Source organism: Clostridioides sp. ES-W-0016-02 (genome assembly GCF_020641035.1).
In the GTDB taxonomy this organism is placed as follows: Bacteria; Bacillota; Clostridia; order Peptostreptococcales; family Peptostreptococcaceae; genus Clostridioides.
The window spans coordinates 2,612,484-2,670,154 of sequence record NZ_CP061361.1 but is presented as its reverse complement, the minus strand read 5'-3'; the positions used below and the strand labels follow the sequence as shown (position 1 = coordinate 2,670,154).

At 27.2% G+C, this 57,671-nt stretch carries 51 protein-coding genes and 2 riboswitches (2 of these 53 cut by a window edge); of the genes, 38 read left to right on the top strand and 13 right to left on the bottom strand.

The annotated features are described in order from the left end of the window. From IC758_RS12745 to IC758_RS12725, 5 genes are all read right to left on the bottom strand, one after another. Positions 1-363, bottom strand: the 5' portion of a protein-coding gene (locus tag IC758_RS12745; RefSeq protein WP_227432719.1) for a response regulator transcription factor. 354 nt of this gene lie to the left of the window's left edge; only the first 363 of its 717 coding nucleotides appear in the window; its start codon is at positions 361-363; its stop codon lies beyond the left edge, outside the window. A gap of 184 nt (positions 364-547) precedes the next feature. Continuing rightward, the gene (locus tag IC758_RS12740) at positions 548-1,348 is read right to left on the bottom strand and encodes a PIG-L family deacetylase (RefSeq protein WP_227432720.1); all 801 of its coding nucleotides are present in this window, start codon (positions 1,346-1,348) and stop codon (positions 548-550) included. A gap of 410 nt (positions 1,349-1,758) precedes the next feature. Continuing rightward, the gene (locus tag IC758_RS12735; RefSeq protein ID WP_227432721.1) at positions 1,759-2,958 is read right to left on the bottom strand and encodes a hypothetical protein; all 1,200 of its coding nucleotides are present in this window, start codon (positions 2,956-2,958) and stop codon (positions 1,759-1,761) included. Positions 2,959-2,988: 30 nt separating this feature from the next. Next, positions 2,989-3,591, bottom strand: a complete 603-nt coding sequence (locus IC758_RS12730; protein ID WP_227432722.1) for a DUF3794 domain-containing protein — start codon at positions 3,589-3,591, stop codon at positions 2,989-2,991. A 26-nt stretch (positions 3,592-3,617) separates the two neighbouring features. Continuing rightward, entirely contained in the window at positions 3,618-4,190 is a 573-nt protein-coding gene (locus IC758_RS12725; RefSeq protein WP_227482784.1) for a DUF3794 domain-containing protein, read from the bottom strand. A 198-nt stretch (positions 4,191-4,388) separates the two neighbouring features. Here IC758_RS12725 and IC758_RS12720 point away from each other — a divergent pair, with 198 nt between their 5' ends. Continuing rightward, positions 4,389-4,994 carry a DUF3794 domain-containing protein gene (locus IC758_RS12720; RefSeq protein ID WP_227835372.1) on the top strand — a complete coding sequence of 202 codons (606 nt, stop codon included), beginning with the start codon at positions 4,389-4,391 and terminating at the stop codon, positions 4,992-4,994. A 508-nt stretch (positions 4,995-5,502) separates the two neighbouring features. Here the strand turns inward: IC758_RS12720 and IC758_RS12715 are convergent. Then, on the bottom strand, positions 5,503-6,306 hold the full coding sequence (locus tag IC758_RS12715; RefSeq protein ID WP_227432725.1) for a hypothetical protein: 804 nt from the start codon (positions 6,304-6,306) through the stop codon (positions 5,503-5,505). Between the two features lie 611 nt (positions 6,307-6,917). Then, entirely contained in the window at positions 6,918-7,094 is a 177-nt protein-coding gene (locus IC758_RS12710) for a hypothetical protein (protein WP_227824125.1), read from the bottom strand. 52 nt (positions 7,095-7,146) lie between these two features. Further along, positions 7,147-7,243: riboswitch (cyclic di-GMP riboswitch) on the bottom strand. A gap of 209 nt (positions 7,244-7,452) precedes the next feature. Here IC758_RS12710 and IC758_RS12705 point away from each other — a divergent pair. The 3 genes from IC758_RS12705 (at position 7,453) to IC758_RS12695 (ending at position 8,773) form a co-directional block, all read left to right on the top strand. After that, a complete protein-coding gene (locus IC758_RS12705) occupies positions 7,453-7,830 on the top strand; it encodes a BlaI/MecI/CopY family transcriptional regulator (protein ID WP_227432727.1) in 378 nt (125 codons plus the stop codon). A gap of 250 nt (positions 7,831-8,080) precedes the next feature. Then, positions 8,081-8,350 carry a hypothetical protein gene (locus IC758_RS12700; RefSeq protein WP_227835763.1) on the top strand — a complete coding sequence of 90 codons (270 nt, stop codon included), beginning with the start codon at positions 8,081-8,083 and terminating at the stop codon, positions 8,348-8,350. 270 nt (positions 8,351-8,620) lie between these two features. After that, positions 8,621-8,773 carry a type I toxin-antitoxin system toxin gene (locus IC758_RS12695; protein WP_227835762.1) on the top strand — a complete coding sequence of 51 codons (153 nt, stop codon included), beginning with the start codon at positions 8,621-8,623 and terminating at the stop codon, positions 8,771-8,773. A gap of 216 nt (positions 8,774-8,989) precedes the next feature. Here IC758_RS12695 and IC758_RS12690 read toward each other — a convergent pair whose 3' ends face one another. Then, the gene (locus IC758_RS12690) at positions 8,990-9,166 is read right to left on the bottom strand and encodes a DUF6530 family protein (RefSeq protein ID WP_227432728.1); all 177 of its coding nucleotides are present in this window, start codon (positions 9,164-9,166) and stop codon (positions 8,990-8,992) included. Positions 9,167-10,061: 895 nt separating this feature from the next. Between IC758_RS12690 and IC758_RS12685 the strand changes: the two genes are divergently transcribed. The 5 genes from IC758_RS12685 to IC758_RS12665 all read left to right on the top strand — a co-directional run bounded on the left by IC758_RS12685 (position 10,062) and on the right by IC758_RS12665 (position 15,230). Further along, positions 10,062-10,754: a response regulator transcription factor gene (locus tag IC758_RS12685; RefSeq protein WP_227432729.1), complete on the top strand. Its 693-nt coding sequence runs from the start codon at positions 10,062-10,064 to the stop codon at positions 10,752-10,754. A gap of 195 nt (positions 10,755-10,949) precedes the next feature. Further along, positions 10,950-13,019 (top strand): histidine kinase dimerization/phospho-acceptor domain-containing protein, encoded by a 2,070-nt coding sequence (locus tag IC758_RS12680; RefSeq protein WP_255625596.1) that lies wholly within the window; start codon positions 10,950-10,952, stop codon positions 13,017-13,019. Positions 13,020-13,488: 469 nt separating this feature from the next. After that, complete coding sequence (locus tag IC758_RS12675) at positions 13,489-13,917, top strand: hypothetical protein (protein WP_227835760.1); 429 nt, start codon at positions 13,489-13,491, stop codon at positions 13,915-13,917. Then, a complete protein-coding gene (locus IC758_RS12670) occupies positions 13,904-14,494 on the top strand; it encodes a TetR/AcrR family transcriptional regulator (RefSeq protein ID WP_227432732.1) in 591 nt (196 codons plus the stop codon). The genes IC758_RS12675 and IC758_RS12670 overlap by 14 nt, the downstream gene beginning before the upstream one ends. Further along, complete coding sequence (locus IC758_RS12665) at positions 14,487-15,230, top strand: DNA alkylation repair protein (protein WP_227482780.1); 744 nt, start codon at positions 14,487-14,489, stop codon at positions 15,228-15,230. Before IC758_RS12670 ends, IC758_RS12665 begins: the two co-directional genes overlap by 8 nt. Positions 15,231-15,425: 195 nt before the next feature. Here IC758_RS12665 and IC758_RS12660 read toward each other — a convergent pair whose 3' ends face one another. Beyond that, positions 15,426-16,514, bottom strand: a complete 1,089-nt coding sequence (locus tag IC758_RS12660) for a DUF2185 domain-containing protein (RefSeq protein WP_227830696.1) — start codon at positions 16,512-16,514, stop codon at positions 15,426-15,428. A gap of 441 nt (positions 16,515-16,955) precedes the next feature. Between IC758_RS12660 and IC758_RS12655 the strand changes: the two genes are divergently transcribed. From IC758_RS12655 to IC758_RS12640, 4 genes are all read left to right on the top strand, one after another. Continuing rightward, positions 16,956-18,875: a BglG family transcription antiterminator gene (locus IC758_RS12655; protein ID WP_227432735.1), complete on the top strand. Its 1,920-nt coding sequence runs from the start codon at positions 16,956-16,958 to the stop codon at positions 18,873-18,875. A gap of 12 nt (positions 18,876-18,887) precedes the next feature. Then, positions 18,888-19,166, top strand: a complete 279-nt coding sequence (locus IC758_RS12650; RefSeq protein WP_227432736.1) for a PTS sugar transporter subunit IIB — start codon at positions 18,888-18,890, stop codon at positions 19,164-19,166. A 187-nt stretch (positions 19,167-19,353) separates the two neighbouring features. Further along, the gene (locus IC758_RS12645) at positions 19,354-20,571 is read left to right on the top strand and encodes a PTS ascorbate transporter subunit IIC (protein WP_255630922.1); all 1,218 of its coding nucleotides are present in this window, start codon (positions 19,354-19,356) and stop codon (positions 20,569-20,571) included. Positions 20,572-20,573: 2 nt separating this feature from the next. Further along, positions 20,574-21,314, top strand: a complete 741-nt coding sequence (locus IC758_RS12640) for an SIS domain-containing protein (protein ID WP_227835759.1) — start codon at positions 20,574-20,576, stop codon at positions 21,312-21,314. Between the two features lie 227 nt (positions 21,315-21,541). On the opposite strand, the gene IC758_RS12635 is transcribed toward IC758_RS12640, so the two are convergent. Next, complete coding sequence (locus tag IC758_RS12635) at positions 21,542-21,964, bottom strand: DUF3284 domain-containing protein (RefSeq protein ID WP_227432739.1); 423 nt, start codon at positions 21,962-21,964, stop codon at positions 21,542-21,544. A 483-nt stretch (positions 21,965-22,447) separates the two neighbouring features. On the opposite strand from IC758_RS12635, the gene IC758_RS12630 reads away from it, so the two are divergent. From IC758_RS12630 to IC758_RS12600, 8 genes are all read left to right on the top strand, one after another. Further along, positions 22,448-25,345: a sigma 54-interacting transcriptional regulator gene (locus IC758_RS12630; RefSeq protein WP_227482773.1), complete on the top strand. Its 2,898-nt coding sequence runs from the start codon at positions 22,448-22,450 to the stop codon at positions 25,343-25,345. A 31-nt stretch (positions 25,346-25,376) separates the two neighbouring features. Continuing rightward, positions 25,377-25,823, top strand: coding sequence for a PTS sugar transporter subunit IIA (locus tag IC758_RS12625; RefSeq protein ID WP_227432741.1), 447 nt, complete (start codon positions 25,377-25,379; stop codon positions 25,821-25,823). Positions 25,824-25,941: 118 nt separating this feature from the next. Further along, the gene (locus tag IC758_RS12620; protein ID WP_227432742.1) at positions 25,942-26,244 is read left to right on the top strand and encodes a PTS sugar transporter subunit IIB; all 303 of its coding nucleotides are present in this window, start codon (positions 25,942-25,944) and stop codon (positions 26,242-26,244) included. A 188-nt stretch (positions 26,245-26,432) separates the two neighbouring features. Continuing rightward, positions 26,433-27,839 carry a PTS galactitol transporter subunit IIC gene (locus IC758_RS12615; protein ID WP_227845648.1) on the top strand — a complete coding sequence of 469 codons (1,407 nt, stop codon included), beginning with the start codon at positions 26,433-26,435 and terminating at the stop codon, positions 27,837-27,839. A 350-nt stretch (positions 27,840-28,189) separates the two neighbouring features. Continuing rightward, on the top strand, positions 28,190-29,248 hold the full coding sequence (locus IC758_RS12610) for a galactitol-1-phosphate 5-dehydrogenase (RefSeq protein WP_227824119.1): 1,059 nt from the start codon (positions 28,190-28,192) through the stop codon (positions 29,246-29,248). Positions 29,249-29,267: 19 nt separating this feature from the next. Further along, entirely contained in the window at positions 29,268-29,402 is a 135-nt protein-coding gene (locus tag IC758_RS21035) for a hypothetical protein (protein ID WP_255619346.1), read from the top strand. Between the two features lie 68 nt (positions 29,403-29,470). Beyond that, complete coding sequence (gene araD, locus IC758_RS12605; protein WP_227437324.1) at positions 29,471-30,157, top strand: L-ribulose-5-phosphate 4-epimerase; 687 nt, start codon at positions 29,471-29,473, stop codon at positions 30,155-30,157. 17 nt (positions 30,158-30,174) lie between these two features. After that, on the top strand, positions 30,175-30,822 hold the full coding sequence (locus IC758_RS12600; protein WP_227437322.1) for a class II aldolase/adducin family protein: 648 nt from the start codon (positions 30,175-30,177) through the stop codon (positions 30,820-30,822). A 181-nt stretch (positions 30,823-31,003) separates the two neighbouring features. Here the strand turns inward: IC758_RS12600 and IC758_RS12595 are convergent, their stop codons facing one another. Then, on the bottom strand, positions 31,004-32,371 hold the full coding sequence (locus tag IC758_RS12595) for an alanine/glycine:cation symporter family protein (protein ID WP_227437321.1): 1,368 nt from the start codon (positions 32,369-32,371) through the stop codon (positions 31,004-31,006). A 187-nt stretch (positions 32,372-32,558) separates the two neighbouring features. Then, positions 32,559-32,647, bottom strand: a riboswitch (glycine riboswitch). A gap of 428 nt (positions 32,648-33,075) precedes the next feature. Between IC758_RS12595 and IC758_RS12590 the strand changes: the two genes are divergently transcribed. Both IC758_RS12590 and IC758_RS12585 read left to right on the top strand, forming a co-directional pair. Next, positions 33,076-35,193 carry a DNA topoisomerase III gene (locus IC758_RS12590; protein ID WP_227437319.1) on the top strand — a complete coding sequence of 706 codons (2,118 nt, stop codon included), beginning with the start codon at positions 33,076-33,078 and terminating at the stop codon, positions 35,191-35,193. Between the two features lie 107 nt (positions 35,194-35,300). Then, positions 35,301-36,554 carry a flagellar protein FliS gene (locus IC758_RS12585; protein WP_227835757.1) on the top strand — a complete coding sequence of 418 codons (1,254 nt, stop codon included), beginning with the start codon at positions 35,301-35,303 and terminating at the stop codon, positions 36,552-36,554. Positions 36,555-36,619: 65 nt separating this feature from the next. Here the strand turns inward: IC758_RS12585 and ytvI are convergent, their stop codons facing one another. Further along, complete coding sequence (gene ytvI / locus IC758_RS12580) at positions 36,620-37,681, bottom strand: sporulation integral membrane protein YtvI (protein WP_227835756.1); 1,062 nt, start codon at positions 37,679-37,681, stop codon at positions 36,620-36,622. A gap of 292 nt (positions 37,682-37,973) precedes the next feature. Here ytvI and IC758_RS12575 point away from each other — a divergent pair, with 292 nt between their 5' ends. The 4 genes from IC758_RS12575 (at position 37,974) to IC758_RS12560 (ending at position 43,555) form a co-directional block, all read left to right on the top strand. Beyond that, positions 37,974-38,714, top strand: coding sequence for a tyrosine-protein phosphatase (locus tag IC758_RS12575; RefSeq protein WP_227835379.1), 741 nt, complete (start codon positions 37,974-37,976; stop codon positions 38,712-38,714). 11 nt (positions 38,715-38,725) lie between these two features. After that, complete coding sequence (locus IC758_RS12570; RefSeq protein WP_227830690.1) at positions 38,726-40,504, top strand: BglG family transcription antiterminator; 1,779 nt, start codon at positions 38,726-38,728, stop codon at positions 40,502-40,504. A gap of 174 nt (positions 40,505-40,678) precedes the next feature. Further along, on the top strand, positions 40,679-41,596 hold the full coding sequence (gene pfkB, locus IC758_RS12565) for a 1-phosphofructokinase (protein ID WP_227830689.1): 918 nt from the start codon (positions 40,679-40,681) through the stop codon (positions 41,594-41,596). A gap of 39 nt (positions 41,597-41,635) precedes the next feature. Further along, positions 41,636-43,555, top strand: coding sequence for a PTS fructose transporter subunit IIABC (locus IC758_RS12560; RefSeq protein ID WP_227830688.1), 1,920 nt, complete (start codon positions 41,636-41,638; stop codon positions 43,553-43,555). Positions 43,556-43,893: 338 nt separating this feature from the next. Here IC758_RS12560 and IC758_RS12555 read toward each other — a convergent pair whose 3' ends face one another. Next, positions 43,894-45,288, bottom strand: coding sequence for a metallophosphoesterase (locus tag IC758_RS12555; RefSeq protein WP_227830687.1), 1,395 nt, complete (start codon positions 45,286-45,288; stop codon positions 43,894-43,896). A 343-nt stretch (positions 45,289-45,631) separates the two neighbouring features. On the opposite strand from IC758_RS12555, the gene IC758_RS12550 reads away from it, so the two are divergent. From IC758_RS12550 to IC758_RS12500, 11 genes are all read left to right on the top strand, one after another. After that, positions 45,632-47,158, top strand: coding sequence for an FAD-dependent oxidoreductase (locus tag IC758_RS12550; protein ID WP_227437305.1), 1,527 nt, complete (start codon positions 45,632-45,634; stop codon positions 47,156-47,158). A gap of 32 nt (positions 47,159-47,190) precedes the next feature. Then, positions 47,191-47,748 carry a hypothetical protein gene (locus tag IC758_RS12545; RefSeq protein WP_227860507.1) on the top strand — a complete coding sequence of 186 codons (558 nt, stop codon included), beginning with the start codon at positions 47,191-47,193 and terminating at the stop codon, positions 47,746-47,748. A gap of 467 nt (positions 47,749-48,215) precedes the next feature. Then, complete coding sequence (locus IC758_RS12540; protein WP_227824105.1) at positions 48,216-48,485, top strand: hypothetical protein; 270 nt, start codon at positions 48,216-48,218, stop codon at positions 48,483-48,485. 200 nt (positions 48,486-48,685) lie between these two features. Continuing rightward, on the top strand, positions 48,686-49,657 hold the full coding sequence (locus tag IC758_RS12535; RefSeq protein ID WP_227830686.1) for a hypothetical protein: 972 nt from the start codon (positions 48,686-48,688) through the stop codon (positions 49,655-49,657). A 66-nt stretch (positions 49,658-49,723) separates the two neighbouring features. After that, on the top strand, positions 49,724-49,930 hold the full coding sequence (locus IC758_RS12530) for a hypothetical protein (protein WP_227824103.1): 207 nt from the start codon (positions 49,724-49,726) through the stop codon (positions 49,928-49,930). Between the two features lie 16 nt (positions 49,931-49,946). Continuing rightward, entirely contained in the window at positions 49,947-50,159 is a 213-nt protein-coding gene (locus tag IC758_RS12525; protein WP_227824102.1) for a phage holin, read from the top strand. A gap of 91 nt (positions 50,160-50,250) precedes the next feature. Beyond that, positions 50,251-51,249 carry an immunoglobulin-like domain-containing protein gene (locus IC758_RS12520; RefSeq protein ID WP_227835383.1) on the top strand — a complete coding sequence of 333 codons (999 nt, stop codon included), beginning with the start codon at positions 50,251-50,253 and terminating at the stop codon, positions 51,247-51,249. A gap of 25 nt (positions 51,250-51,274) precedes the next feature. After that, positions 51,275-51,895: a hypothetical protein gene (locus IC758_RS12515; RefSeq protein ID WP_227830684.1), complete on the top strand. Its 621-nt coding sequence runs from the start codon at positions 51,275-51,277 to the stop codon at positions 51,893-51,895. Positions 51,896-51,916: 21 nt separating this feature from the next. Next, positions 51,917-54,505 (top strand): Ig-like domain-containing protein, encoded by a 2,589-nt coding sequence (locus IC758_RS12510; RefSeq protein WP_227845654.1) that lies wholly within the window; start codon positions 51,917-51,919, stop codon positions 54,503-54,505. A gap of 32 nt (positions 54,506-54,537) precedes the next feature. Further along, positions 54,538-55,596 carry an immunoglobulin-like domain-containing protein gene (locus IC758_RS12505; RefSeq protein ID WP_227830682.1) on the top strand — a complete coding sequence of 353 codons (1,059 nt, stop codon included), beginning with the start codon at positions 54,538-54,540 and terminating at the stop codon, positions 55,594-55,596. Beyond that, positions 55,597-57,671 carry the 5' portion of a hypothetical protein gene (locus IC758_RS12500; RefSeq protein WP_227860506.1) on the top strand. Its footprint extends 820 nt past the window's final position, so the window shows 2,075 of its 2,895 coding nt (coding positions 1-2,075); it begins with the start codon at positions 55,597-55,599; its stop codon lies beyond the right edge, outside the window.

Below are 57,671 nucleotides of genomic sequence, written 5' to 3'. Positions count from 1 at the left end.
TATATATCTTCTAAGCTGAGATTTTACTCGTGCAGTAAGTTCGAGTGGATTAAATGGTTTAGTTATGTAATCATCAGCACCCATATTAAGGCCTATAATTTTGTCCATATCCTGTGATTTTGCAGATAAAAGTATTATAGGAATATTCTTTTTTTCTCTTATCTTGAGAGTAGTCTTAAGACCATCTAAATTGGGCATCATTACATCCATTATTATTAATTTAATATCATTTTCAATTAATATGTCCAAAGCTTCTAACCCATCATATGCTTTTAAAACGTTAAGATTATCAGGTTTTAAATAGAATTCTATAGCATCTACTATTTCCCTATCATCATCTACAACCAATATATTTTGATTCACTTCATTAATCCCCCTCGAAATTTTATTTTTAATCAATTTTTATTTTATACTAAAAATTGGTTTCAGAAAACAGTAAGTATATAAATTGACTAGCTCTAAAAATATATTAACAAATATAAATAACAAAGGAATTTCATAATTATTAAGAATTTATAACAAATATTTATTTTAAAATAAATATTTGTTATAAATTAGGAGTGTGGAGTATAGCAGGAACATTTTTATCACTTAATAATTTATCAAAAGATTTGTGGTCAGATTTATAACCAATACCCTCTCTACATTCTGATTCATCAATAAGTTTATATTGTTCACATGCATTTTTAACTTTTTCATAGTCCTCAATAGAATGAGCTTTATAAACTATCTTGTTGTTAAAACTTATTTCATGAGCAAACTTAGGTTTTACAAAGTATTTGGCATCTTTGATTTGACCAGAGTTATATAGACCTTGAATAACAGAGCCATTTTTTATGTGTTGTAAATGGTCATCTAACTTGTAAGTATGTGCTATATGGGTTACACTTTTAAATTTTTTTTCAAAAGTAATTGCAATTTCTTCCATAGAGTTAAAATTAGTAGTACCATTTACATTTTTTTCTGGTAAGATTATTATGTTTTCTCTTTTTACTCCTAGATTATTAAGAGAAGCTAAGAACTCTCTATTTCTGTATTCTGATTTTTGGCTATCTGTAAGAGTTTCATATTTTTTATATCTATCAAAAACAGATATACCACATCCAGTAGATACTAAAACCACAAATACATTATTTTGTCCTCTTTCTTTTACAGCATTTACAATAGCACTACCAGCCCACAATACCTCATCATCTTGATGTTGAACATAGAAAACAACATAATCTTTAAACTTTCTATTACTATAATTAACATAGCTATTAAAACCTGTTAAAATCAAGCATAAAACTAAAATGATAGATAAAATTCCATACTTATTTATAGTAAACTTCTTGTTTTTAAGAGTCATTTAATCATCTCCTGAAAAGCTGTCTTACTTATATTATCAATCAAAGCATTAAAAATTATTTCTTAAAAATCAAAAAATATAGAGTAGATTAATGGAATAAAATTTTTTGTTAACTAAACTAAAAATTAAAAAAATTTATATAGAAGTAAGAAAAAAGAAGGGGTGGTTTATTGGAATAAACTTATAAATAAGCTAAATATCTACTTGACGTTTTATGAATTATTGAATCTAAGCGTACGTGGCACAAAGACTATTTTTTCATTGCTTTCATTTAGTGAGGTATTAAGTATTTAAACTAAATTCAAAGGCGTAAATTTGGTATTATTAACGCCTTTGAAAATTTAGATACTGTTATTAATTTGGTTTGTTTATATTACTTTATATAGTATACTAGTAAAATAGTATTAACCTTAATTACACAACGATTTTAATTGTGCTTTTAAGAATAATGTTATATTTTTAAATATAGTTCTTTCATCAAGATCATTTACATATATATCTTCAATACATGAATCTACAATAAATTCCTCACATAAATCCACTTCTATGTCTAACTTAGGATTATATCTGTAACCATTTATTGTAACTACTGGTCTTCCAGGTGGTGAAATAACTATTCCTTCTTCATATGTCAAGCATTCAAATTTGGCATATGGAATTATATATGCTAAAAATGGTACTTCATAATGTGCAGAATGAACTGATTGTTCATCTACTAGAGCAGTATATACTATTTTCTGTTTTAATAAACCATTTACTATTAGTTTTCTTCCATTTAAGCATGTTCCTTCAGCATTTTGTAGTATTGCAAATGCACTAGTCTTGTCACAATCGATTGGTATTCTACTTAAACTTTCAACAAGTATAATTAATATACCATTTTCTCCAATTAATATCTCAAATGAAGGTGTAATGATATTATTAATTATTGTTTGTAAAGTTGTTATTAATATTTCTATTAATGGTCCTTCAAGTGTACTAACTGTTTCAAATATATCATTGATAACAATTTGTATAGATTTTAGTAATCTTATTAAATCGTCTGTTCTGCATATTATAGAATTAAGAGATTCGCATACTATTCTTGCTATATCAGTTTGAATTGTATTTAACAAATTATCAATATCAAATAAAATAGAATTCACAGATGGTTGAACTAAATCTAGTAATCTTTGTAACTTAGCTAATAAAGGATTTATAATCTCACCTAATCCAGGTATTAAAGGTATAGCATCCTTAATTGTTGATATTAAATCATTTATTCCACCAATCAATGTATTAATTGTTGTCTGTATATTTGTTGCTAGAAACGCATCTAATATAGCTTCTATTTTATTCAATATATCCAAGCTAATATATAAATTATATGATTTATATGCAAATGGAGTTTCTATAAGTTTTACTGAAGTAATTGTTGCACTTGCATAAACTTGATCTATATTTTCTATATCAGGTTTTAATCTTGGGATGGGAAGTATCTCAGGAATTGAAATCTCTGTCCAATTTAAGTTTTCTTTTTTACATCCATTCATATTTAATTTTGATACATCACATATACCTAAAGTTTTGATATTAAAGTCACATTCACAAGTTTTTTTATTACATCCCATTTTTATTCCTCCTCATTTTATTTAAATTACTTAACATATTTTTGATGCCTTTATAAAAATAGTTGTATTTTTAAAGACACTTCTTTCTGATAATACACATGCATATATGTCCTCTATATATGCTGTTATTTTAAATTGTTGGTATAGTGGTGTATTTTTCTCTATTATTATAAATACTGAAAATGGTATATTAAAATCTGCAGAATGAACTGATTGTTCACCTAGTGCTGCTGTATAGATTATTTTTTGTCTTAGTAGTCCCTCTATTATTAGTTTTTTTCCTGTCAAATTTGTACATTCTCCATTTGGTATAGTTTCTCCTGGGATATAGTATCCATTACATGAGCTGTATCCGTTTACTAAAGGTGTTTTTATTACTCTTTGAGATATTATATCTACACAAGAATGTACTTCAACTATATCTTCTATATTTGGCTTTTGTGATGGTATATCTACTGTTTCTGATACAAAAAACTCTGTCCATTTGTTTTTATCTTCAGGACAGGGGCATTGCAAAACTTTTTCTATTTTTGATTCTGGATAGACACCAACAATATTTAATATCTTATCATCGCAACAGCATTTATCATGGAATTGATAAGATGTGCCATTTGTATAATTAGAATTTAACATTTCCTCTACTCCTTATTTTTATAATTTTATAATGTATTTCTTGGTATTGCATATAATAATAATGTTGTATATTTCGAGATAGTTCTTGCATCTAATAGGCTTACAGACAAATCTTCTATACACGCATTTACTTGATAGTCTACATCAAGTGAGTCTAATTTCATTGATTTTGTGCCCTTATTAAAAGTAATTTTCTGTGGTATAACTATATAGCTTGAAAATGGTACATAAAAATGTGCAGAATGAACTGATTGAGATCTTTCATCAGCTGTATAAGATATTTTTTGACACAATTCACCCTCAACAATAATTTTTCTTCCTGTAGAGATTTTTCCTTCTAAGTTTGGTATAAAATCACAATTAGCATCTAAAGGTGATACAGGTGTCTTTACTACTTTTGTTCTCAATATATTCACTGATACATTAACTGAATTTATCTGTTCAATATCTGGTTTTTGTATTGGGATACTTAATGTTTCTGGTATATACATCTGAAACCAATAAGGATATTGACTTATAACCTGTGTAACATCGTCTATGTCACATAAACCGCTTACATCAATTAAATCCATATTACAAGCACATGCATTACTATTCATATTTATCTCTCCTTATATAATTTATTGAAAGTTTTTACCTCTCAATATAATTTATTTAAATTTCGACTTTTTGTTACATGTTTTTAAGATTTTTTATTTTTTTAGCCTTTTTATAACAATATATGATTTTATATCATATATAAAATGTATATAGAAACTTTAATCTCTATATAATTATAAAATTAAGGAGATATTTATATGAATGAAAGTATTTTAAAAACTGGAATTACACCCTTAGAAGACTATCCAGATAACAAATGTATGAAATACTATAAAGAATTTATAGAAGATGATATACTATGTGTTCCAACACAAAAACCAGATATAGAATGTATTAATGAAGTAAGTGTAAAGATATGCATAGAAGATAAGGAGATTATTAACACTATACTAGGGCCAAAATTAGTTATAAAAGGATTTAAAAATATTAAGGTTATATATACAGGAGATAATTGTCAGCAGTCTCTTCATTCTGCACATTGGAGTATACCATTTTGTCAATTTATCTTGCTAAAAGATTTGAGGTATGATAAGTGTGATAATATTATAGAAACTATTTTTGTTGGAATAGAGAATATTTGTGTAAAACACTTTGATTGTAGAATGATTGATTTATCACTATTATTTATAATTTGTCCACAACTTCGTAATTGTAATAATTGTAAATGCTGTAGAAGTTATTGTATGCATAATCCAAATTTATGCTATTATGATAATGATGACTGTTCAGATAGTTGTAATAATGTTACACAATGTAAATATAGTCTTAGTGATAAATATAATAGTAAAATTAGATACAAATAAATATTTAAATAAGAGACAATAGGTATATTTACATATATTTATTGTCTTTTTATTAAATTAAAGTCAGTTTCTATAAGAGAAAATTTAACAATTACTATAAATAGATATATAATAAATTAATATAATATAGTATTATTAAACTTATAATTGTTACTATTTGAGTTAAAATATTGGAAAAAATTATATATCAGTAAATTTAAGATAATAAAAAAAGACCTCAATTACATATAAAAATAAGGTCTTTTTATAGATTTCAAAAAAGTAAAAATATTATAGATTTTTACTTATACAAAAGAAGCTATCTCTTTTAGATTTTTAAACCTATTGAAGTAACTTCTTCTGTATTATAGTTTGTATATTATTATAAAATATTTCAAATAGCTAAAAAGTCATATTATTTGTATTATTCTATATATTTAGCTATCAAAATATATTAGATAAAAATAACAAGTTCTATTATAGTTAATAGAGCTTTTGAAAGATTTTATTTTGTATAAAAATAAGATTTTTAGTAGTTTCTATTACATTTACATTTTTTTGTATAGCATTGTTTTTTGTACTTATCAAAGCATTCTTGTATATCATCTTCATAATTGTTTATATAAGATGAGTTTTCATGATAAATATTACAATAGTCACAGCCGTGATGTTCATCATGTTTACATTTTTTTGAACCACATTTTATAAATGCAATGGCTAATTTAATTAGTTCATCAATTAACTCTTCTATTTCATCCAATTCTTTTTCTAAATCACAAATTAGACAATCGCAGAAAGAAGATCTTACATCTTTTTCATCATTGCATGAAATGCAATCACTACAGAATATTAACAGTATAATTATTTTAGCTATAATAGATATTATTAAAAGTATAATTTGTACCAATAAGCAAAATAATTTTCCTACTAAAAATTCACAGTTATCATTACAACTTATTTGTCTTATAGCTTCAGCTAAACACTCAGACAATCTAAAAGCTCTTTTTAATTCTTCTCTAAGTTTGCAGTTTTTTACATAATTAGAATCTATTAGAGATTCTAATTCTTCGGAAAGTTCATTTAATATGCCATTATCTAAATTGAAACTTAAATCTTTCTGAAAATCTAATTTAACTTTTGCATCATATAAATCATAACTTTCGCCAACTAAAAAATATTTTATTATTCTCCATATTTGACAAGGTGTTAAATAAACTCTTGTATTTGCATCTAAATATTTCTCCTCTGTTAATCCAATTACTAATTTCATTAAATCACTAGAATATGATTCTAAATTATTTTTATAATATTCTAAACTCTTTGTATTATCCACTCTTTACCACTCCTATATATATATTAGGATAAATTCAATATCCTAATATATATATATGACTTGAGTACCTTTATGATACAAATAAAAACAAAATTTTACATTAATATATATAAAAATGCTATTTCCAATTGAATTATATAATTTTTTTATATTTTGTGTAAATATATGAATAAACATGTGAAAGAACTTTTATGCAATAGAGGTATAATAACTAAATTTAAGCATCCCTTAGATATAGATAAATTTATAAATTGTAATGGTGATAAATAATAATTTTGTTGTAAATGAAAATGATGTATAGAAGGCATTAACTAATATTATAGAAGTATTAGATTCTAAAAATAAAGAAATTAGGGTAAATACAAATATAAATATATTAAAAGTCTAACTTATTTCAGACTTGAATAGAAACAAAGTTATGTACGAAATGAAGGCAAACAGCAGTCCATGTGTTCTTTGATTTCGTACTTAAATAAAATCTCAAAATTATATCATGTTTTAATAAAAAATAAAACTGTGAATGCTAGAAATATATTTTAATTAATTTTTTAACAGAATAGTATTTAAAAGTAGATAAAACTAAAAAGGGTTTTCTAGAAAATAAGGTCTATTTAATTATACTTACTTACCAATACCATCACTTGATGCAAACAAGATTCTACTATATTTTCTCCGTATTCTAGTATAAAATCATCTAACTGTGTATCTATAAAATCACAATAATCATATGAACTACCAATATAAGCAGTTAACATATGTGTACATCTATCCATTTTATCTCTAAACATATATTATTATCCCCCTAAAAAACTTTCATAAAAACAAAAAGAAAAATATCTTTTTGGCAACTGGCTGACATAACTTATAATATACTTTACAAGTCTTAGTCCCTATAGCTTTGCGTCACTAAATTTCTCTAGTTTTGCCGATTTAGTTTTATTCTACAACTACAATAATACAACAGAATTAGTTATTATTCAACATGATTGTTTGAAAATTGGATAAATTTATAAATATGAACGTCATTTTACTTAAAAAAAACATACTAAATATATAGATTTTATGGTAAAAATTACCTGTATCAATTATGATTAGAAGCTTCTATTATTAATTTGAACTAGACAGAATTTGAGGGAGTGACAAAATGTGGAAGAAGAAATATTAATAGAACAGTTAGTAAGAGCAGAATTTGTGGTAATGTGCTATCTATGGGAAAAAGATTCTTTGATATCTAAAAAAGAAATAATAAGAGATATAAAGCAGATATATGGATGGCATAAGAGTACAATAAAAATAATATTAAAAGGATTAATTTGTAAGGATTTTTTAGCTAGAGATATTATAAGATTTCAATCGCATTATAAAATAATAATAACTAGTGAAGAGTATGATACTTTCAAGAAAAAAGTATTAAAATCTACTAAAAACAGAAAAATTATACGTTCTCTTACGACTACACATAAGTCCATAAGTAAAGAAAAACTATATTATTTAGAAGAGTATTATAGGAATTTTGAAGAATGACTTGGAATAAATTGCAAAAATATTTATATAAATTCTCTTGTTTAGAAAACTTTATTGAGATAGAATTTATATATATATAAATCAATAATTTAAAAAATGAAAATGATAGATAATTAAATAATAAAAACAATGAAGGTATGAAAGTATAAGTTTTTGTACCTTTATTTTATTTATTATTCTGAACATATTTTAAAGATAAAAAATGTAGATAATATATCATTAATTAAAAAATAACAAAGAAATCTAAATTATGAGAGGTATATTTATAGAAAATAATGATATTAAACTTACAATATGTATATTTGCTTTTGTAATTGGAATAATAGTGTTATTTTGCTGTATAGCCTTAGGGCAATTTAATATAGATTGTATTATGCGACAAAATGGTGGAACAATGGATACCAACCAATACAATGTATATTTAGAACAATCTATTTCACAATATAGAAATTTTGGTTCTATATTGGCTTTACTAGGAGGAATAGGAATACTGTTTGATAAAAGTGTTAGAAAAGATTAAAAGAGTAAAAAATATTCTTAGTGATTATATTTTTGGTGTAATTAATACTAATAGAGATTAGAGTAAAGATATATAAGAATAAAGAAGCACCTACTTAAATGGTAGGCGCTTTTGCTTTGTTCAAATTTGCTTAGTTAAATATATAATAGGTAAAATATGTAAAAGTTATATGTTATAATCTTTTTAGCAAGAAGATGTAATCTACAATTTATAGAGTGGAGTTCATACAAAAGATTATCCTCCCAAGGTATAGAAGGGAGGTGAATATGTATGGATAATTTTTTACAGGGCATACTAGCCAGTTTAGTTGCCAGTTTAATAGTTTACTTAATTAGTAAGTTATTTAAAAAAGTAAAAAGCCACTCTGGCAGGAGTGACTTTAGTTTTGAACTAAAAATCAAGTTCAAAAAGAATAAACATTAGTATTTGAACTTCACTCTACGTCTAAATAGATTGTAGTTCTTCTTGCTTTTATTATACCACAAATTGGTACACATATTCAAAAATAATATTATTATGATATAATAAAAATATAGAAGTTTTGTAGTGTGCGATTTTTCTACTAAAGTATAGTTTAACAGTTGGAATATAAGGTGTTGAGAGACTTTGATAAGTGTTATCAATTGCACTATTAGCCACTCACTGCAAATTTAAGAGAGTTGTATATGTGTAAGTATTGGAAATGCTCAATTTGTTTTGGGGTTTTTCTAAAGACAAAGCTTTTGCATCAGAATTGTTTGCATACTTTCCATCAATTCTATCATGATTATCTACTGCTACTATAGGTTTATGTGACAAATACTCAGCTACTCTCATTTTATCAATATCCTTTTATTTAAAAATTTTATTAAATTCATTCTAATAAACAATATAATAAATGCCAATAAAATAAATAAATTTATTAGTAACATATTTAGTAATTATATTGAAATAACTAGATTATATAAAAAATACAACTAAGGTATATGCAATTCATATAGGTTATATGGTAAAAATTAGATGGATATATTCAGCTAAATTCTCTTATTTGAAAAACTTTAGTGATAGTGGATGAAGATAAATTAATTGAACTCGAAGAATATTTTAAGAATTTGAAATAAAAAAATGACAAATAGATACATAATAAACAAAATGAAGGTATGAAATTATAACTTTTTCTACCTTCATTTTGTTTATTATTCTGAACATGTTAAAAAAATGAAATAAGTTTATCTTCTGTTTATATAAATTTTAATAGGATATGTATAGTATATAGTAGATAGGATGTATAAAAATTGAATTTAAATAAGTAGCTATTATTGCAGTGAAATAAATGCTTCTAATTATATTCGGGAGGAAGAATGGTGGAAGAAAATTAGTAAAATATGATTCTTCCACCATTCTTCCTCCTAGAAAATAAAAACTACTCAATAAGAATTTATATACATTAATTCAGCTGAATCCAATCAAAATACTTAAATGAAAGTAATCTGAAAACAACATAATTCAAATTAATTAATTCAAATAAACCTCAATTTATCTTAAATCTTAAGAAATATTTAAGATTTAGGATAATATTTTCTTAAGATTTATATTCTATTATATAGATATAAAGAAAAATTATAAAAATGTAAGATAATACAATATAACAATTTAGTCATTATTGAGAAAGGGAGTGAAAGATATTGTATAATAAATATAAGGATTATTATACAATAGAGGAAGTGAAAATATGTACAATATATTAGTAGTAGATGATGATAAAGAGATTGTTGATTCAATAGAGATATATCTTAAATCAGAAGGATTTAAAATACATAAAGCATATGATGGAATGAAAGCATTAGAAGTAATAACAAAAAATGATATCCATCTAATCTTAATGGACATAATGATGCCTAAATTAGATGGAATCAAAGCAACTGTAAAAATACGTGAAGAAAGAAATATACCAATAATTTTAATCTCAGCAAAAAGTGAAGATACAGATAAAATAATGGGATTAAACATTGGAGCTGACGATTATATAACAAAACCATTTAATCTATTAGAACTTGTAGCTAGAGTAAAATCAAACTTAAGGCGATATGTAACCTTAGGTAACTATGAAGATACATGTAAAGAAATTTTAAAAAGTGGGGCTCTAGAGCTAAATACATTGACAAAAGAAGTTAAGATTGATGGCGAAAATATAAAAATGACACCAATTGAATATAAAATAATTGAACTTCTTTTAGAAAATAAAGGACGAGTCTTCTCGATAGATGAGATATACGAAAAAGTATGGAATGAAGAAAGTTTTAATTCAGAAAATACAGTAGCAGTACACATTAGACGAATAAGAGAAAAGATTGAAATAAATCCAAAAGAACCAAGATTTTTAAAGGTGGTGTGGGGAGTTGGTTATAAGATTGAAAAATTTTAGCGGAAAACTTATGAAAGAAAAGAGTTTAATATTTAATTGCATTTTGATTTTAGTCGTTTTTACTTTTACACAAATATTAGGAATTCTTATATGTTTTAACTTCTTCTCAAGTAGCTTAGTGTACTCTATGGGAATTATGCTTGTATTGAATTTTATTTTATATAAGATATTGACGATGTAGATGAGGTGAACAACTTGGAAAAATATAGAGCATTAAAGTTAGTAGCATTAATAATAGTATCTATTTCGTTTCCATTAGCTATACTATTTGCATCAATAGGACTTGCTGAACCTAAACACAATATACAAAAAACTTCTACAAATAGTGGAATTTTTCGAATATCTGATGATTTTTATGACAGCAATATATTTGATGAAAGTACAATTCAAGATTTATTATATAATTTGAAACTATCTGTAAGTAGTGGATACACCAAAGAAGAAAAACTTAAATTAAATTATGAGGATTCAAAATCAGAAGGAAACGGAAAAAATGTTGCTTTAAATAATGATTATGATAACTTTGTAAATGATAAACTATCATCTATAGAATACTTAGACTCTTTAAAAAATGTAAAAATGTATATTAGAAATACATATACAGGAGAGTATTATACGAACACAATATATAATGATTTAGATGAATTTAAGCAAAACATAAAGGGTTATTGTGATGTAGAAATAATAGAAGGAGTAGAAAAAAGTTCCTATACTAAAAAACTAAATGGAAAAAAATCTGAATTAAATAATATCGATTTAAAACTAAATGGTATGGATAAAGCTTTTGAAGCCTATGTATCTTTTCCTAAAGAGTTAAGTATTGAAGATGGAATTGTATACAATAACTTTGAAACGTTTAAGCAAGCTACAGAAAAAGTGCAATTATTTTTTGTAGCTAGTTTAATTTTAGCTATTATATGTTTATTGTCCATTATATTATGTAAACGAATTAAATACAAGGCATTAAAGAAAGACAATGTATTTTTATTAATATACAATAAAATACCTATGGAATTTAATGCAGTAATAATAGTTACCTCAATAATACTTCTATTTCTGTATGTTATTGATACATCCTATGATATTTATATTATATTACTAATTTCTATAGCATCATTACTAATTTCAAATAATATATTTTTTATAACTGTTCAGTTAAGTCATTTAGAAAATAAAATATGTATATTTAAGTCAAGTATTATAGTAAGGGTGATTTTATGGTTAATAAAAACTGTAAGGGAGGTCATTAACGCTATAAAAAAAGTATCTTTAGCAAGAAAAGTTATTGGTATAGTAATAATATCTTTGGTTTTAACAATTGTAATTAGTGTTCAAAGTGTGAGCCTAGGATTGTTATTTTCTATATGTATATTTTGGGGTTTTGCACTTTATATAACCAAAAGGCTTTCTTATTTGAGTTATGTTATAGAAGGTACCGAAAAAATAAAAGATGGTGAATTAGACTATAAGATAAAAATTAGTGGAAATGATAATTTTACATCTTTAGCAGAAAATATAAATAATATTGGAGAAGGTCTGGATAAAGCAATAGAAGAACAGGTAAAAAGTGAAAGGATGAAATCTGACCTTATAACTAATGTATCTCATGATTTAAAAACTCCACTTACTTCTATAATAAATTATGTAGATTTAATTAAAAAAGAAGATTCTATACAACCAGAATATATAAACGATTATATAAATGTACTAGAATCAAAGTCAAAGAGGTTAAAATTATTGATAGAGGATTTATTTGAAGCAAGTAGAGTAAGTAGTGGAAATATAGAGTTACAAATTAGTAAAATTGATTTGGTGCAACTCTTAAGGCAAAGTATAGGTGAACTAGAAGAAAAGTTATCTACAAATAATTTAAGTATAAGACTAAATGTTCCAAATGAAAAAGTGTATATATGGGCAGATGGAAGAAGAATGTATAGAGTTTTTGAAAATCTATTATCAAATATAGCTAAATATTCTTTAGAAAGTACTAGAGTTTATATAGATGTTTATGAAAATGGTGAAAATGTAAAGGTGGTTATGAAAAACATATCTTCATATGAGTTAAATTTTGACCCAAGTGAAATTATGGAAAGATTTAAAAGAGCTGACGAATCAAGAAATACTGAAGGTAGTGGGTTAGGACTTGCTATTGCAAGAGATTTAGTAAACTTACAAGGTGGAAAATTCTATATAGAGATAGATGGAGATTTGTTTAAAGCAAATTTAGAATTTCAAAAATATGAAGAAGAAGTAAAGATAGATTAAAATAAAATTTCAAGATATAATATAATTTTCACAGAAAAATTAAGATATTGAAAGGTTTCTTACAAAACAATTATATAGGTACTTTTAAAGAAAGGAATACTTTTAATTAATTTTATGAGAATATAGATATATTTGTGTAAATATATTTTTCTTATTCAATATTACTGGAAATTTTGATATACTCCCTTTATAAGTATACAGTTGAAATAATAACAACTGATGCTATGAAGGGAGTATATTTTTATGTCATGAAAATCTAAAATAGATTTTGAAATAAAAATTAAATCATTTGAAATGTATTTTTTCGCCCCACTCTTGTTGTTCAAAAATGATAGTAACTGAAAGATTATAAGATAATTTAGATATTTCTTTTAAAATAAATTCTCAATCTCCTTTATTCAAAAGTAGTTGACATACATACTGTACGTATGTTACATTGATGATACCAAATATAAAGGAGATTATTTTTATGAAAAATAGTTTTTATCCTGTACTAATGTGCAATGATATAAGAAAAGAAGCAGATTTTTTTATAGAATTATTTGATTTCAAGGAAACCTTTAATAATGATTGGTATATTAACTTAAAAGACAATGATGAATTTGAGTTGGCATTGATTGATAGTTCACATGATTCAATACCTAAACTTTATAGAAAACAGTGTAAAGGATTTATTCTTAATATTGAAGTTAATGACGTAAACACTGTATATTCAGAAGTAATTAGTAGAAAAAAATCATCACTTTTATTAGATATAAAAAATGAAGAATTTGGACAAAGACATTTTATTATTGAAACTCCAAGTAAAATTTTGGTTGATATTATTCAAATAATTCCGCCATCAAATGAGTATCTTAAAAATTATAAGAAATCGGGTAAAGAAAATGAACAAAAATAAAAAAGAATTAGCATCTATAAATACTACAAAAAATTTGATTGCTATTGCACGTAATCATTTTTCTACTTATGGCTATGAGAAGACATCATTAGAAGCTATCGCAGAAGAAGCTAATATGACTAGAGGTGCAGTATATCACCATTTTAAAAATAAAAAAAATCTATTTAAAGCAGTTTTAAATCTTGTTCAGTATGAAGTTGGATTAAATGTAGAAAAAGAAGCTATGAAATCCGAAGATATATGGGAACAGTTAATTTTAGGTTGTGTTGGATTTGTACAATCAGCTACTTTAGAATCTAACAAAAGAATATTATTAATCGAAGCACCCAATATTATAGAATGGACAGAGTGGAAAAAAATGGATAATGAGAATTCTGTTTTACTTTTGGAAGAACAACTCTTAGTTGCACAAAAAAATGGGAAATTAATAGAGTTTGATATTCATATGATTTCACATATGATTTCTGGTGCATTAAATGATTTATCTATTTTTCTTGCAGAAAGCAATATTTTAGATAAAAATCAAGTTTATAAAGCGATTTCTCATTTATTGACAGGGTTTAGAAAAGATGGCTAAGAAAGTGAAAGACTACTATGACATTGAATATGTAAACTTCTTAGCTGAAAAAATAAAATCAGTATATCCAGAATTTATTATTAATGAGTTTTTTTCACTAACAAAACCAACTATTGAATTGTTAGAATTCAATGAAAGGCAAGAGTTATTAGCAAATGCTTTAAAAAAGTCTATCAATTTAAACTATTCAGATACTATTAATGTTTTTGAGAATATATTAGGTCCAGAGTTAGAAGGCAGTTTAGGCATGTTTACAGAGGGTTATTGGTTATGGCCCATTGGAAAGTATGTAGAGAAGTTTGGTGGAGAAAATTTTGAAGTAAGTACAACTTTCAGTAAGGAGTTGACAAAAAGATTTACTAGTGAATATTGTATGCGTACTATAATAAATAATTTTCCTGAACAGTCTATGGAATTGCTTTTAAAATGGAGTAAAGATAGTAATAAAAGAGTTCGTCGATTAGCCAGTGAATGCCTCAGAATACGGTTGCCATGGGCAAAAAAAATGTATGTTGCCTTAGAATACTTTGATACTTATTTTGAATTATTGTCTAATCTAAAAAATGATACAGATAAAACAATTCAAAAGAGTGTAGCAAATAATCTAAATGATTTATACAAAGAAGAGCAAGATAAATTTGAATTAATTATTTCTAGTTGGCAAACAGAAAATATAACAAAAGAATGTCAATGGATTATTAAGCATGCTTCAAGAACAAAAAATAAAAAGAAATAATGTTTGTAGTATTTATATTCAAAAATATGTCTAAAGATGATATCTTTCTAATGAAAAAAGGTAATTAAAAAGTAATTATAAAAAAACTCTATAAGAAAATTGTATTTTTCAAAATATTTTCTTATAGAGGCAAACATATATTGTGTATAATACTAATATTAATGATAAATTTAAACTGATAATCAACCTAATATCTTAAAAATATGTTGGATTCATAAATGGGATTACAAGTTCTGCGACCTCTCCATCTGCATCAAGCCCCCAATATCCGCTGTAAATACCATCACCTATACCGCTTGTGAACATAATTAATCTGTAGGATGTTTGTGGTAATTTTAAAAGTAAGAAATTGCCATTTTTATTCTGTAAATTTGGATGCATTTCATGACTTTTTTGAAAAAGTGTTGCAAAATAATCATTATATTTGTTTTTACCTGGATTTTCATTTTGCCATTTTGTTATAAAATTACTATACTCCTTTGCAACTTTTGCGTCTGAAAAACAGGCTAATCCTGTATCCACACCAAAGAAAGTCCATGCTCCTGACTTTCCAAAATCTTCGCATTTCTTTCCCTTTGGCATTGCAATTTCATACTTGATAGGTTTTTTGTCATTGATAATCAATCTTGATGCTGCAATTCTAAGTCCTGCAATTTTAGAATGGCAGATAGAAATTTCTACCGAATAACTTCCAACAGGTATTTTTCTTTCTAAATAAGTCATATATTCACTACCTAAATACGCAAGAGGGTCTGCAAGGACAACTTCTCCACTTGGGAAATCTGTTTCTCCTATAATGAATGGTTCAAGTTTCTCACTTCTTTGAAACAAGCTTTGAAAGAATTCTATTGAATAGTTTTCCTGATTTAGAAATTTTAGGTTTTTTTCAAATGCTATTTGAGCAGGATGTTTAACTTGTTCTCTAATTTCTTTTCCTGTATTTGTATCAATAAAATATTTTCCACTTTTATTAGAGTGAAATTCTAAATCAGTTCCTATGGGCATATAAAAAATATTCAAAGTAGTTGGTTCAACGTTAATAAGTGTATTAAAATCTACAATTGCCATATTCTTGGGATTGTCTACATACTCTTGTGTATCTGTATCACCAAAAGCAATCCATCCATTTCCAAACTCACTATGCTCTCTAAAAAGCCACCTCAGTTTTGATGTTCCATTGAGAATCGATTTGCTGACAATACAGCCACCTGCCCCAGTAATATACTGCTTTACTTCTGATTTTTCGACTTTTGTTTCTTTTTTATTTTTGCTAAACAGTTCCATACGAATTCTCCTTACTTTCAAAAATTTCTTGATAATAAATATAATAGACATTATTTTATTTGATGGTTGATTTGTTATCTTTCAATTTATTTGTTAAATATATCGTATCATACCTTCATACTAAATTCTGTGTTTTTCTGATTTTAGCAAAGATACTTATTTCAATCTGTATGGTAATAATTGTATTTGATTGTATTAAATCATTACAGTACTATTTATTTAAGTAGACACAACTTAGGGATTTTTTACTCAGTATAGATTGTTTTTTTGAAAAAATAATCTATGCCATTCCCATATTTTTTAAAAAATACTTTTTAGTATCATTTATCTTTTAGATTAGGGTTAAACTGTGCAAAATTATAGAATAAGGTAAAATCATGTGCAATTATTTGGTATGGCACTATGTATGTAAAATATAGATAATAAAATTAAGGAGGCAGTATGAAGGAAAGGGCTAAAAAAATATTAGATTTTATTATTAAAAATAACAATGTAACATCACAAGAGCTACAAGAAAAGTTTAATGTATCAAAAAGAACTGTTTATTACGATATCCTATCTATAAATGAAGAACTAGGAAAAAGAGGTAATATAAAAAATATAAAGCACAAATTTATATTTGAAGGTAACTTAGGTAATGTAAGAAAAATAATTTCAGCTGAAGAAGATAAATTTCTAGATAGTGAATATAGAAAAACTTTTATATTAAACAAGATATTACATGATGAAAAAATATCAATAGAAAAACTAACAAATGAAATGTTACTTTCAAAAAACACAGTAGTACAAACAATAACTGATATAAAAAAGCACCTTCAAACAATGGGACTAAAATTAGAGTACAAGGGAAAGTACAAAGTAATAGGTGATGAATATGTTATTAGAGAACTTTTCTTGCTACTTACACAAGAAAATGTATTAGAAATTAATTCTATAAGTAAGGAAGTAACTGACTTTGATACAAAGGGATGCATAAACCTTACAGATTACTCTTTATTAAATTTAACTAAGTTTACAAAGTTTCTAAATAAAAGAATAAGAGATGGGAAAACCTTGTATTCTTATAAATATCTAAATGAAGCTAAAAAAATTAGTTACTTTAATAATTGTAAAGAACTTTTGTGTGAAGAAGCTAATGAAAATGAACAAGCCTATGTATGTGCTTATGTAAGTTCACTTCCTAGTTTAAATAGTGAAGTTAAGGAAGATGTTGTTGAAGAATATGTAGATAAACTTATAGACAAGTTTGAAGTAAATACAGCAATAAAATTAGAAAGTAAACATGAGTTTAAAAAAAATATTTTAAGGCACTTGCATTCTTCTTACAACAGAATAAGATTTAAGTTTCCTATTAGCAACCCTATGCTAGACGAAACGAAGTATAAACATAAGTCACTTTATAAGATTATAAAGTCAATTATAGAAAATGAAGAAGAGTTTCCTGTATTTGAAGGTATAAGAGAAGAAGAAATAGGATTTATAGCAGCATATTTTGGAGGATACTTAAGAGGTTCTAGAGATAATGGTCTAAGAAAGAATAAAGTTTTACTAGTTTGTCCTAATGGTCTTATGGTATCAAAGAGTTTGGAAATACAGCTATACAAATACATACCAACTATAGAAATAGTAGGTATAGTATCTATTAAGCAACTAAAAGAAGTAAATATATACTATGATTACATAATTACAACCATAGACATACAAAATGTAAGTAATGTAATAGTTGTGAATCCTCTTTTAACAACATCAGACATTCAATTACTGATGAACAAACTCATAAGTGTAAAAGAAAATGAGAAGTATTTCAATCTTGAACTGATAATACAGGCGATAAGAAAAAATGGAGTTATTAATAACGAAGAATCACTAAAAGCTGACTTATTAAACATAATACATAAGATAGATGAAGGAGAGATGTATCAACCAATGTTAAAGGAATTAATTAATGAAGATAGGGTCAATATAATAAAAAATGTTAAAGATTGGAAAGAAGCAATAAAAATAGCCTCAAAACCATTGTTAGAAGACAACTCTATAGAAGACTTGTATATAGAAAATATGATAAAGTCAGTTGAAAAGTATGGACCTTATATTGTTTTAGCTGATAGATTTGCTCTACCACATGCAAGTTCTAAAGAAGGGGTAAACAAACTTGCCATGTCTTTACTTATAGTAAAAGATGAGGTTGATTTATTAGGAAAGCCAGTGAATATATTTATGGTACTAGCTGCTATAGATAACACTACTCACATCAGAGCATTAGCATCACTTTCAGAAATGATGTATGAAGAAGAAAATATAAATTTAATAATTAATGGAGACAAAACCTCAATACTAGAACTTATAAATAAACAAAATTAGGAGGAATTTAAAATGAAAATATTAGCAGTATGTGGATTTGGTGTAGGTTCATCAATGGTATTAAAAATGACAATACAAAAGGTTTTAAAGCAGTTAAGTATAGAAGGTGAAGTAGAAAATACAGATATAAACTCAGCTAGAGGAGCTGATTGTGACTGTATATTTACAAGCCAAGAATTATTAAATGAATTAAAAGGAACTTGTAATGTACCAGTATATCCAGTTAAGAAGTATATGGACTTAGCAGAAGTTACAGAAGTTGTTCAAACCTTTTTAAATGATAAGAAATAGTATAAATTTAAAAAAGTAAATTTAAAAGTAAATTTAAGTTAATCGACATAAAATAAAAGCTTACTGAAATTAAATATAGTAAGCAAGAGAGGGGGATTTTAGTGGTAGAAAACTTAAATAGTTAACCTATCACTAAAAAAATATAATGCTTGATTTTATTTCAAATAATATTTTACGTAATCCGTCTATGCTAATTGGATTAATAGCAGCATTTGGTCTTATATTACAGAAAAAGAAAGCATCAGATGTTATAAAGGGGGCATTACTTGCAGCTTTTGGAATCATAATTATGGAAACTGGAACAGGTATGTTAGTCAGTTCGATAGCACCAATTAATGGAGCTTTCCAAAGTATAAGTGGTGGTGCGGTAACAGAAGGTTTAAGTGATGTTACTTTTACTGCAAGTTATGGAGGAGTTATAGGTTTAGCTATGTTTGTAGGTCTAGCTCTTCATTTAATGATAGCAAGATTTACACCTATTAAGACAATCTTCTTAACAGGTCACATGCTTTACTGGTTTCCGTTTATATTTGTAGCATCAGGAGTTGAAGCTGGATTAGGTGGTGGAGTATTAATAGCTTTTGCAGCAGTACTATCAGCACTTTACTGGTCAATAATGCCATGGTTATTAAGAAAGTATGTATTTGACGTTATTGGAGATGAATCTTTTACACTAGGGCATCCAGCAGGTTGTTTAGCACTTGTATCAGGGTTTGTCGCTAAGTTAGTAGGAAATAAAGAAAAGTCTACAGAAGATATAAACATACCTCAAAGTTTATCATTCTTTAGAGAAATATCTATAAGTGGTGGAATGGCAGTATTTTTAATGTTTATAGTTGTTGGAATAGTAATACCAGGGGCATTTAAGGATGCTAATGAGTTTATTGGAACATATGCAATAAAGCAAGGTCTTTCTTTTGGGGCAGGTCTTATAATCATGCTTCATGGGGTAAGAATGTTAATAAATCAAATAATGCCAGCATTCCAAGGCATATCAGAAAAAGTTGTACCAAACGCACTACCAGCTTTTGACTGTCCAATACTATTTAACTATAAGCCAAATGCTGTATTAATAGGATTTTTAGTTGCTATGTTAACATCTACAGCTATGATTTTAATATGTAACTATTTCAATATATTTAACATGTTAATTATACCACTTGTTATAACTTCATTCTTTGAGTGCGGAGCAGCAGCAGTAATAGGAGAATCGCAAGGTGGTATACGTGGAGCTATAATAGGTACAGCTGTAGCTGCAATACTTATGGTAGCTTTAGTAGGAATATCTGCTGTAATTTACTCAGGAACTATTAAAAACTGGATACTAATATTTGGTGGTAACGACCTTTCATTATTTGGTATAATCAGTAAGTTTATAGGTTCATTATTTGGAGGAGTATTATAAGTATGAAATTTAAATACATAGATGAGATAAAAAGATTAATTGACATAATAGAAAATGAAGAAAAAGTCAATATGGAAAAAGCAGTACAAATCCTTGTTGAGGCAATAGAAAACAAAAGTGCTATATTTTCCTTTGGGGCTTCACATGCAGGAATACTAACAGAAGAATTATTCTACAGGGCAGGTGGATGTGTTCTTATAAATCCAGTATTTGCAAAGTCTCTAATGCTAGATACAGCACCGATAACTCACACTAGTAAGATGGAAAGGCTAGAAGGATATGGTGCAGCTCTAGCTGATAAGACTCCAATTAAAGAAGGAGATGTAGTTATAGTTCACTCAGTATCTGGTAGAAATCCAGTAAGTATAGAGTTTGCTATAGAAGCTAAAAAAAAGATGGCAACAGTAATATGTATAACTAATTTAAGTTATTCAAAGAGCGTATCTTCAAGACATTCTTCAAGAAAAAATCTTTATGAGGTGTGTGATTTAGTAATAGATAATCATGGTCAAAAGGGAGATGCCTGTGTAGAAATAGATGGACTAAATCAAAAAGTTAGTCCAACGTCTACTGTAATTGCAACCACTGTGATGAATTCTATTATAGCTCAAGTTACTCAAGAGTTAGTTAATAGAGGGTTAAAGAACCCACCAATTTTTTATAGTGCAAATATAGATGGAGGAGATGAGTTAAATAAGAAGATTTTTGATGAGTATAAAGATGTAATCTACTATGAGTATTAAGGCGAATAAAGTATTTCAATAAGATTCAAAAGGTCTTAACAATGTAAATAAGTAGTATCTAAAAAAGCTGTAGGTAAAATCTACAGCTTTTATTATTAGGTAATCGCATAGAATAAAGATAATTAAAAGTACTCCTTATTTATCTTATAGTATAAATTATTTAACTATTTAATTTCTATAATAAATATATTTAATTGTTTTTAAGTACAATAGTATTTAATTTATATTTATGAATTAATCTTTTTATTTGCTAGTTCTAGTTCTAATTTTTTTATAAAATTATTAAATTCATCTGGTTGTCTTTTTCCAAATAAGATTCTTACAATAAGTGAATTAATTTTTCCAAATATATTTCTATCACTTTCACTTTCAGTGAAAATAAGTTTTGTATTTTCTAAATCAATATGTATAAGTTCATATCTAGTAATAAAACTTTCTCTGTTATTGCTTGTTTTTATCTCATATATTCTATTCTTCTCAAAATTAGTTATTTCAACCTTAAATCTTTTATTATTTTTTTGTTGTACAAATGTACCTACCGCCCTCTTCTCGTTAAAATTAGGGAAATTTAGTCTTGCAGATTTTATAAATATATTAAATATATCTTTTGCAGAGTATTTCAATAAAGCTTCAGATTTAAATGTTTTCATATTATTTTCCTCTCTGTGTGTAATTTTAATACTTGTAAATTATTTTTATAAATAAAATAGTATAATATGTCATATAAAGTCATACCTCAGTTAGAGATATGATTAAATTACTGTGTATATGAGAATTTAATAAAATACTATTATATCGAATTAAAATTTAAAAACAGAAAGTGTTAAAAGCATAAAGGTTCATAAATTCTTTGTTGAGTAGATATATAATATTATATCTAATTAAATAAACTTTTCAATCCTAATTTTATAACTAATTTATATGATAATCTATATTATGAATTATAATATCAGCAATCAAAAACAGTTAATACATTTAGTAAATTACTAAATGTACAAAAAGCAAATGTTTATCAAAATGTATGAATGCCTATGAAAAAGTAGTCATTTACAAGCGTTGCAAAGAAAAAAAGTATTGAAATAAGTATGGCACGATAGTTGCTTATATATTTATCAAGAAAGGAGTTATCAAGCATGGAGTTGAGAGATAAACTTGTAAACATCATAAATACAGAAAATAAAAAAGACCCACTAACAGATGTTCAAATAGCAAAGTTTTTAAATACAACTAGAGAAAATATAACTAATCTAAGGAAAGAACTCAATATAAGTAATTCGAGACAAAGAAGATATCCTTATTTAAAGTCAGCGATTTCAGCAATATTGCAAAACAGCAAGGATATTTCTATTTCAGAAATTACCAGAGAGTTGATGACAGAAGGATTCAATATATCAAGAAGAGTTGTAGAGGAAATTTTACCTAAAGAAAGTTTAGAAATGGAAATCGTAGAGGTAATTGAAGAAAAATCAAGCGACCCGTTTGAAACTTTGATTGGAAATAAGGGAAGTCTTAGAAATGCTGTAGAACAAGCAAAGTCTGCTATATTGTATCCTCCAAAAGGTCTTCCAACTTTAATTGTAGGAGAAAGTGGAGTTGGTAAGAGTTTATTTTCTAAACATATGTATGAGTTTGCAAAGAAAAAAAAGGTAATAAAAGAAAATTCTAATTTTGTTGTATTTAACTGTGCTGATTACAGTGATAATCCACAATTATTGTTATCTTTATTATTTGGATATAAAAAAGGTGCATTTACAGGAGCTGAATATGATACCCCAGGTCTTGTAGAAGAAGCTGATGGAGGAGTTTTATTTTTAGATGAAATTCATAGATTACCTCCAAAAGGTCAAGAAATACTATTTTCTATTTTAGACAGAGGCAAATTTAGAAGATTAGGTGAAACTAATGCTGAAAGAAAGGTAAGCATGATACTGATTGGAGCAACTACTGAAAACGTAGAGACTAATTTATTGTTGACATTTAGAAGAAGAATACCAATGCTAATAACATTACCATCATTACATGATAGACTGTTAAAAGAAAAAATAGACCTTATATACAATATCTTTCAACAAGAGTGTAACAGAATAAATGCAAAAATATTTGTAGATAAAAATGTGATTGAAATACTTGCATTAAAAAAATTTAGTGGAAATATAGGGCAATTACAAAATATGATTCAGGTTCTTTGTGCAAGAGCTTTTATGAAGTTTATAAATTCTAAAGATGAAGATTGTGAATCAATAGTAGTAGTAGATATAAATGAAGTTTTAAAGCTTAAGGATTCTTTCAAAGATGCTGCTTTTCAAGAGGTTGAATACACAGAAATAAGAAAGTATTTAAAAAATGCTATATTTATACCATTTAATGTAGAGGAATCCTCAATAAAAGAAAATATTGTGAATGATGAGTACATACTACCAGAGGATATATATAAAACAATTGAAAAGAAATATTATGATTTAAAGTCTCTAGATATTGAAGATATTGACATAGAAAACATTTTATGGACTTTTGTTTTAAATAGATTTGCTGACATAAAGTTTAATCTAGAAAACGATGAAGAAATCTTCTCAATGAGTGATTTAAATAGCTTTGTAAGTGATAGTCTAGTAAAACTGGTAAAAGAGCTAATGAATAATATAATTGAAAAAAATACTAATTTAGAAGTAAATAAAAATGCATTTAAATATCTAGCAATACATTTAGAAGAAGCAATAAAAAGGATTAAACTAAATCAAAAGATAATAAATGTAAACTTAGAAAAAATAAAAATAGATTTTTCAAAAGAATATGAAATAGCAAAACGCTTTGCAATAAAAATTGAAGATACAAATGAAATTAAGATTCCAGAAGATGAGATTGGATTTATAACACTTTATATAAAATCAGCCTTAAAGAATGAAGTAAAAAAAGATAAAGTTGGATTGATAATAATCTCTCATGGTCGTATAGCTACAGAAACTGTAAATGTTGTTAAAGAGCTTTTGGGAGTAAAATTTCCTGTGGCCATAGACATGCCTTTAGATGAAAAACCAATGAATATATATAACAAGGCGGTGGAGTTGTCAAAAATAATAGACCAAGGGAAAGGAATATTATTTCTAGTTGATATTGGGTCACTTACAAATATAGGACAAATAGTAAATAAGAGAACTAACATAAATACTAAAACTATTGATAGAGTAGATCTTTTAATGGCATTAGAAGCAGCTAGGAAAGTTTCTATGGGAGATGAAGAACTTGATGAAATGTTTTTTTCTCTTGTAAAAGATAGGATGGGATATAATTATGAACTGGAAAAGCATATAGATAAAACCAATGCAATTGTAGCCTTATGTCTTACTGGAGAGGGAACCGCTAAGTACATAAGCAAAACATTAGAAGAAAAGTACAACAATACTAAATGTTATCAAATGAGTGCTTTGGATGAGAATCTTCCCTATAAAATTGAAAAATTAAGAGAAAAAAATAATATATTAGCCATTGTTGGTACAATAAATCCCAAAATACCAGGTATAAATTTTATTCCATATAATAAAGATGTTTTTAAAAACCTAGATATATATCTTTCAAAAAAGCAAGATGATAGTCAAATCAAAGGATATGGAAGAATGCTTGATGAGGATTTAGTAATATTTGAGCCAGATATATATTTTAAAAAGGATTTACTAGAATATGTATGTTCAATTCTTATCAATAAAGGATATGTGGAAAAAGATTATTTGGATTCAGTTCTACATAGAGAAGAAATGCTTCCAACCTATTCTAAAGGGGCTACAGGTGTACCTCATGGAGATTCTTCTACAGTAAATAGTACAAGATTTGTTTTTATTAAATTAAAAAACCCTATTGACTGGGGTGTAGGCAATGTGAATTTTGTATTTATGCCAGTTTTTAAGACTAATGATAAAGATATTGTTAAGAATGTTCTTGAAATTTTAAAAGATGAAAAGTTTATGAATAGTGCTAAACAGTGTTTTGATAAAGAAGATTTTAAGAAGATTATATTTGATAAATTTAAAAATATATAGATATAGCAACAATTTGAGAGGAGTTAGAGTAATGAATGTAGATTTAATATCATTAGACTTAGAAGCTAATGATTATGAAAGTATTATCAGAGAATTAGGAAATAAAATGTATCAAAAAAAATATGTAAAAAATACATATATAAATGCCGTTTTGAAAAGAGAAAAAACATTACCTACAGGGCTTAATATTGGAGAAATGTGTGTTGCGATTCCACATACAGACTCACAACATGTAAATGAATCTAATGTAGCTGTAGGAATATTGAAAAATCCAGTAAAATTTAATTCAATGATAGACCCAACAGATAAATTAGATGTGGAGCTTGTATTTTTACTAGCAGTAAAGAATCCAGACTCTCAAGTAAAATTATTAAAAGATTTAATGTCAGTTTTTCAGAATATAAAGCTGTTGAGAGATATAAAAAATGCATCAACAAAAGAAGAAGTAGCTGAATTATTAAATTTTATAGAAATATAATGAAAAGATGTTTTAGAAGTAAATAATAGAAAATTAGAAACTTAAAAGCAGTATTAACTTTTGAGCAATTTAATTTATATAAAATAAAACTTAAATATAATATTAGGAGGAAATTATTATGAAACAATTTAACGTATTATCAGTATGTGGTTCAGGAACAGTTACATCATCAATGGTGGCAGGTAAATTAAAAGAAGTATTAGGAGATAAGGGTATATCTATTACAACAACAGAGGCTAGACCAACAGAAGCATTAAATTTGGCACAATCAGGAAGATTTGATTTTATAACATTTACAAGCCCACTTCAATCAGGTGATTACGGAATACCAACTATAAATGCATTTGCTTGTCTTACTGGTATAGGAGAAGATGCATTCTTTGAAGAAGTTTTAAAGGTTATTGATAGTTTAAATAAATAGTGTTTATAGTATTTAAATTAATAATTTAGATACTATAATAAACTATTATTCAAATAACTACTATCAAAATAAATTTAATTAAAGTGGCATCATTTAAGAATTTATTAGAATAAAAATGACAACAAAAAGATATTTATTTAGACATATTTAATTAATTTGATAAATGTTTAGAAATAGGAGGGTAAAAGATGTTAACATTTATGAAATCTATAATCGATACATTTGGTTCTGCAATTATAGTTCCAATTATAATATTCATAATAGCAAAAATATTTAAAGTGACTACTAAGAAATCGTTTCTTTCAGCTGTATATGCAGGTGTTGCTTTGCAAGGTTTTACGTTAATATTAAATTCATTTACACCAATAATAACACCAGTAATTAATAGAATGGTAGATAGTACAGGAGTAAATTTACCTGTGTTTGATGTTGGTTGGCAAGCTACATCATTAGTTGCATTTTCAACAAGTGCAGGTATGATATACTTAGGTCTTGGAATATTATTGCAAACTATTTTATTTTTAGTAAAGTGGACAGATGTATTCCAACCATCAGATTTATGGAATAATTATTCTTATATGGTTTGGGGAGCAATGGTAATAGGAGTGACAGGCAATTTCCCTTTAGGTATAGGATGTATGGTCTTGTTAAACTTATACAGTTTATTAATATCAGAATTAGTTGCAAAGAGATGGTCTAGTTATTATAGATATCCTAATTGTACAATAATAGCTATGCACAATGTTGAAGCTTCTGTCTTTGCAGTATTTGCAGACCCTATATATAACAAACTTGGACTAAATAAAATAAAGTTAAACCCTAAAGAACTAGAAAAGAAATTAGGATTTTTAGGTGAGCCGATTACTCTAGGTCTTTTTTTGGGTATGTTTATTGGTATACTAGGTAATATGACTAGAATAACTACTATGGAAGCTTGGGGAGAAATAATGAAAGTTGGTATATCTACAAGTGCTGTTATGGCAATATTCCCAAAAGTAGCAAGTATGTTTGCTCAAGCATTTGCACCTATAACAGAAGCTGCTAGAAAGATTATGCAAAAAGCTGGAAATCGCGAGTGGTATATAGCAGTAAATGATGCTGTGGGATATGGTGAACCTGCAACTTTAATATCAGGTCTTATCTTAATTCCAATAATGCTTGTAGTAGCTATGATACTTCCAGGTAATCAGGTATTACCAGTTGTAGACTTACTTGCAATTCCATATATGGTACAAGGTTTAGTTGCAGTACATAATGGTAATATACCAAAAGTAATAGTTTCAGGTATAATATGGTTTGGATTAGGATTATATATATGTACATCTACAGCTCCATTATTTACAGATATGGCTACAAGTGTAGGTGTTGCTATACCAGCTGGAGCTATGCTTATAACAAGTTTCAATATACTAGGAAAACCTTTGATGGGGTTAGTGTTCTTTGCATTCTTAAGTGCAAATCCAATTTATATAGGATTAGCAGTTGTAATTTACTTTGTCTTATGGGCATTATTTAGAAAGAATAAAATAAGTATACTTGAATATTTAGAAAAACAAGCACTTAAAAATGTTGCAGAAGAACCTGTAGTAGCATAGCTTAAGTTTATTAAATATAAGAAAACAATGAATCAAGAAATCTATAATTGATTTTATAGGAGTATCAGAGATTATCTGAAAAGCTATAAATGAAATGTAGATTTCTTTTTATTTTGATAAATATTAGGATTCTGTTTTATTGTACTCAACTATTAATTTTATGAATTTTATTTTGTTATTTAAAACATATTTTTTTATATTTATACAATAATGTAATTTGATTTTATAAAATGTATTATACATTGTCAAAATGCTTTGTATGTAAGGTATTTGTAGATATGAATTATTTGTTTTTTGTATGGCATAAATATTGCTATATATAAGTGTATAGCATGAAGGGAGAGGTTTATATGGCAAATAAGATGAGAGCATCAGTACTATATGATATAGGTGATGTTAGATATGAAATGGTTGATATACCAGAAATAACAGATGGAGAAGTACTTGTAAATGTTAAATATGTTGGAATATGTGGCTCGGATTTACCTAGGTCTATGGTTAGTGGATTGAGTGGAGGTACAGCATATCCATTAATCTTAGGACATGAGTTTTCTGGTGAAGTTGCTAAAGTAGGGTCAAAAGTAAAGAGCATTAAAGTAGGAGATAGAGTAGCTGTTGCTCCATTAGTTCCTTGTGGAGAATGTGGTTATTGTAAAGAGGGGAATTTCGGATTATGTAATGACTACAATATAATTGGGACAAGAGTAAATGGAGCTTTAGCAGAGTATGTGAAAGTTCCTGAAGAGCATGTTTTAAAATTACCAGATACATTAGATTATGAAACTGCTGCTGGAATTGAACCAGCAACTATAGCATATCATGGGATTGCAAAAGCAGATATTAAGGTAGGAGATAGTGTAGTTGTACTAGGGTGTGGTCCAATAGGTCAGTTTGCTTTACAATGGGCAAAGGTTTTTGGAGCATCTAAAATTATAGCTGTTGATATTTTCAATGAAAAGCTAGAACTTTCTAAAGGTCTAGGAGCGAACTATACAGTAAATTCAAAAGAAGTAGATGCAATTGAAGAAATAAAAAAAATAACTAATGGTGGTGCTGATATTGTCATAGAGACTGCTGGTAGTAGGTTCACTCAAGAGCAATCTCTACTTATAGCAAAAAAAAGAGGAACTATAGTATTTGTAGGTATTTCGCATACAGAATTACCACTTAGTGCAAAAGCTGCGGAGAGCATATTACGTGGAGAACTTACTTTGAAAGGTTCTTGGAATTCATATACAAGTCCTTATCCTGGAAGAGCATGGACCGCAACATTAGATTTTATGGGAAAAGGAGATATTATTTTTACACCAATGATTTCACATAAAATAGGTCTTAATGAGGTAGGAGAATTTCTGCGTAAAATGGCAAACAGAGAAATAAATTTTAATAAAATCCTAGTAGAAATATAAAAATTTAAGAGGTATAAAAATGAATAAAAACCCTGTTGTAGTAAAGAGGATAGGTATAAATGATGAATTTGGTCAATCAGGAAATCCAGAATCTCTATTAAACTATTATGGATTGACTGTAGAAAATATAGTTAGTACTGCAAAATCATTCTAAATAAATATAATCAATAATAAAAGTAAACTAAAAATAAATTTTATCAAAAAAATATAGGAGGAATCAGAATGTTAGAGACTCTAAAAGAAGAAGTATTAAAAGCAAATTTGGAATTACCTAAAAGAGGATTAATCACTTATACATGGGGAAATGTAAGTGGAATAGATAGAGAAAAAGGGTTAGTAGTAATAAAACCAAGTGGTGTTGAGTATGATAAGATGACTGTAGAAGATATGGTAGTAGTTGATTTAGATGGGAATATAGTAGATGGTAGATTAAGACCTTCTTCAGACACTCCAACTCATCTAGTTTTATATAAAGAGTTTGAGGAATTAGGAGGTATAGTACATACACATTCAAGTTGGGCTACAACTTGGGCTCAAATAGGTAAATCTATACCAGCATGTGGGACTACTCATGCAGACTATTTTTATGGAAGTATACCATGTACTAGAAAAATGACTCGAGAAGAAATAAGTAGTGAGTATGAAAGAGAAACTGGTAATGTAATTGTTGAAGAATTTATGGGGAAAAACCCAATACACTGTCCAGGAGTAATTGTAAATGACCATGGTCCTTTTACTTGGGGTAAAAATGCAAAAGAGGCTGTTCATAATGCAGTGGTTTTAGAAGAAGTTGCAAAGATGGCATATTATACAGAATTAATGAGTCCTGAGAATACTATGGATAGATTACTTATGAACAAGCATTTTTCAAGAAAACATGGTAAAAATGCATACTATGGTCAAAAATAACTATCTGGAGGTAAATTATGCTAGAATCTTTAAAAGTTAAAATTGTAGAAGTAGCAATTAAAGCAGAGAATTATGGCTTGTGTAAGGAAAAAGCTGGTAATTTTAGCATTAGAGATAAGGATACTGGATATATACTTATAACACCTTCAGGTATAGGAAGAGAAGAATTGAAGACAGAACACATTTGTGTATTAGACTTGGATGGGAATGTAATAGAAGCTGAGAAAGGTATTAAACCTAGTAGTGAGGTACTAATGCATATTGAAATATACAAAGTGAGAGCAAATGTAAATGCTATATCGCATACACATTCTCTCTATGCAACAGCATTTTCAGTGGCAAATAAACCAATTATACCAATTGTATATGAGTCAGTTAATTATGGTGGTTATGTAGACATAGCTCCATATGAAAGACCAGGGACTTTGGAACTAGCCAAAAGTGTTTCAAAGTTATTATTAGATACGGATGCATGTTTATTAGAAAGGCATGGATTGACAACTGTAAGTAATGACCTTGAAGATGCTTTGTTAAAATCGAGATATGTAGAAGAAGTAGCAGAAATATACTATAGGTCTTTAGTATTAAATCAATTTAAAGAACCTAAGGCAGTAGATATTAATGAATTTAAAGCATGGAAATATCCAGATGAAATAAAATTTTAATTAGGATGATTTAAATTAAATAGATGAACTATAATAGATATTAGCTTCTTTATATAGTGTAGTACTTCCTAAGTAAATATATTTAATCTGATATATTCATTTAAAACAAAAATAATATAAAACCCTAAATCGATTCTTATATTGGTTTAGGGTTTTATATTTTTTATTTATATATTTCTACTTATGCATTTCTTTTTAGTTGATTTTCTGGAGAATTTATATATTCAAAGTATTTTTTAGTTTCAGATACTATTATAGGTGATAGTGCAAGCAAAGCTATTAAGTTAGGTATTGCCATAAGTCCATTTACAATATCAGCAATTATCCAAACTACTTCTAACTTTAAGAATGCACCTAATAATACCATAGCTACAAATACAGTTCTATATCCATTCATACCTTTTACACCAAATAGGAATTCAAAACATCTTTCTCCATAATAACTCCACCCCAAAATTGTAGTGAATGCAAATAATGTTAAGCTAACTGTAAGTAATATTGGTCCAAATGTAGGAATAGCACCATTAAAAGCTGCTTGAGTCATAACAGCACCATTTAAGTCTGAACACCAAACACCTGATATAACAAGAGAAAATCCAGTAAGTGTACAGATTATAATAGTATCTATAAAAGTTCCTGTCATAGAGATAAGTCCTTGCTCTGCTGGCCACTCAGTTTTAGCAGCAGCAGCTGCTATTGGAGCACTACCTAAACCAGATTCATTTGAAAATACACCACGGGCGATACCATTTCTAATTGCTAGTGACATAGTTGCACCTAGAAAACCACCAGTTGCAGCAGTAGGTGTAAATGCACTTTTAATTATCAATACAAAAGTTTCAGGTATTTTATTCCAATAAGATATTAAAATGACTCCACAGATTACAATATAGATAACTGCCATAAAAGGTACTATCTTAGTAGCAACATTAGATATACTTTTAAGACCTCCAAATACAACTAAAGCTACAAATACTGCTAGTACAACACCTGTAATTCTAGGGTCCACTCCAAAGCTACTATTGATAGCGTCTGTTATTGAATTTACTTGAGTAAAAGTACCTATTCCTAAAAGTGCAACTAATATACCACTTATAGCAAAGAATATTGCAAGAGGTCTCCATTTTTCTCCCATACCATTTACTATGTAGTACATAGGTCCACCAGATACTTGACCATTTTTATCTTTAGTTCTGTATTTTATTGCAAGGACACCTTCTGAGTATTTAGTAGCCATCCCAAAGAATGCAGCTATCCACATCCAAAAAAGTGCACCAGGTCCACCAGCTTTAATTGCTGTGGCAACCCCAACGATATTACCAGTACCAACTGTAGCAGCCAATGCAGTACATAAAGCTGCAAAACTTGAAACATCACCACTACCTTTATTTTCAGCAGCAAATATTAGCTTAAGAGCACGTGGAAGTTTTGTTATTTGCACAACGCCAAGTTTAACAGTAAGTAATATACCAGTACCAACTAGTAGTACCAACAGGGGCGGTCCCCAAATAAAAGCATCAACTTTGTTTAAAATATCAATTAGATTCATAAAAACACTCCCTCATTTTTTTGCTTTACACAATCAATAGAATTTTTAATGAAGTAATTGACAGGAAATTAGTATAATTTATTAATAATTTCTAGTGTAATAAAAAAAGCTAAATCTAAAATAGATTCAGCTCTGGATATACACTAATTAGCAACCAAAATAAAAGTATTAATAATACTAGTTTTGGTAGATAATCCCTGTCCTTTTGCCTGAGAGATTGAGCACAAATGCCTTGCCCCTTCGGCGCCCATAATGGGTCTCTCCAGAGTTCCGTAAATTTTACAGTCCTACTTTAAAAAAGTACCTGAGAGTGTTACTCCTTCGGTGTGCCATATGGCAACTCTTCTATAAAATCTTAACCGGATATTGATTTGTCATAGCTTATTGTATTAATAATATTAATATAAGGTTTTGTGTTTTGTCAACTAAAAAATTTAAAAACAGGAAAAAAATATAAAAATATAAGTCTAATTACGAATTATAAACTTACAAATTTAAATAATATACGTAAAAATAAATAGGATAGTAGGTGTGTAAATCAAATTAAATATAGGTTTGTGATAAAAAAAGAAGAAAATATTAAATAATTAATTAGAATTGATTTAATTATGGTAATATTATAGTTACAATGTTAAGAAAAAGTATATTTATTTAGCTTTTAAGTGTAGTGTAAGATTGGAGAAAGAGAAAGGAAGTATTTTAAAATGGGAAAAATATTAGTACTAGCAGAAAAACCTTCTGTGGGAAGAGATATAGCAAAAGTTTTGGGTTCAAAAAATGAAAAAAATGGATATATAGAGGGACCAAAGTATATTGTTACCTGGGCACTAGGTCATTTGGTTACACTTGCTGACCCTGAAAGTTATGGAGAAAGATACAAATCATGGAGTTTAGAAGATTTACCAATACTTCCTAAGTATCTAAAGACTGTTGTAATAAAAAAAAGTGGAAAGCAGTTTAATACAGTGAAGGCTCAAATGAACAGAAATGATATAGATGAAATAGTTATAGCAACAGATGCAGGGAGAGAAGGAGAACTTGTAGCAAGATGGATAATAGAGAAATCTCAAGTAAAAAAACCTTTAAAACGTCTTTGGATTTCTTCAAGTACAGATAAAGCAATAAAAGAAGGTTTTGCAAAACTAAAAAGTGGTAAAGAATATGAAAATTTGTACTATTCAGCAATAGCACGAGCAGAAGCCGATTGGATTATTGGAATAAATGCAACTAGAGCTTTAACAACAAAGTATAACGCACAGCTTTCTTGTGGAAGAGTGCAGACTCCTACTCTTGCTATGATATTGAAAAGAGAAGAAGAAATAAGAAATTTTAAACCTAAAGAATATTATGGATTGGAGATAATTGCAACAAAGGGCAACTCAGATATAAAGTTTATTTGGAATGATAAAAATAATAATTCCTCAACTTTTAGTAAAGAAAAGATGGAAGGTGTATCAAAAAAAGTAAAAGATTTAGATGTTAAAATATCTGAAGTAAATAAATCATATAAGAAAAAATATTCACCTGCGCTTTATGATTTAACAGAATTACAAAGAGATGCAAATAAAATGTTTGGATTTTCAGCAAAAGAAACATTATCTATAATGCAAAAACTATATGAACACCATAAGGTACTTACTTATCCTAGAACTGATTCTAGGTATCTAACTTCGGATATTGTTGGGACATTAAAAGATAGAATAAAAGCTGTAAATGTTAGTGATTATTCGAAGGTTTGTAATAAGTTATTAAAAAGTAATATTGTATCTAATAAGTCTTTTGTTGATAATTCAAAAGTAACAGACCATCATGCCATAATACCAACAGAGCAAAAAGTGTTTATGAGTGATTTTACAGATAAAGAAAGAAAAATATATAATCTTGTCGTAAAAAGGTTTTTGGCAGTATTAAGTCCTCCCTTTGAATATGAACAGACAACTATAAGTGCAACTATAGAGGGCGAGACATTTAAAGCCAAAGGCAATAAAGTAATAAATCTAGGTTGGAAAGAAAGCTATAAAGATATGGATGATGAAGATGAATATGAAAGCATTCCAAATGTGTTGGAAAAAGATATTCTTAAAGTTAAAAGCTTGAAGATGACTTCAGGAAGGACAAATCCACCACCATACTTAAATGAGGCTACACTTTTAACATCTATGGAGAAAAGTGGACTTGGTACAGTTGCTACTAGAGCAGATATAATAGAAAAATTATTCAATTCATTTTTGATGGAAAAGAAAAATAAAGATATATATATAACATCAAAAGGAAAACAACTGTTAGATTTAGTTCCTGTGGACTTAAAGACACCAGAACTTACAGCATCGTGGGAAAAGAAATTATTAGATATTTCAAAAGGGAAGCTTAATAAAAATACATTTATAAATGATATGAAGGATTATTCAAAAGCTATTGTATTAGAAGTAAAAAGTAGTGATAGCAAATTTAAACATGATAATTTAACTAAAAATAGATGCCCAGAATGTGGTAAATTTATGCTAGAGGTAAATGGTAAGAAAGGTAAAATGTTAATTTGTGAAGATAGAGAGTGTAATACTAGAAAAACCATATCACAAACAACTAATTCAAGATGCCCTAATTGTCATAAAAAATTAGAACTTCGTGGTGAAGGTGAAGGAAGAATATTTACTTGTAGTTGTGGGTACAGGGAAAAATTATCCTCTTTTAATAAAAGAAAACAAGAGGAAAAAAAGAAAGCATCAAAGAAAGATGTTAATCAATATCTAAAAAATCAAAATAAAAATCAAGAAGTATTTAATAATCCATTTGCAGAAGCTTTAGCTAAGTTGAAAAAATAAATAGTTTTCATGGCAATATTATACACAATCATAACTTTAACTATATATTAGTTATATGTACTGATATAATATAGGGTATAGTTTAGACATGAAAGTAGGGATGTCAAATGAGATTAAATTATATATTTAAATGCTATTGTGACAAATGTAAAGATATATGGAATAATTCAAGTATCGAATTATGTAAAAAAATAGAAACATATAGTGAAGATTCACAAAAAAAGTGTGAAGGCGAATTAGATAAATTGATAGATAAAGTATCAGTTCACTTAGAAAAGTGTCCAAGTGATGTTGTTCTAAGAAAAATGTGGATAAAAAAAGGTGAAGCTTTTTTGCAAAAAACACTAGAAAAAGAGAATATTTTTAAATTAGAGAAAATGAATGTAGAAGATAGAAAAAAATTCTTAGAAATAACAAAACAATTTATCAGAGATGCTAGAGGATTTGATGATGATTTACCTATAGAAGATATTATGCAGGCCATGAGAAATGTATGGATTTCAAATGCACTGCAATTATTATTTGGAAAAGATGTCTATTATTCAAAAGCAAGTTTTGCATATAGTATGTTATATCCATATACAGACAATTATTTAGATAATACAAAGACAAATGAAATGGATAAAGCCTTATTCAATCGTTGGTTAGAAAAAAGACTCTTAGGAGAAAAAATTAAACCTAATAACTGTCATGAAAGTAAAGTATCTCAGATGATAGATTATATTGAAGAGGTTTATCCTAGAGAAGATTTTAAAGAAATATATGAGTCATTGTTATTAATATTTGAAAGCCAAGTAAAGAGTTTAAAACAGCAGGATAAGGAGACTTATTTGCATAAAGACGAAATATTATCTATTTCTATTGAAAAGGGAGGTTCATCTGTTTTAGTAGATGGATATTTAATAAATGGGCTTATGACAAATGAAGAGGTAAAGTTTTGTATTGGTTATGGATTTTTATTACAAATATCTGATGATTTACAGGATATAAAAGAAGATTTAAAGTGTAATCATAAGACTATTATGACAGAGATGTCAAAAAAGGGTTTATTGGATGAAATTGCAAATAAGTTAATAAACTTTACTATTGAATTAATAGAAAACTTTAAAATTAACAGTAGAAATGAAGCTATAACAGACATGATAAAAAATGATTGTTTAATGTTGATTTTGTTTTCTATAGCTTATAATGCTGAATTTTTTTCTATAGAATATATAAAAAAAATAGAGAGATTTCTTCCATATACGATATCTTATTCATTGGAAATTAAAGAAAAGATGCGAAAAAAATTTAAAAATATTGATTTTTTAAATAATGAAAATGAATATAAAGAAATGATTGATACTATATGTGCAAAGTAGAAAAATAGTGAGATGTATAATACATATCTCACTATTTTAAGTTTAAATAAAATATTGATTTTAAGTTATTTAAATGCAGTAATAATCCCATTATCATGTAGATTTTTAATGATTGTAGCCGCAATAGGAAAGCCAAATAATCCAGCTATTCCAAATAGTTGAGCACCAACAAACATACACATTAGTGTTATTAAAGGATACAGACCAATTTGTTGTCCTACTACTTTTGGTTCTAATATTTGTCTAACAACAGTTATGATGATGTATAGTATTAAAAGCCCTATTGCCAAATGTATATTTCCATTGATTAATGAAATAATCATCCAAGGAGTTAAGATACTTCCTGTGCCTAATACTGGTAAAATATCGACAAGCGCAACTATGACAGATATAGTAAATGCATTTTCAACTTGTAGGATATTAAGACCAATAAGAAGTTCTACAAATGTTACTGATAGTAGTATGGCATATGCTTTTAACAATTTTAAAATAGCATTGATACTACTATTTTTTATATTGATTATCATTGTCTGACTTTTTTCTGGAAACTGTCTTAAAATAAAGTTCACTATTTTTTGATAGTCAAATGTAAAGAAGAAAGAAGCAATTAAAGTTATAATAAGTTTCAACATAAATGCAGGTGTTTTACTTGCAATACTTGCAATAGCATTAAGTGCATTTGTTGAAATAGAGGCAACTAAAGACATCATAGATTGACTGATATTATCCCAACCAAGTATCAATGCTAGATTAACATTAGGTGTACTAGCATCTATCTTAGAAAATAAGGTGTTTAATGTTGGCTGTATACCTGATTTATATATATCAGGAAGTCTAAAAAATATGTCGCTTATACTTGCAAATATTTTTGCACCAAAACTAACTAATAAAAATATTCCTAATCCATAAAAGGCTAAAAGTACTACCGCAGAAATAAATGTACAGTTTAAGTTTGTATTATCTGTAATAAGTTTTATAATAGGTCTTAAAATAAAGGCAATGATAAAACTAATCACAAAAGGCATTAATAATGGAAATAAGAATTTTAAGACAACATATATAATACTTGCTATTAAAACTACATATGTAAATTTAATTATAAAGCTCTTTTGCTTTTGAATGTCCATAATATAAAACCTCCAATGTATTTGATATTATTCTAAATATGGTCTTATTTGTATAAAATATACTACTGTATATTGATTATAAACTATAAAGCTTCTATGTAGTAAATAAATTATGTAAAATTTAGGTTAATTTTGTATAAAGATATACTTTTGTATTTTAAAATTATTAAGCAAATACGAAAAAATATTTTAAATAAATAGCATAAAATTGTGATAAAATTAATTTATAATGTTTGAGCTAAATATAGTAGATAACTTATCATATGATAGAGAATTTTTAAGAGGTGGTAAGATGAAAAACTTTAGAGATTTAGGTGGAAATAAAACAGAGGATGGTAGAACTGTAAAGTATGGTTTATTTTATAGGTCTGCAAAGTTGTCAAATTTGAGTAGGAATGATATAAAGATTTTAAAAGACTTAAATATCAAATATGTATTTGATTATAGGAGTGATGAAGAGGCACGTAAACATCCATCAACAATAATATCAAATATAAAAAATATAAGAATTCCAGCAATGAGAGAATTAGAAGAATCAGGAGGTCGTTTTGGCTCTATCGAAGATATGATTGAGAGTTTATTTGAAAAAGATGGTGCGTTTAATATGCTAAATAATAGCTACTATAATCTACCTGTAAATAATCCTTCATATAAAAAGCTAGTAGAACTTATAAAAGATTACTCTAATTTGCCAGTACTAAATCATTGTACAGCTGGTAAGGATAGAACTGGTGTAGGAAGTGCTATAATTCTTATGATTTTGGGTGTATCAAGAGAAAATATAATGAAAGATTATCTAAAAAGCAATGAGTTTGCAGATAAGGAAATAGAAAGGTTTATAGAATGTAAGCCTAAATTTAAAGATATTCCAAAAGAAAGATTAAATTATATATTTGGTGTAAATGAAGAATATATGAATACAGCCTTTAGAAGAATTGATGAGGAATACAATAGTGTAGAAGAGTATCTATATGGAGAATTTAATTTAAATAAAGAAGAGATAAAAAAATTGAGAAATCAATATCTAGAGTAAAAGGTGATTTTATGAGTTTAAATATAACAGCTAGACAGATAAATATAATAAAGATACTGTTAAATTCAAAAGATACAATGAGTGGACTTGCCTTAAGCCAAGAAATAGGGTGTTCTTCAAAGACTATACAAAATGAAATAAAGGATATTAACAAACAGCTTAAAAATGGTAAAATTTTATCAATAAGAGGTGTTGGTTATAAGTTAGAGGGAAGCTTTGATGAAGTGAATTTAAATAGTAACCTTTATGATGATGTAGATAGGGTAGAATATATAATAAGAAAAATACTAACTTTAAGCAATGAAGAAAAAAATACTATAAGGCTTGAAGATTTAGCAGATTCTATGTATGTAAGTGTTTCAACAGTAAAAAATGACTTAAAAGAAGTCAAGAGGATATTTGATAAGTATTCAATTTCTGTTAAATCTAAGCATAAACAAGGTATATGTATCTCTGAAAATGAAGATAAGATATTAAATTGTATAATTGATTTAAGTAATAAGAGAGACAACCAACTCAGTCTAAATGATTTTTTAAATGACGATATAAAAGAAAAAAAGTTAATAATAAAAAAAATACTATTAGACGCATTAAATGAAAATGGATTAGTACTAACTGATATAGAATTTAAGAATGTATTAAATAATATATTAGTTATTTTGAGCAGGCATAAGTATGATGAAAGAGAGTTTATAAAGGACTATGTAGAAACTTATAGCAACAAAAGAAGTTCAATATTGGAAAATGAACAGAACAAAGAGATTATAATAAATTCGATAAGAACGTTTTGTAAAAATTTAAAGCTAGCTACGTCAATAGATATAAGCAATGATGATATATTTGAAGAATATTTATATAAGCATATTAGTAGCTTGTGTAAGAAAATAAAGTTAGGCATGAATCAATCGCCTATAATAGCACAAGATATTAAAATAAAGTATCCTTTTGCCTTTGAGTTAGCTAATATAGCTAAAAAAACAATAGAACAAGATTTAAAAATAGAAATCAACGAAGATGAAGTTGCAAATATAGCTCTACATATAGGAGGTGCTATTGAGAGGGCATCCTATAATAATAAAGATAAGGTTTTCAAAGCGATAATAGTTTGTACATCAGGTATAGGTACCTCAATGTTAATAAAAGCTAAATTAGAGAATATATTTAGAGAAAAGCTAGAAATATTAAAGGTTATTCCTTCATATCTAGTTGAATATGTAAAGGTTATAGATGTTGATTTTGTAATATCTACTGTACCTATTGAAATAGGTGATATACCAGTAATAAACATCTCTCCAATGTTGAGTGAAAAGGAAATTAAATTAATTGAAAAATATATAGAAACAGGAAATGTATATTTGGATTTAGATATAAAAAACTTATTTGATAGTGCGTTGTTTTTTACTGACTTAGATTTTAAATATAAAGAAGAAGTTATTGATTTTATGGCAAGTGAACTTGTACAAAAAGGTTATATAGATGATGACATGAAAAATTCTTACTTTGAGAGAGAAAAAATAGCAACAACAGAAATAGGCAACATGGTATCTATACCACATGGAGCTATTGGAAAGGTTTATGATAATAAAATAGCAATTGGAATACTAAAAAAACCAATTGCTTGGGAAATATCAGATGTGCGCTTAATAATAATGTTGGCACTTGATAAAGATAAAATATTAGATTATGAAGTTATATTTTCAAACATATACAAAAGAGTAGACTCCATAGCGAAAGTTATAAGCATATGTGAAAATAGCAATTTCGAAAAATTTGTAAACATGTTTAAATAGATATATATAGAACATAGTGTTGTATATACACATGCAAATTTGGATAATATAAAACTAAATAAGATAAAAACGATAAATTTCTCTTTTAATTAAGAGAAATTTTTTGACTTTCAGGGATATTAATATGGAGTTAAGATATAAACATAAGATAAATAAATAAAAAGAGGTGGCAAAATGATTTATACAGTAACATTAAATCCATCAATAGATTATATAGTTGAATTAGATGAATTAAATACAGGAAGTACAAATCGTGTAAATGAAGAATACGTTTATCCAGGAGGAAAAGGTATAAATGTGTCTTGTATACTTAAAGAACTTGGACATGACAATACATCATTAGGTTTTATAAGTGGTTTTACTGGTGAATATATAGTAAAAACATTGGAGGAAAAAAAATTAAAAACAGACTTTATAAAATTGAAAAACGGTTTTTCAAGAATAAATGTAAAAATAAAAGTGTCAGAGGAAACCGAAATTAATGGACAAGGACCCAATATAAGTGATGAATACATCAACCTATTATATAAAAAACTTGATAAATTAAATCAAGATGATATTTTAATATTGGCAGGTAGTATACCATCTACTTTAGATGAAAAATTATATGAAAATATAATGTCTAGACTAGAAGAAAAGAATATAAAAATTGTTGTAGATGCAACAAAAAATCTTCTTCTTAATGTATTAAAATATAAGCCTTTCCTAATTAAACCTAATAATGATGAGCTAGAGGAAATATTTGGTGTTAAATTAAATTCAAATGAAGATATAGTAAAGTATGCTAAAAAGTTAAAAGAAATGGGAGCTGTAAATGTTTTAGTGTCAATGGGTAAAGATGGTGCATTACTGATTACAGAAGATAATGAAGTATTTATAAGTGATGTACCAAAAGGAACTGTAAAAAATTCTGCAGGAGCAGGAGATTCTATGGTAGCAGGGTTTATATCTGGATATCTAAGTACTGGTGAATATGATTATGCTCTTAAATTAGGTGCAGCTTCAGGAAGTGCAACTGCTTTTTCATATGATTTAGCTGAAAGAAAATATATTGATAAATTAGTAAACGAAATATCTGTTAAAAGATTTTAAAAATAACCTAAAAAATATATAGAGAGGAAATGAGAACTTATGAAAATTATAGATTTATTAGATGAAAAATCAATTAAATTAAATTTAAAGTCAAAAAATAAACCAGAAGTAATAGAAGAACTAGTTGATTTAGTTGAAAATAGTGGTAATTTAAATGATAAAGAAAATTATAAGAAAGCAATTTTAGCCCGTGAAGAGATGAGTACAACAGGAATTGGAGAAGGTGTAGCTATTCCTCATGCTAAGACTACAGCAGTTACTAAAGCTTGTATAGCAGCAGCTGTATCAAAGGAAGGTATAGATTATGAATCTTTTGATGGAAGTTTGTCAAATTTATTTTTTATGATAGCTGCACCAGATGGAGCTAATAATACACATCTTGAAGTATTATCTAGATTATCTACAATACTTATGGATGAAGATTTTAGAAATAAACTTATAAATTCAAATTCAGCAAGAGAATTCAAAGAAATAATAGATAAAAAAGAAAGAGAAAAATTCAGTGAAGAATATCAGGATGAAGAAATTAGTAAAGAGGATGTTTTAAATAATAAAGATAAAAATATTAGTAAGTATCCTCAAGTTTTAGCAGTAACAGCGTGTCCAACAGGAATAGCACATACATTTATGGCAGCTGAAAGTTTAAATAAAATGGCTGAAAGTAAAGGTATCTCTATAAAAGTAGAAACTAATGGTTCAGCAGGTGTTAAGAATAGACTTACAAAAGAAGAGATAGAAAATGCTACATGTATAATAGTAGCAGCAGATAAAAATGTTGAAATGGCCAGATTTAATGGCAAAAAAGTTATAAAAACTAAGGTTGCTGATGGTATACACAAAGCGGAAGAACTTATAGATAAAGCTGTAAATGGAGATGCTCCAATTTATCATGGAGAAGAAGGAAGTCACAACGAATCAAGTGAAGAAAACGAAAGTGGATTTAGAAAAGTCTACAAGCATTTAATGAATGGTGTGTCTAATATGTTGCCATTTGTTATTGGTGGAGGTATACTTATAGCTTTGGCATTCTTACTTGATGATTACTCTATTGACCCTTCACATTTCGGTTCAAATACACCAATAGCAGCATTTTTTAAGGGAATTGGAGATAAAGCATTTGGATTTATGTTACCTGTACTTGCAGGTTATATAGCATATTCTATATCTGATAGACCTGCATTTGTTGTAGGTTTTGTGGGAGGAGCTCTTGCAGGAGATGGTGGTTCAGGTTTTCTAGGAGCATTACTTGCAGGTTTTATAGCAGGATATTTGGTAGAAGGACTTAAGAAAATATTTAATGTATTACCAACTTCATTAGAAGGAATAAAACCAGTATTATTATATCCTTTATTTGGAACCCTTTTGATGGGCGTTATAATGACATTTCTAGTAATACCTCCAGTTACAGCAATTAATAATGCTATGGTTGGATTCCTAAATAGTTTAGGTGGAACTTCAAAAATAGTTTTAGGATTAGTGTTGGGTGGAATGATGGCTGTAGATATGGGTGGACCTGTGAATAAAGCAGCTTATGTATTTGGTGTAGCATCTCTTGAATCAGGGCAATTTGAAATAATGGCAGCAGTAATGGCTGGTGGTATGGTTCCTCCACTTGCTATAGCTCTTGCAACTACATTCTTCAAAAATAGATTTACAAAAGAAGAAAGAGAGTCTGGTAAAGTTAACTATGTAATGGGGTTATCATTTGTAACAGAGGGAGCAATACCTTTTGCAGCTGGAGACCCACTTCATGTTATACCAGCTTGTATTGGAGGTTCAGCAGTAGCAGGAGCACTTAGTATGCTATTTAATGCAGCTCTTCGTGCACCTCATGGAGGAGTATTTGTTATACCAGTAGTTACTCATCCACTTGGATATATAGTGGCTATAATTGTAGGTGCTGTAGTTGGAATGATGCTTTTAGCACTACTTAAAAAACCACTAAATCAAAGCGCATAATAACCAAAGAGTATTAAAAGGGATAATTTTAGATATATTTAAATGAAATTATTATAAAATAACTGACTGACATTTAACTGACAGTCAGTTTTTATTATTTAAAAAAATTTACTTAAACTATAGGGTATTTCATTGTCAAATTTTTAAATCAGATGAGAATATCTATTTTATAGTTATTTGTAATACTTTATAGCTTTATAACTAAGTCATAGTATAGCTTTTTACTTGAAAAACTTTCAATTAGCCTTGACTTATATTTTGTGTCATGTTTCATAAATCTTACACCTCATCTTTTAATTAATATTTTAATATTCAATCTTAAATCAAGGAATAAAACTCTACTCTATATGTTCTAAATTAATATTGTATTTTTTTTCACCTTTTATAACTTTGAATTTATCATTTTTATTAGGATAAATAGTCACAACATTGTTTTTGTACTCTGATTGATCACATTTTATATTAAATGGCATAAGCTCTGATTCTCCATATAGATAAGTAACAGGTTTATTATTCTTCATAACGACAATTTGTAGCATATCTCTATCTTTTGGAGAAGATATATTTCTCCATTTATATCCTACAGCTTTATATATATCGTTTGCTGATGTTCCAGACTTAAAGATAAATATTTTATCCCATTCAGGCGGCATTACTTTTGCCAGTCTTATTTCATTATTGTTTTCACTAGCTTTCATAAGTGAAGAAACAAATTGTCCAAATTTCTCATCTTCTTTATTTTTCTCAAATTTAACTAACTCACTGGATTTGTCAACTACACTCCATTTATCGTTATTTTTTTCTAATTTAAAGTTAATTTTAGAAATACATTCTCCATGCTTTCCTGGTTCAGTAACTATAACCTTTTCTCCCAATGTGTTTTTATAATCGTGTTGTTCAATTTGAACATGATTATGCCCTGCAACTATCGCATCAATACCATCAACTTGTTGAGCTAAATCTTGTATTCTATTGCCTGGATTTTTAGGATTTTTAGGTCTTTCACCTGTGTGCGCAACAGCTACTATTATATCTGGACTTTCTTTTTCCATGATTTTTACCCATTTTTTAGCATCTTCTACTAAATCATTCATATATAGTTCACCACTATAACCTTCTTGGTCTTTTAGTTCTAAAGATTTAGAATCTACAAGTTCTCCATTTTCATTTAGTTGTTTTCCTTCACCAACTTCTTTTATAGTAAGTCCTAGAATTCCTAGTTTTACATTTCCTTCTGGTGTATCAATATTTTTTATTATGTATGGTTTTGTATAGCTATCCCCATTTTTCTTATAAGTATTAGCTGATAATACATCTATTTTTTGTTTTTCAAAATCAGATATCATATTGTCTAAATGAAATTTATTAAGAGATATAAATTCATGATTACCAAGAACTACAGCATCATAACCGACTTCTTTCATGTCCTTTGAAATAGGAGTTTCAATATAGCTTTCAGTTTTGTTGTTGTTATCTTTAAGCATAGCATTAGAATAATCATCCATACTACTTCCTAAAGCTACTCCACGGTCAAAGAAGTCTCCAGCATCTACTAAAGTTATATTTTTATCTTTTTCTCTTTGTTCCCTTACATAAGAAGTTAACTCATAAGGGATGTTACCATGTAAATCGGTAGTGGCTAGTACATTTATTTCTGTTGTATGTTTTGAAGTACACCCAGACATTAGCAATATAAATAAACAAGTAATGCCTATAATTATTTTGTTTTTCATAAAACCTCCATTTTACTTTTTCTGAATATTTGTTTTAGTGTCATTAACTACATAATCCCCCTGTAATATCAATAGTAATATATTACTATACAAAAATCAACTATATATTTCATAGACATATAAATTGATAGAGATAAAAATAAAGTTCATTAAATAAAAATCAATTAAAAGTAATCTCAAAAGAATTTTAAAGCATTCTATAAGATTGGTTAACTATAGTATCTTTGAGAAAATGATAAACAAATAATATATAGTCTTGCATTTATTTTTTTATATTATTTATAATAAATAAACCCTATGATGGAAAAACTATTCTTATTTAACATGTAAAGGAGTATTTAAAATGAATGAATCGTATTGGATTTTAAATTCAAGTCCCAAAGAATATGAAAAATTAGGCGAGAATATAAAAGTAGAATGTCTAGTCGTAGGAGGAGGAATAACTGGTTTAACAACTGCATATCTATTAGCAAAAGAAGGTAAAAAAGTAGCACTTGTTGAAGCTGATAAAGTAGGATATGGAACTTCAGGCAGAAATACTGGTAAAGTAACTTGTCAACATGATATAGTATATTCTAAAATAGAGAAAAAATATGGATTAGATAAAGCTAAATCATATTATAATGCAAATAATGAAGCTTTAAAATTGATTGAGAAAATAATCAGTGAAAATAATATAAAATGTGATTTTCAAAGGATTCCATCTTTTGTCTTTACAGAAAAGGAAGAATCTATAAAGGATATTAAAGATGAATACCGTACATGTAAAAAAATAGGCATAGATTGCGAATATTATGAAACTATAAATGATATTCCATTAGATGTAAAAGGAGCTATTCATTTTTCTAATCAAGGTCAATTTAATCCAAAACAATATGTTGATGGTTTGGCAGAAGTAGCAGTAAATTTAGGGCTAAAAATATATGAAAACACGCCGATAGTAGACCTAGAAAAAGGAGCTATATGTAGAGTTAAGACTGGAGATAATAATATAATAGAAGCTGAAAATGTTATAATCTCATCTCACAGTCCATGGTATGATGGGTTGAATTTTTATTTTGCAAAGGAATATGCTGAACGTGCCTATTTAATGGTTGCAGTCCTACAAAATGAATTGCCAGAGGGTATATTTATAAGTATAGATGACCCATCAATAACTTTTAGACAATGTAATGATGAAAATAATAACCTATTAATCTTTGGAGGAGGAGACCACAAAGTTGGTCAAGGTGGAACTGAAGAAGAAATATTTGATGATTTAGAGCATTATGGTAAAGAAGTATTTAAGATAAAAGACTTTAAATGTAAATGGTCTGCTCAAGACAATATGAGTTTTGACAATGTTCCTTATATAGGTTATATCAATAAAAGGGAGAATAATATTTATGTAGCTACAGGATTTTCTAAATGGGGAATGACTAATGGAACTGCTGCAGGAATAATAATAAAAGATTTAATAATAAATAAAACTTCTGACTATAAGGACACTTTCAATCCATCGAGATTAGGTAGTTATTTTTCAATGGATTTTATAAAGGAAAATGCAAATGTAGCGATGAATTATGTAACTGGAAAATTAAAAATAGGTAGTGGAGATATGCCTAAAAGTAGTGGTGAAGGAAAGATTGTTAATATTGATGGAAAAAGATATGGTGTTTATAAAGATGATAGAGGAGATTTTTATATTGTAGATACTACATGTACTCATTTAGGATGTGAACTTAATTTTAATAGTGAAGAAAAAACATGGGATTGTCCATGCCATGGTTCAAGATTTGACTATAAAGGAAACATACTTGAAGGCCCAGCACTTAAGCCATTAAAACTTTATGGTTATGGTGATAATGATGTTAATCCTAAGTTATTATAGAATATAGAATGTTTTGGAAAGGTAAATTATTTATGAATAAACTTTTAAAGCCAATAACCATTTTACTTTATATAGTATATGTTTTATGTGCCATATTTTTTGCTACAAATAGAGCTTTTGGAAATGTAGGTTTAGTAGCAATCAGTTTAATTGGTACTTTTATATTAAGTATTTTAAATAGGCAAAATAAAAGACTTTTGAGCAATGAATTATATATTGTACTTGTATTATTTATAATGTTTGCATCATTATTAGGTACTTGTTTTAATTTTTATGACATAAATTATTATGATGATTTTTTACATTCATGGTCGGGTATAATATCATGTATTGTAGCATTTTCTACAATTAAATATTTTTATATACAAAAAGATATAAGTAAGATGAGTAAAATATTTTTAGTTATATTTGTATTTATGTTTAGTATGGGAGTGGCTAGTTTGTGGGAAATAGGTGAATTTCTAATGGATACTTTTATTGGGACTACTACACAAGCTGGAGGACTAGAAGATACTATGATTGATATGGTAGATGCTTTAATAGGTACAATTATAACCATTCCTTTTATAATAAAAAAATCAAATGCATAGTTTAAAGTTGATTGCAATGGATTTAATTAGTCATATGAAGTCTAAGAAATTATATGACAAATTAAATCCATTTTTTATTGTATATACTTGTATAAGAGATTATATAATTTCTTATATCGTGAAAATAAATTTAAAATATTTAAAAGTGTATATGATTATAAAGACAATATTTTTTATTAAATACAGATATTCTACAAAAAGCATAATATAAATTTTATTTTTTTGTTACAAAATGGAGAAATGTATAGGTATATATATAGATAATAAATATTCTTTGACTTTTGCCAAAACAGAGTCTTTTACTACTATAATTTGAAACTCGTATTTAATGATGTAAATTTGAATCAATTAAATAGTGTAGTAGGTAGAATATTTTTTATACAATACTAATTTTAATGGTACAAAAATTAGTCATTGTATACATATATAAAAATAAATATAAGAAGTAAACTTAATAGGGGGGAACAATGTTAAAAAAAATTAATTTAGAGAGCTGTTTTAAACATGCTATGGAAAAGGGATATAATTATTTAGGTGTGGTTGTAAAAATAGATGAAAATCACAAGGAGCTAATAGTAAATACCAAAAATAATTTTCAAAACAAACTTAAGTATTATAAATTAGCTTATGATGAAAATTTGAATCATAATGTAGCAAATGATATGAGTATAACTGATTTTACATATGGAAATACATTAGCAGATATTGAAAGTAAATTACAAAAAAATTTTATATAAAACAAAAAATATGCTTTTTAATTTAACAAAGTATATCTTATAGAGGGTATATTACATAGTGAATAAGCAAATATGACCCCTCAAAAAATCCGCGTAATACCAACAAATCTAAGAATCCCAAATAAGCTTGTTAGCATTTAAATAATGCTAACAAGCTTAGATATACTAGTCTAAGATATCTCAACTAAGGAAGGAATAATATGGATAAAAGTATAAAGGAAGAGAATATATTGAGTTACAATCCTAATTTAGAAGTAGGGAGATTTGAAAATTTTGAATATACATCAATAGTAAATGAACCTATAACAATTGAGGATTATAAGACTAATATTTTGAAGTCATTTGAAAAGTATCATCCATCAAAAGTAGTATCAAAATTAAATGAACTTATATCATTAATCAAATCCTATTTGAGTTTGATAGAAAATGATGCATATCAAGGTAAGATTACAAAGCAGTATTGTTTTTCTATTACAGAATCTGAACAATATATACTAAAAGAGGAAAATTTTAAAAATTTATATGGAGATTCTAAGTTTGAAAGTTACTTAGAGATATTAAATATAAAAAACGAATTATTAAATATAAGAAAAATCTTTGTAATGGGGATATACACAACTAAAAAAAATGATTATTTATTTGATGATATAGATTCTTCATTTATTAATAAATTGAACCAGTATGAATATGAAAAGAGTAATCATAATATAAATTACTTTTCATTATTTTATGATATTCAAGTTACATTTATTTTATTAGAATACTGTAAGAAAATAGAAAAAATAATTAAAGAATTATATTTGATTGAAAATAGAAAAAAAGGACAACCAATAAATTCAGAAACACATTTTATTCTAAACAAAAAGTTTAACCTTATAAATAAAACTATGAAAAATGACTTATTTAATGAAAAAAGTATACATGGAAATATAGAGGATTCTTTACATAATCTATTTTTAGCTAAACATGATGTAAATACATTTATAAATAATTTTATTAATTTAAGAGATGAATTTAACTTACTTAATGAGATAAAGGAAGATAATCTAAATGATGTAGAAATTTGCATTGATGAGTTAATAAATGCTTGCATGATGTCTGTAATTTATAAAAAAGATGTTTATAATTCACTATTGAATAAGTCAAAGATAAGAGAATTTTTTACTAAATAATTTACAATAGAGAAAAATGGTTGGTATATTCAGAAAATGAAAAGTATTAATAAGGAGGGTGAATATATGGCTGTTAAGCAAAAAAATATTAAGAAGAAAGATAAAGAGGAGCTTTACTCAAAAGCAGTAAAAATAAAATGCTGTTATTGTAGTAAAAAAGAAGATTGTTTATATCAAGCAAGAAAAGAGTTTAGTGAAAGTATAGGTCATATAACCTATTGTACATTAACTCCAAATATTCCTAAAAAACAACGTAAAAAAATAAAACGTTAGTAAAAGGAGAGCATATATGAAGAACTATTTAAAAAAGAGAGTAGGAAATAGAGGGTTTTGGGTTTCTCTAGCAGCAATGATTCCACTTACAATACAATCTTTTGGATATATTGATATACTACCAAAAAATTATTCTGATATAGTAAATTGTCTTTTAGCCTTACTCACAACACTTGGAATATTGAATGACAATTCTACTGAAAACAAGTGGTATTTAGATGATAAGTAATAGATTTTATTGAATAGCTAACATATTTACATTCTAAAAAAACTTTTCAAAAATATTTATAACAAAAATAAAAAATAAAGGAGATAGTATTATGATTTTTAATGATTTGAAGATACCTAGAGGAAGTTCTTTTGACCCAATGCAAGGAGTTAGATCTGTAGATAATATAGATGGGGATGTCACAGAACTTGTTACAGTTGAAGGTGAAGTCGATGTGAATGCAATTGGGGAATATACTTTGAAATATTCAGCTCCAGATAGATCTGGAAATATAACAACAGCAACTAGAATAATAACAGTTATAGATACAGGTGCTCCTGTAATAAGTGGTGCTGATGATAAGACTATAAATTTATTGGAAGAACTAGATTTAAAAGCTGGAGTTACAGCAATGGATGATATAGATGGAGATTTAACTGATTCGATAGTTATAGAAGGCTCAGTGGATAATACTATACCTGGAGACAATAAGATTGTTTATACTGTGGAAGATAAATCTAAAAATAAAAGTACAGTAAATAGAGTAATAACAGTTGTTGATAATGTAGCTCCTATATTATCTGGTGTTGAAGATTGTACTGTAGAATATGGCTCATCATTTGATTCAAAAGCTGGGGTTACTGCTAATGACAATATAGATGGAGATTTAACTTCTAAGATAGTAATAGAAGGAATAGTTAATACTTCTGTTTTAGGAGAACAAACATTAACATATAGAGTTTCAGATGTTGCAAATAACGAAGCAAGTGTTGTGAGAAAAGTTACTGTTGTTGATACTGTTAAGCCAGTATTTTCAGGCGTAGACAATTTAACATTAAATTTAAATGACACATTCAATGCTTTAGAAGGTGTAACAGCTGTAGATGAAGTTGATGGAGATTTAACAGATTTAATAACTGTTGAAGGTGGAGATTTAGTTGATACATCTGTTGTAAAAGAATATCAAGTTACTTATAAAGTATCTGATAAATCATCAAATGAAGCTGTAGTAGTTAGATTAGTATCTGTAATAGATAATATACCTCCTGTATTAACTGGGGTTGAAGATAAAGAGATAGAAGTAGAGCCAATACCTAAAGAAGAAGTTTAATAAATGATGTAGTAGAGGTGAAATTATGAGTAACTTTAATGTCACTTATAGTGCTGGTGGAAACATAGATAAAATAAAAAAAGTTGGAAATATTGAAGAAATAAATAATATAGAAAACATAGAAAAAATAGATAGTCTATCTGAAGTAGAAAACATAGAAACTCTTAAAAACATTGAAAATTTAGAGCAAGTCAAAAATGTGGCAAAACTTGAATCTGTTTCTAATATAGAGAACCTTAATGAAGTTAATACAGTCAATGAAATAAAAGAGATAGGTAGTATAAGGGGATTTGCATCAAAAACACAACCATATAATTATATGAGATTAATAGAAGTTCCAGCACTTAGAGGAGTGTTTGAAGAAGAAATAGTTTTGTCTCCATCTGAAGTTGAGATTCTTGCTATATCTGTTACATGTAGTGGATATGGAGAAAATGACCACTACAATTTATATTTTAATGAACAATTATGGTTTAAAGATTGGTACTTGGGAGAAGTAAAAGAGGGACTTTTCTTAGGTTCATCAACATATGTATATTCAGCACCTCCAAATTCAAGAGTAATTTTAAAATTTCATAATGATAGCGGAACTTCTAAAAAATTATGGTTTGGTATAAGAATGTTAAAAGACCCAGAACCAATTTAGAGATGGAAAGGAAAATTAAATATGTTAAGTAATGAAATAAAAGACTTTGTCTTCCATGAATTTAAAACAGATGCAGACAGTTTTGTAAAAGATTTAGCAAATGTTTTGGCTTTAGGGAATTATACTAAAGAAGTAAAAGATGTATCTGGAAACTTAATGAGAAAATCATTACCTTCAAAAGAAGATTGTTGGAATATAGTGTATCCTAACCCAAATTTTAAACTTATAAAAGGTAGAGAAGTTTCTTCTTTTGATGAGATAAATGCAAGTGAATATGAAATAATAACTAAGGACCAAATTTCTAAAATAACTGATTCTGTTGTTGTGAGAGCTGTAACAAGACCATCTGATAGAATTACTCAGCAAACAACAAAAGTTGGCTCTGATGAAATTTTAAAATATGGACTTCTGGATAATGATATAGAAGAAAATACAGTTATGTATTTGGAAGTGTATTTTCCAAAATATTTATGTGATACAGAATTGGATGACCCTACTCAACAACGAGATGGAAAAACTGTACCAAAAGTTGTAAATCTAAAAACTGGTGTAAAAGATGCGCAAGCTAGAAACTATCATAACTGCTATATGAGAATTTTTGATAATCCAAATAAGGACTATTCTGGTCCAGCAGAAAATGTTATAGATATGGTAACTGGTGATATAGCTGAATTTAATTCTGCTTCATCTGAATGGTGTAAATTATCTTGGTTTACAGATTTTGATGAAAAGTTTAAATCAGAACTTGGTATAACTGGTTCAGATGCTCTTTTAAGAATACCTATTACATCTTCTTTAAATAATAAGACTAAAATAAGAGTACTTGCTAATATACATCCAAATAGAGTGCTTATAAATGTTACAGGTAATCCAAATGTAGATTATGAGGACAATAGATATTTAGTTGGTCAAGCCTATATAGGTTCTATTGATAGTTTTGATTTTGCTAAGAAAGACATAACTGGTAATTTTGGTATATTTACAACTTCTTCATCTGTACCTTCTATACCAAAGTTTAATATTAAATATAGTGAGCCTTTTAATGGAGTCAATACGCTTGGAACTGATGGAGTAAAAACAACTGGAAAAAATGTTATATCAAATGCAGGAGCTAAGTCAGCTTGGGTAAATATAGGTACATTTCCTTGGTTAAATAATTCATTATTTAATACTAGACCTGCAGATACAATAGTAAAATATACATATAATAGAAGAGATATTCCAAGAGATTTTGGTTCAAATATTGCTGGTGGAAAAACAACTATATATGAACCTAGTTTGCAAGTTACAATAGGAGCTTCTGTAAATAATGAATTTGTGGCTGAGTTTGGATTAATGAATCCAAATATAAAATATAACTCATATGGAGTATTTTATATTACACCTAATGCAAGAACTTCTATATCAAGAGAAAAAGTTACTTTTCCATCTGAGCTACCAATAACTATAGATAAACCAATAGTAAAAGACATGACAGTAGAAGTTCAAGTGACTTATAATGAACAAGATTTATATAACTATATTAGAAAGTATGTAGCACAAAATGATGGAAAAGAGCTTTTAAATGACCTAAGTTATTATATATATGGAGCACAAGATGGAACAGTTGAAAGACCAATTTATTTTTATCTAGGTTTTGATGAAGTTGAAGAAAGAACTACTCAAGAAGGTGGTTCGAATAGAGATAAATACGGAAATCTTGTAGATATAAAATACCATCAAACTTATGGTGTGCATACAGCAAATGGAACAACGGACTTTGCAATGTACAAAACAGACTCTGCTGACTATTTTCAAAGTCACTATTTTATGTTCTCATCAACAGAGCAATTCATGAAAAAACATATGTATGGTAAATCAGTATATACAAACGAATACTTTGCAGATAGGATAAAAATTGTCCATAGTGCAGAAGGTGTTCGTGGAGCTTTATCAGGTATGATAGTGATAGATGCTGAATCACTTTTCCCATTTGATGAATTAATAGTAAACAAATCTTTTGAAAAATATGAAGATAAACCAGAAGAAACATATATATACCTTCCATTAACTACACCTTATACTCCTTTTGCAAATTCTCCAAATGAAAGATATGGTGTTGGAGTATTAAAAGAGCTTAAATATAATGAAAGCAATGATGATTCTAGATGTGAAACTGCATTAAGAGAAATACAAGATATGTATAAAGATATCTATTCTTGTACAAATAATGCTGAATCAGTTTATTTTGCTGATAAAACAGACAATGGATTAGAGATAACATGGCATTCTTCTGATACGAATATAGTAAGTTTTTCTAAAGGAGCAGATGTTGAAGAACCTACAATAGAATTAAAAATATCTCCTGAAAATCCAATTTTAAAAGTTGGAGAAAAAAAAGTTCTTTCTTTACTTGAAGGAGAAGAAATAGTAGAGGATGATAACATAATTTGGATTTCATCAAATGAAAATATAGTTACTGTTTCTCAAAAAGGAGAATTGACAGGGATTAAAATAGGTGGGGCAGTTATAACTGCTAGATATAAAAGTAGAAAAGTTCAAACTGAAGTAAATGTAAATTCTACAGATGAATTGGATGAATCAAATTCACAAGAAGACCCTGTTATATAAAATATAATGAGAAATAGAAAGGATGAATATTAATGTTAGGTATAATTAATAGACCAGATTTCTATGAAGGAGATAAAGAAGTATACTTATCTGCTACTGTAAAGTCTGGAGAAGTCTCTAAAACTAAAAAATTTAAGGTACTTGTAAAAGCATCGAAGCGAACTGATTTACAAAGTGTACTAGAGGATATAGGAAATATATCTATACCAAATATAGTCACAGAAAATCTGACTTTTATACAAAAAGGTAGTTGTGGTTCAACTATAGTATGGTCATCTTCTAGTCCAAATATAATAGGTCAATTAGGAAAAGTAACAAGACCTGTATTTGGTGAACAAGATGCAAAAGTTACTATAAACATTATTGTGTCAAAGGGAAGTGTAAGTAGAAGTAAAGAATTTAAAGTTACAGTACCAGCATGGACTCAAGAAGGTGAAGTTGAATCTGCTGCTAATGCAATAACTTGGGAACTTATTAGAAATAAAAATACTGATATAAATAAGGTTACAAGTGATTTAGTACTTCCAACAACTATAGGAAATGAAATATCAATAACATGGACTACAAGTAATTCTACATGCTTGAGTGATAAAGGGGTAGTTACTAGACCAGCATATAAAGACGGTGATAGCATCGTATCTGTTACAGCAACACTTACTAAAGGTGAACTTATATCTACAAAAACTATAACTAATATTAGAATACTTAAGCAAGAGCCTACTAATCAAGAGAAGGTTGATGATTTTGTAAAAACTTTTGACTTTGTTTCATATATTGCACCAAATAAATCATTAACAGAACTTAGTGATAACTTTACATTGCCTGCTAAAGTTGAAAATATGTCATTGACTTTTTCGGCACTTGATAATGAAGGTGAAGACTTAACATCAACAAATATAAAATTAGAACTTGATAATCAGGCTCTTTCTTATAAAGCCACAATAGTGAGACCTAGTTCTAGCATTGGTGATTTTAGTTTTAATTTAAAAATTGAAGCTAAAATTACTGTCTTGTCAGAAGGAGAAACATCAGAAGAAATTAAGGCTTCTAAGATATATCCAGCTAAAATATTAGCTATGATTGAAGAATAGATGATTGCAACTTTTAAGTTTAGCACTGGCGTTTTCGTCAGTGCTAATTTTAAATATAATCTTTCTGGGGATGAAAACTCTATAGCTTTATTTTATAAGATAGAATGTGAACACACAGAAAGTAATATAGACAATACTTTGTTGATGTTAAAAAATGACAAAAAGTCAATGTATATTAGAGAAAAACAGGTATTTTTTATAAAAAGTAAGAAATCTTTGCAACCAATATCCATAAGTAATATCTATATAAATAAAGTATATAAAAAATTATATGATAAAAACATTAGTGAATATATAAGTAGCTATAAAGATTTTAAGAAATTTAGAAATTTTAATAATATATTAAACTATCTAAGTAGAGAGGAACAATATTTAGATAAATCAATTATAGAACATATGCTGTTCGTAGAATATAGAAATACTAGAGACAAAATACAAATAAATGATAACTACAATACTTTTAAGACCAATCAAAATACTTTGTTCTTTCAAGATAATACAATAGAAGTAAGTAATATTGATAAATATCTAAAAATTTATGACTATGAGGATATGATAGGTCTTCCAAGTAAACAAATTTTTGTAGACTGTAAAAGTACAAATATAAGTGAGACAGAAAATGATACATATATATTTGATTTTGAAAAAAATATTAAAGACTTAGATAAAAAAATAAATGAAAATGATTCTATAGCTGTCAAAAACTCTATAAACAATAAAATATCTATAGAAAAACCAAAATTTGCTGAAAATCATATTAAAAACTTATCTATAAATTTACAAAAAATTATAAAGAATGGAGATTTAAGAAAAGTTTTTGTAGAAGAAAATAAAATGTCTACATCAGATTCATCAGTTAATGTAGATATTAATTTACCTTATTTGATTGATATACCAAATATACCAGAGGTTTTAATCAATAATAATATAAACTTAAGAAACGGTTTTAATAAGCAAATACTTATAGAAGATAAAAAACGTTTAGCAAAGGGATACTCAGATAAAATACAAACATTTTTAGAATCTAAATATAAACTATATAAAGCTAAAAATTATATTGAGTTATACCATTCACTAGATAATATTGAAAAAAACATAGATAGTAGTCTTCATATTGTAGATGATATTAAAGATTTTACACATGAAGGTTCAAATATTCAAATGAATGATATCCTCGCTGGATATGATTTTTCAAAAGGGAAACCCACATTTAATTTATATAATCTAAATATAGATGTAGGAAAGGCTGACAATCAAAAAATTTATATTTCTAGTATAGATTTATTCTCAAAATACTATAATCCAAAGTTTGATTTTAAAAATGATGAATATAACTTATTAATATCAAAGTCTAATAATAAGGAAACATCTATAATTGAGCATAAGTTATTTGGAGAATATTATAAAGGGAATCTATCTCTTATTGACTCAATTATATATCCTGATTATCTTTCAAAACCTTCATTATATACCTTTGAATGCTATATATATAAACGACTAGAAAATAGCAAATACAGACTTCTAATAAATAAAGAACTTGAAAAAGGGACAATACAAAAAAATGACTTTAAAACATCTTATGGTTACAGTCTGATAAATTTTTATAAAGAAGGTAGTTTATTAAATATTTCAGAACATATGGATGAGTTATATAAGTACAGTAATAATCTTTATAATATGTATCAAATTCAATTTGGAATCATGAAAAAAATCAAGGATACATCATCTGATGAATCACCAACTAAATTAAAGTTTTCAAAATTACCTACATATAAAAATGATGATGGTTACTTTGGAGTTGCGACAGAATATTTTCCTGACTTTGTGGTGATTGATGGAAGTAAAGATGAATTGATTCTTCCCAAAAGTGGTTTTGATTATAATATATATAAAGATAAGATATTTGGTGACAATCTTATAATAACAGATAAGGATAAGTATGTAAAAAAATACACACAAGCTGGAAATCAAATAATTGAATTACCTATAGAAAATCCAGTTGATTATTTTGCAAATATAGCAATAGATGTTATAAATATTGATGTTTCTGTTATGAAGTATGTTCTTGATACACT

Excerpts from the sequence above, each read along its gene's own strand:
- IC758_RS12740 (WP_227432720.1), bottom strand. The coding sequence starts at position 1,348 with ATGACTCTTAAAAACAAGAAGTTTACTATAAATAAGTATGGAATTTTA.
- IC758_RS12735 (WP_227432721.1), bottom strand. The coding sequence starts at position 2,958 with ATGGGATGTAATAAAAAAACTTGTGAATGTGACTTTAATATCAAAACT.
- IC758_RS12730 (WP_227432722.1), bottom strand. The coding sequence starts at position 3,591 with ATGTTAAATTCTAATTATACAAATGGCACATCTTATCAATTCCATGAT.
- IC758_RS12725 (WP_227482784.1), bottom strand. The coding sequence starts at position 4,190 with ATGAATAGTAATGCATGTGCTTGTAATATGGATTTAATTGATGTAAGC.
- IC758_RS12720 (WP_227835372.1), top strand. The coding sequence starts at position 4,389 with ATGAATGAAAGTATTTTAAAAACTGGAATTACACCCTTAGAAGACTAT.
- IC758_RS12710 (WP_227824125.1), bottom strand. The coding sequence starts at position 7,094 with ATGTTTAGAGATAAAATGGATAGATGTACACATATGTTAACTGCTTAT.
- IC758_RS12700 (WP_227835763.1), top strand. The coding sequence starts at position 8,081 with ATGAGAGGTATATTTATAGAAAATAATGATATTAAACTTACAATATGT.
- IC758_RS12695 (WP_227835762.1), top strand. The coding sequence starts at position 8,621 with ATGGATAATTTTTTACAGGGCATACTAGCCAGTTTAGTTGCCAGTTTA.
- IC758_RS12690 (WP_227432728.1), bottom strand. The coding sequence starts at position 9,166 with ATGAGAGTAGCTGAGTATTTGTCACATAAACCTATAGTAGCAGTAGAT.
- IC758_RS12685 (WP_227432729.1), top strand. The coding sequence starts at position 10,062 with ATGTACAATATATTAGTAGTAGATGATGATAAAGAGATTGTTGATTCA.
- IC758_RS12675 (WP_227835760.1), top strand. The coding sequence starts at position 13,489 with ATGAAAAATAGTTTTTATCCTGTACTAATGTGCAATGATATAAGAAAA.
- IC758_RS12670 (WP_227432732.1), top strand. The coding sequence starts at position 13,904 with ATGAACAAAAATAAAAAAGAATTAGCATCTATAAATACTACAAAAAAT.
- IC758_RS12665 (WP_227482780.1), top strand. The coding sequence starts at position 14,487 with ATGGCTAAGAAAGTGAAAGACTACTATGACATTGAATATGTAAACTTC.
- IC758_RS12660 (WP_227830696.1), bottom strand. The coding sequence starts at position 16,514 with ATGGAACTGTTTAGCAAAAATAAAAAAGAAACAAAAGTCGAAAAATCA.
- IC758_RS12655 (WP_227432735.1), top strand. The coding sequence starts at position 16,956 with ATGAAGGAAAGGGCTAAAAAAATATTAGATTTTATTATTAAAAATAAC.
- IC758_RS12650 (WP_227432736.1), top strand. The coding sequence starts at position 18,888 with ATGAAAATATTAGCAGTATGTGGATTTGGTGTAGGTTCATCAATGGTA.
- IC758_RS12645 (WP_255630922.1), top strand. The coding sequence starts at position 19,354 with ATGCTAATTGGATTAATAGCAGCATTTGGTCTTATATTACAGAAAAAG.
- IC758_RS12640 (WP_227835759.1), top strand. The coding sequence starts at position 20,574 with ATGAAATTTAAATACATAGATGAGATAAAAAGATTAATTGACATAATA.
- IC758_RS12635 (WP_227432739.1), bottom strand. The coding sequence starts at position 21,964 with ATGAAAACATTTAAATCTGAAGCTTTATTGAAATACTCTGCAAAAGAT.
- IC758_RS12630 (WP_227482773.1), top strand. The coding sequence starts at position 22,448 with ATGGAGTTGAGAGATAAACTTGTAAACATCATAAATACAGAAAATAAA.
- IC758_RS12625 (WP_227432741.1), top strand. The coding sequence starts at position 25,377 with ATGAATGTAGATTTAATATCATTAGACTTAGAAGCTAATGATTATGAA.
- IC758_RS12620 (WP_227432742.1), top strand. The coding sequence starts at position 25,942 with ATGAAACAATTTAACGTATTATCAGTATGTGGTTCAGGAACAGTTACA.
- IC758_RS12615 (WP_227845648.1), top strand. The coding sequence starts at position 26,433 with ATGTTAACATTTATGAAATCTATAATCGATACATTTGGTTCTGCAATT.
- IC758_RS12610 (WP_227824119.1), top strand. The coding sequence starts at position 28,190 with ATGGCAAATAAGATGAGAGCATCAGTACTATATGATATAGGTGATGTT.
- IC758_RS21035 (WP_255619346.1), top strand. The coding sequence starts at position 29,268 with ATGAATAAAAACCCTGTTGTAGTAAAGAGGATAGGTATAAATGATGAA.
- araD (WP_227437324.1), top strand. The coding sequence starts at position 29,471 with ATGTTAGAGACTCTAAAAGAAGAAGTATTAAAAGCAAATTTGGAATTA.
- IC758_RS12600 (WP_227437322.1), top strand. The coding sequence starts at position 30,175 with ATGCTAGAATCTTTAAAAGTTAAAATTGTAGAAGTAGCAATTAAAGCA.
- IC758_RS12595 (WP_227437321.1), bottom strand. The coding sequence starts at position 32,371 with ATGAATCTAATTGATATTTTAAACAAAGTTGATGCTTTTATTTGGGGA.
- IC758_RS12590 (WP_227437319.1), top strand. The coding sequence starts at position 33,076 with ATGGGAAAAATATTAGTACTAGCAGAAAAACCTTCTGTGGGAAGAGAT.
- IC758_RS12585 (WP_227835757.1), top strand. The coding sequence starts at position 35,301 with ATGAGATTAAATTATATATTTAAATGCTATTGTGACAAATGTAAAGAT.
- ytvI (WP_227835756.1), bottom strand. The coding sequence starts at position 37,681 with ATGGACATTCAAAAGCAAAAGAGCTTTATAATTAAATTTACATATGTA.
- IC758_RS12575 (WP_227835379.1), top strand. The coding sequence starts at position 37,974 with ATGAAAAACTTTAGAGATTTAGGTGGAAATAAAACAGAGGATGGTAGA.
- IC758_RS12570 (WP_227830690.1), top strand. The coding sequence starts at position 38,726 with ATGAGTTTAAATATAACAGCTAGACAGATAAATATAATAAAGATACTG.
- pfkB (WP_227830689.1), top strand. The coding sequence starts at position 40,679 with ATGATTTATACAGTAACATTAAATCCATCAATAGATTATATAGTTGAA.
- IC758_RS12560 (WP_227830688.1), top strand. The coding sequence starts at position 41,636 with ATGAAAATTATAGATTTATTAGATGAAAAATCAATTAAATTAAATTTA.
- IC758_RS12555 (WP_227830687.1), bottom strand. The coding sequence starts at position 45,288 with ATGAAAAACAAAATAATTATAGGCATTACTTGTTTATTTATATTGCTA.
- IC758_RS12550 (WP_227437305.1), top strand. The coding sequence starts at position 45,632 with ATGAATGAATCGTATTGGATTTTAAATTCAAGTCCCAAAGAATATGAA.
- IC758_RS12545 (WP_227860507.1), top strand. The coding sequence starts at position 47,191 with ATGAATAAACTTTTAAAGCCAATAACCATTTTACTTTATATAGTATAT.
- IC758_RS12540 (WP_227824105.1), top strand. The coding sequence starts at position 48,216 with ATGTTAAAAAAAATTAATTTAGAGAGCTGTTTTAAACATGCTATGGAA.
- IC758_RS12535 (WP_227830686.1), top strand. The coding sequence starts at position 48,686 with ATGGATAAAAGTATAAAGGAAGAGAATATATTGAGTTACAATCCTAAT.
- IC758_RS12530 (WP_227824103.1), top strand. The coding sequence starts at position 49,724 with ATGGCTGTTAAGCAAAAAAATATTAAGAAGAAAGATAAAGAGGAGCTT.
- IC758_RS12525 (WP_227824102.1), top strand. The coding sequence starts at position 49,947 with ATGAAGAACTATTTAAAAAAGAGAGTAGGAAATAGAGGGTTTTGGGTT.
- IC758_RS12520 (WP_227835383.1), top strand. The coding sequence starts at position 50,251 with ATGATTTTTAATGATTTGAAGATACCTAGAGGAAGTTCTTTTGACCCA.
- IC758_RS12515 (WP_227830684.1), top strand. The coding sequence starts at position 51,275 with ATGAGTAACTTTAATGTCACTTATAGTGCTGGTGGAAACATAGATAAA.
- IC758_RS12510 (WP_227845654.1), top strand. The coding sequence starts at position 51,917 with ATGTTAAGTAATGAAATAAAAGACTTTGTCTTCCATGAATTTAAAACA.
- IC758_RS12505 (WP_227830682.1), top strand. The coding sequence starts at position 54,538 with ATGTTAGGTATAATTAATAGACCAGATTTCTATGAAGGAGATAAAGAA.